This window comes from Nocardia blacklockiae (genome assembly GCF_015477355.1).
In the GTDB taxonomy this organism is placed as follows: Bacteria; Actinomycetota; Actinomycetes; order Mycobacteriales; family Mycobacteriaceae; genus Nocardia; species Nocardia blacklockiae.
Genome location: NZ_JADLRJ010000001.1, coordinates 1,376,547 through 1,432,527, shown reverse-complemented (window position 1 = coordinate 1,432,527; position 55,981 = coordinate 1,376,547). Strand labels below are relative to the sequence as shown.

25 protein-coding genes and 1 pseudogene (1 of these 26 running past the window's edge) are annotated in these 55,981 nt (G+C 67.8%); 14 read left to right on the top strand and 12 right to left on the bottom strand.

Features of this window, described 5'->3' with window-relative positions; translation table 11 throughout:
* Positions 1-238: 238 nt before the first annotated feature.
* From IU476_RS06040 to IU476_RS06035, 3 genes are all read right to left on the bottom strand, one after another.
* The gene (locus IU476_RS06040) at positions 239-943 is read right to left on the bottom strand and encodes an MFS transporter (RefSeq protein ID WP_267466396.1); all 705 of its coding nucleotides are present in this window, start codon (positions 941-943) and stop codon (positions 239-241) included.
* 73 nt (positions 944-1,016) lie between these two features.
* A complete protein-coding gene (locus tag IU476_RS36725; RefSeq protein WP_267466350.1) occupies positions 1,017-1,388 on the bottom strand; it encodes an MFS transporter in 372 nt (123 codons plus the stop codon).
* Between the two features lie 6 nt (positions 1,389-1,394).
* Positions 1,395-2,381, bottom strand: a complete 987-nt coding sequence (locus IU476_RS06035) for an NAD(P)/FAD-dependent oxidoreductase (RefSeq protein WP_228823015.1) — start codon at positions 2,379-2,381, stop codon at positions 1,395-1,397.
* Positions 2,382-2,584: 203 nt separating this feature from the next.
* On the opposite strand from IU476_RS06035, the gene IU476_RS06030 reads away from it, so the two are divergent.
* The 3 genes from IU476_RS06030 to IU476_RS06020 all read left to right on the top strand — a co-directional run bounded on the left by IU476_RS06030 (position 2,585) and on the right by IU476_RS06020 (position 4,649).
* Positions 2,585-3,061 carry a helix-turn-helix domain-containing protein gene (locus tag IU476_RS06030; protein ID WP_324193886.1) on the top strand — a complete coding sequence of 159 codons (477 nt, stop codon included), beginning with the start codon at positions 2,585-2,587 and terminating at the stop codon, positions 3,059-3,061.
* A 329-nt stretch (positions 3,062-3,390) separates the two neighbouring features.
* Positions 3,391-4,059 (top strand): hypothetical protein, encoded by a 669-nt coding sequence (locus IU476_RS06025; protein WP_195097288.1) that lies wholly within the window; start codon positions 3,391-3,393, stop codon positions 4,057-4,059.
* Positions 4,032-4,649 carry a hypothetical protein gene (locus IU476_RS06020; protein WP_195097286.1) on the top strand — a complete coding sequence of 206 codons (618 nt, stop codon included), beginning with the start codon at positions 4,032-4,034 and terminating at the stop codon, positions 4,647-4,649. Before IU476_RS06025 ends, IU476_RS06020 begins: the two co-directional genes overlap by 28 nt.
* A 12-nt stretch (positions 4,650-4,661) precedes the next feature.
* Here the strand turns inward: IU476_RS06020 and IU476_RS06015 are convergent, their stop codons facing one another.
* Complete coding sequence (locus IU476_RS06015) at positions 4,662-4,841, bottom strand: hypothetical protein (RefSeq protein WP_195097284.1); 180 nt, start codon at positions 4,839-4,841, stop codon at positions 4,662-4,664.
* Positions 4,838-5,554, bottom strand: a complete 717-nt coding sequence (locus IU476_RS06010) for a GMC family oxidoreductase N-terminal domain-containing protein (protein ID WP_324193885.1) — start codon at positions 5,552-5,554, stop codon at positions 4,838-4,840. Before IU476_RS06010 ends, IU476_RS06015 begins: the two co-directional genes overlap by 4 nt.
* Before the next feature lie 419 nt (positions 5,555-5,973).
* Here IU476_RS06010 and IU476_RS06005 point away from each other — a divergent pair.
* The 3 genes and pseudogenes from IU476_RS06005 to IU476_RS05995 all read left to right on the top strand — a co-directional run.
* Positions 5,974-6,117 (top strand): annotated as a pseudogene (locus IU476_RS06005) (IS21-like element ISAau2 family helper ATPase IstB); the annotation flags it as partial.
* Between the two features lie 71 nt (positions 6,118-6,188).
* The gene (locus tag IU476_RS06000) at positions 6,189-6,875 is read left to right on the top strand and encodes a HEAT repeat domain-containing protein (RefSeq protein WP_195097278.1); all 687 of its coding nucleotides are present in this window, start codon (positions 6,189-6,191) and stop codon (positions 6,873-6,875) included.
* Between the two features lie 1,385 nt (positions 6,876-8,260).
* Positions 8,261-8,590, top strand: a complete 330-nt coding sequence (locus IU476_RS05995) for a pyridoxamine 5'-phosphate oxidase family protein (protein WP_195097275.1) — start codon at positions 8,261-8,263, stop codon at positions 8,588-8,590.
* 261 nt (positions 8,591-8,851) lie between these two features.
* On the opposite strand, the gene IU476_RS05990 is transcribed toward IU476_RS05995, so the two are convergent.
* Positions 8,852-9,298 carry an SgcJ/EcaC family oxidoreductase gene (locus IU476_RS05990; protein WP_195097273.1) on the bottom strand — a complete coding sequence of 149 codons (447 nt, stop codon included), beginning with the start codon at positions 9,296-9,298 and terminating at the stop codon, positions 8,852-8,854.
* Between the two features lie 100 nt (positions 9,299-9,398).
* Positions 9,399-10,535 carry an FAD-dependent oxidoreductase gene (locus tag IU476_RS05985; RefSeq protein WP_195097271.1) on the bottom strand — a complete coding sequence of 379 codons (1,137 nt, stop codon included), beginning with the start codon at positions 10,533-10,535 and terminating at the stop codon, positions 9,399-9,401.
* 131 nt (positions 10,536-10,666) lie between these two features.
* Here IU476_RS05985 and IU476_RS05980 point away from each other — a divergent pair, with 131 nt between their 5' ends.
* Both IU476_RS05980 and IU476_RS05975 read left to right on the top strand, forming a co-directional pair.
* Complete coding sequence (locus IU476_RS05980) at positions 10,667-11,362, top strand: TetR/AcrR family transcriptional regulator (RefSeq protein ID WP_228823013.1); 696 nt, start codon at positions 10,667-10,669, stop codon at positions 11,360-11,362.
* A gap of 37 nt (positions 11,363-11,399) precedes the next feature.
* Complete coding sequence (locus IU476_RS05975) at positions 11,400-11,828, top strand: HIT family protein (RefSeq protein ID WP_195097567.1); 429 nt, start codon at positions 11,400-11,402, stop codon at positions 11,826-11,828.
* A 273-nt stretch (positions 11,829-12,101) separates the two neighbouring features.
* Here the strand turns inward: IU476_RS05975 and IU476_RS05965 are convergent, their stop codons facing one another.
* Positions 12,102-12,995 (bottom strand): LysR family transcriptional regulator, encoded by an 894-nt coding sequence (locus IU476_RS05965; RefSeq protein WP_195097268.1) that lies wholly within the window; start codon positions 12,993-12,995, stop codon positions 12,102-12,104.
* Between the two features lie 124 nt (positions 12,996-13,119).
* Between IU476_RS05965 and IU476_RS05960 the strand changes: the two genes are divergently transcribed.
* Complete coding sequence (locus IU476_RS05960; RefSeq protein WP_195097266.1) at positions 13,120-13,611, top strand: YbaK/EbsC family protein; 492 nt, start codon at positions 13,120-13,122, stop codon at positions 13,609-13,611.
* A gap of 26 nt (positions 13,612-13,637) precedes the next feature.
* Here the strand turns inward: IU476_RS05960 and IU476_RS05955 are convergent, their stop codons facing one another.
* From IU476_RS05955 to IU476_RS05945, 3 genes are read right to left on the bottom strand one after another with little or no spacing between them, the layout of a single operon-like run.
* A complete protein-coding gene (locus tag IU476_RS05955; RefSeq protein WP_195097264.1) occupies positions 13,638-14,132 on the bottom strand; it encodes a MerR family transcriptional regulator in 495 nt (164 codons plus the stop codon).
* 5 nt (positions 14,133-14,137) lie between these two features.
* The gene (locus IU476_RS05950) at positions 14,138-14,989 is read right to left on the bottom strand and encodes an SDR family NAD(P)-dependent oxidoreductase (RefSeq protein WP_195097565.1); all 852 of its coding nucleotides are present in this window, start codon (positions 14,987-14,989) and stop codon (positions 14,138-14,140) included.
* Positions 14,990-15,033: 44 nt separating this feature from the next.
* Positions 15,034-15,432, bottom strand: coding sequence for a winged helix-turn-helix transcriptional regulator (locus tag IU476_RS05945; protein WP_195097262.1), 399 nt, complete (start codon positions 15,430-15,432; stop codon positions 15,034-15,036).
* A gap of 77 nt (positions 15,433-15,509) precedes the next feature.
* On the opposite strand from IU476_RS05945, the gene IU476_RS05940 reads away from it, so the two are divergent.
* The 3 genes from IU476_RS05940 to IU476_RS05930 all read left to right on the top strand — a co-directional run bounded on the left by IU476_RS05940 (position 15,510) and on the right by IU476_RS05930 (position 19,296).
* On the top strand, positions 15,510-16,523 hold the full coding sequence (locus IU476_RS05940; RefSeq protein ID WP_195097260.1) for a zinc-dependent alcohol dehydrogenase family protein: 1,014 nt from the start codon (positions 15,510-15,512) through the stop codon (positions 16,521-16,523).
* A 522-nt stretch (positions 16,524-17,045) separates the two neighbouring features.
* The gene (locus IU476_RS05935) at positions 17,046-17,849 is read left to right on the top strand and encodes an LLM class flavin-dependent oxidoreductase (RefSeq protein ID WP_195097258.1); all 804 of its coding nucleotides are present in this window, start codon (positions 17,046-17,048) and stop codon (positions 17,847-17,849) included.
* A 277-nt stretch (positions 17,850-18,126) separates the two neighbouring features.
* A complete protein-coding gene (locus tag IU476_RS05930) occupies positions 18,127-19,296 on the top strand; it encodes a CBU_0592 family membrane protein (protein ID WP_195097255.1) in 1,170 nt (389 codons plus the stop codon).
* A 251-nt stretch (positions 19,297-19,547) separates the two neighbouring features.
* Here IU476_RS05930 and IU476_RS36995 read toward each other — a convergent pair whose 3' ends face one another.
* On the bottom strand, positions 19,548-22,061 hold the full coding sequence (locus tag IU476_RS36995; RefSeq protein ID WP_195097253.1) for an ATP-binding protein: 2,514 nt from the start codon (positions 22,059-22,061) through the stop codon (positions 19,548-19,550).
* 724 nt (positions 22,062-22,785) lie between these two features.
* Here IU476_RS36995 and IU476_RS05920 point away from each other — a divergent pair.
* Together IU476_RS05920 and IU476_RS05915 are read left to right on the top strand one after the other, a co-directional pair.
* On the top strand, positions 22,786-25,773 hold the full coding sequence (locus IU476_RS05920) for a hypothetical protein (protein ID WP_195097251.1): 2,988 nt from the start codon (positions 22,786-22,788) through the stop codon (positions 25,771-25,773).
* A gap of 9 nt (positions 25,774-25,782) precedes the next feature.
* Positions 25,783-55,981: the 5' portion of a helix-turn-helix domain-containing protein gene (locus IU476_RS05915; RefSeq protein ID WP_195097249.1), read on the top strand. Its footprint extends 242 nt past the window's final position; only the first 30,199 of its 30,441 coding nucleotides appear in the window; the start codon lies at positions 25,783-25,785; its stop codon lies off the right edge, out of view.

Genomic DNA, 55,981 nt, shown 5'->3' with positions numbered 1-55,981 from the left:
CTCGTCCGTGAGCACGCCCGCGACGGACGCATCCGAACCCTGCCCGGCGTGGGACACGGGCTTCAGAACTTCGTTCCGAAGCCCGTGGCGAATGCCCTCGCCGAACAGATCACCATTTGACGCGCCGCCCGCAGACCCGGACCTACTCGACGTCACGGCCCAGGCTGGCGCGCCGCGACACATGTCTGAGTGGCCCCACTCAGCGGCTGATCCGTCTGCTGTGCCTTGTCGAGGCGGATCAACGCGATGATGCAGTAGCGAGGGCTGCGCCGATGAGGCACACCGAGGTGAGAGCCGCGCCGCGGGTGAGTGTCATGGCGGCCAGGGCGGGGTGCAGCTGACGCCCAGCTGGAGGGCCGAGACAGTGGTGGCGCCGGCGAGGGTGAGGGCGTGGGCGGCGATGGTGAATACCCGGGCCGTACAGGGCGGGGTTGAGGATGAACGCCGCGACGCCGAGCAGGAAGATGGCGGGTACGACCACCCAGACCAGGGGCATCGCGACAGCAAGGACGACGGACAGGATCGCGATCGCGACCGTGCCGGCCAGCAGTGACGGGTGGGGGCGGGCGCCGGTCGGAAATCCTGCCGCCGATGGACCGGTGAATGCTCCGATACCGAACAGGGCGAGGATCGCCGGGATCCAGACGTCGGGGACGGAGGTGATTGAGGTGAGCATCGCCGCCAGGTAGTTGAACGTGACCATGTATGCCGCGGTGGTCAGAATGGTGATCGCGTAGACGCCCCGGAGGGCTGACTTACGCATGGTGGCGAGTTCGCGCTGCAGGTCCGGGCCGGTGTCGGGCCGGCAACTCGTTGCGACAGCAAGGACTCCGAGTACGCGGCCGACGATACCGGCGAGTGTCAGTGCGACGACCACCCAGAATCCGCCTCGCCAACCGGTGAAGTGGCTCAGCAGAGTCCCCGCGGGACCGCTGGCGACCATGGCCACGCTGAGGCCACTGACCACGACGCCGGACGCGCGAGCGGTGCGGTCCGAACCTGCCAGGCCGATCGCGTCACCGACGCGATCGCGAAGAACCCCGCGTAGCTATACCGGAAACGATTCGGGAGACCAGCACGACGTGGTAGTTGCCGAACAGGCCGACGGCGACGGCGGCGGCGAAGACGCCCTGGGTAATCATCAGCGCAGTGCGTCGTGGCCAGCGTAGGCTCAACACGGCGAAGAGCGGTCCGCCGCAGACGACCCCGAGTGCGAACGCGGTGATGAGAATCCCGGCCGACGACAGCGAGACGTCCAGATCTGCGGCGACACCGGGCAGAACACCGGCGAGCAGGAATTCCGCGCTGCCCATGGCGAAGAGGCTGAAGCCCAGCATGTACACCCCCGCAGGCAGCCGGTCTCCACGGCTGCGGGACAGGGTATTCATCGGCGATCACCCCCGCCGAGCGAGATCGCCGCGGACAGATCCTGTTCCAGGAGCCAGCCGGTCATGGCGATGGCGGCGACGGAACCCATCCCTGCCGCGGTGACCACCTGGGCTCGGGGGATCGACAACGTTGCCGGCAGCCCAGAGTCCAGGAACGGCGGTGGCTCCCCGGGAATCGACCGCGATCAGTCCGGTGGCCGGGTCCGTGGTCGCGCCCAACGCAGTCGCGATCGCGTCGTGGGGATTCGGCTGCGGAGCAACGAAAATGGCGTCACAGAACAACGTCTCGCCGTTCTCCAGACGGACACCGGTGAGTTCTCCGCTCGCGCAATCGCCTCCCGGCACGACCTCGGACACCCCTCCGCCGATCACGCGGACGCCGTAGGCCTCTAGCCGATCGCGCTCGGCGGCGTCGATCTCGATCCCGTTGACACAGAAGGTTACCGACGCGGTGTAGCGGCGCATCAGCGCCGCCAGGTGTACCGACACCGCGGCCATCGAGCTACCGATGACTACGACATTCCGGTCCCGGACTTCATAACCGTGGCAGTGCGGACAGTGGTGCACCGTATCGGCCCACCGCTCGGACAGTCCCGGGACGCTGGGGAGTTCGTCGGTGAGACCGGTCGCGACGAGCAGCGACCGGGCGCGCAGGACGCTGCGGTCATCCAGACGCACCTCGAAGGCACCCTCGGGCGTTCGTCGCGCGTCCGCAGCCGACGCCCGCACGAGAGTTCCTCCGTATTCGGTGAACTCGGCCTTTCCCGCGGCGACGAAGTCCGCCGGCGACATGCCGTCACGGGTGAGGAATCCGTGCATCGCGTCTGCCGGCCCGTTCCGTGGCGGACCGCCGTCGACAACCAGGGTCGCGAACTGCGCCCTCGCGAGCACGACGCCAGCCGTCAGTCCGGCGGCCCCGGCGCCGATCACGATCGCGTCCCACACCCCTGTCCGCAGCGCCGATTGTCCTGTCTTTTCTGTTGTCTCGTTCATCTCGGATCACCTCCGAGACGAGCATCGACTCCTACTCCCGAAACCTGCAAAGAACTTTGCCGGTTCCGGGACAGATTGGTTGACTGGTCCGATGGATGATCAGCCAAGTGTCGGCGCCGTGATCGAGCAGATCGCCCCACGGCTACGGAGTGCCCGAGAGAAGATAGGGTCTCAGCCTCGCCGACGTCGCCCAGATTACCGGCTTGTCGACCAGCACACTGTCACGGCTGGAATCCGGTCAGCGTAAGCCGAGCCTGGAACTGCTCCTGCCGGTGACTGTCGCGCTCGGCGTTCCGCTCGACGAGATCGTGGCCGCGCCCCGGATCGTCGACCCACGTGTGTCGCAACAACCCACCACCAGAGACGGGCGCGTACTGATCCCGCTCTCACGCCACCAGGGAGAGCCCCGGGCCTACAAGATGATCATCCCCGCCCACGACGACCAGCCACACCTGCGTACCCACGACGGCTACGAATGGCTCTACGTGCTACGCGGACGACTGCGTGTCCGGCTCGGCGGCCACGATTTTGCCATGGGTGCCGGCGAGGCGGCCGAGTTCGACTGCCGCATTCCGCACTGGTTCGGCGCCGCCGGACAAGGCAACGTCGAAATCCTCAGCCTCTTCGGCAAACACGGTGAACGCATTCACGTCCGCGCCCGCACCACCCCTGCCCCGTAGTACCGGGCCATATACCGAACGGAAGCCTAATCGCGGGTCGCGATTCACTCCCGGCGCCTCGTGTACGTGCCCAACGGGCTCTGGACAAAGCAGGCAAATGACCGGGTCGGTTCGGCTGGCGCCAATGCCGCTTCGGAAACCCGAACTGCCAGCAGCAGGCCGAGACCTGAGGAGTCTGCGTACCGCAGCACTCTGCGCTTGCACTGAAGCCGAGCTGCGACGCCAGCGACTCGCGGATTCCTGAGACCTCTCACATTTGCTCGGATGTCAGAGATGTGCCGAACAGTTTCATCTGCCGCAGATTTTACGATCGCGGCGAGGAGCCGTTGATGACGCAGGGCGGTCTCGAAGCTGGGGTGCGGTTGCCGTGCGTCGGCGACGGCCCGGGCGACCTCCTGGTAAAGGGCTGCGATATTGGCCGGTGGGCCGGATCGAACAGTGACGGGGGTGGCGCGGCCCTCGCCTTGGTCGCGCTCACCCACGGTGAGGTCGTCGCCGGCCTGGCCACCGGGCCCGCACCTCGATTCGTGCGCCGCTTCCGTCCCGCCGGCTCCCACGCGCTCCGCCGCGCGATCAGCGCGACCATGCCGATCCACCTCTTCGCTGCCGCACCCGACTACCGCCGCAACGGCATCGCCCGCAATGGCTTCGGTCGTGAAATCCGGTGTCAGTTGGTCGTGAATCTGGGCAGCGGCTGGAGGATTGCGGCCGGATCTCCATCGCGAATTTCGGCATCACGCCGAGGCGGCGTGTCGGCCGCGGCGGGATGTCAATCAGTGAGTTGTTGGCCAGTGTGGTCTGCTGGCTTCTCAGTGACGGGAACCGAGGTTGGTCTGCTGTGCCGTAATCGAGTGCATGACGACCCGAAAGGCTCATGGCCAGTAGCCGCCATCTCGCGCTTCATGCAACGCTTCCGGAGCGCTACGCGCGATTCGAAGTACTTGCCTCGTCGATCGACTATCGCGGTCGGATGGTGGTTCTGCTCGTTGATCCGGTGAGCGGCGGGCCGTCGGCGCAGAATTGGCGTCGTCCCGTGCCGCCCTACGATGCAATCGCCGTAGTCTGCGACAGTGCTGATGTTCACGAGATTCCTTTGCATGGGCTCGATCAACGGTTCACCGAGATCGACGCCTTCGGCGACGGGGTCATCTTGGGTGCCGCACGGATTCCTCGGGCACATCCCGACGATGAGTCGTCGTTCTTGGTCCCGGTGCCCGAGGAGGAACTGAGGTTGACCCTCAACGCGAAGGTCTTCGATGGTGACGGTAACCAGATCGGGGCTTTCTATGCCGGTGACGGCATAGAACAACTGTTGACCGACCCAGAAGGGCGGATCTGGATCAGTTATTTCGACGAAGCCAACTACTGGTCGCGCAATCCGGACGGCACGTGCTCACATCGGTTCCTGGTCGGCCTGGCGCGCTGGGACGACCCGCAGCCACGCCGTGGCTCGCACCGGATCACACCGGCAACCGTGTTTTCTGGTGCGACTGTTATGCACTCAATGTGGGTCGGACTCTGGTCTATGCCTGCCCTTATACCGACTTTCCGTTGGTCGAGCTCGATGCGAGCGGGGTGCGATCGATAACACAAAATCCGGTCACCCGTTGCCACGGTCTGGCAGGCGTTCGTCACCGGCGCGGACGCCGGGCTGCGTCTGATCGGCCTGCTCGTGCTGATACTCGGCGGCCTGGTCGTGCTGGAGTCGATACTCGCGCGCCGCGCCCGGCGGTGACCGCCGATGCCCGGGCCGCGCGGCCGGGCACAGGCGGACCGTCAATTGTAGACGGTGCCGAACGACGGGACCGAGATGGTGCGGAACTGGTACTGGAAGCCGTCGAGGTTGGTGGCCGAGGTGTCCGCCGAGCCGCCCATGCGCGCGGAGCCCATGATGTGCAGCGCGCCCATCGAGCACTGCCCGGGGCCGTATCCGGCGGCCCGGCAGGCGGCCGCGAACTCCGCGTGCGACCCGCGTTTGCCCGGCTCGTAGGAGACCCCGGCCTGGTGGCCCGAGAAGATGCGCCGCGCCCCGGCGGCCTCGAGGATCTTCGCCGAGCCCTCCAGCCCGGTGTGTAGGTGACCGGCGTCGTGCTCGGAGAGCCGGTACTTCACCACCGCCTCGCCGTCGCCGTCCACCGAGACGGTGCCGTGGTCGCGGTCGCGCGTGATCACGCCGACGGCGTTGGAGTGCGCGAAATCGAGCATGGTGGAACGGAATTCGGCCGATCCACGCCAGCTCATGAAGCCGGTCGCGAGGGCCGGATTGATCGGCCCGGTCTCGTAGATGACGCCGTAGCCGCGGCCGTCGAGGTCGGCGTGCTCGCGGCAGATCCGCGCCTGCATGCCGCCCTCCCACGGGCGGATCTCCTCGTCGAACACGCCGAAGACCACCGCGGCGGGGTGCAGCCGCAGATAACGGCCGATGTTCTTGTTGCGCAACCCCGATCGGCGCAGCAGCGCCGGGGTCTGGATCGCGCCCGCGGCCACCACCACCGCCCGAACAGAACTTCCTCCAGGGGCTGGATCTGCAGGTGCGTTCCCGGTGCCCATTCGAGCGCTGATATCAGATACCGGTCGGAGACTCGGGCCGGCCTCGTCGAGTATCGATACGCCGTAGAGGATGTCGTTGTCGGGAGCCGGGGTTGGTTCCGGCGGTCCGGGAAGTGGTTCGCGGATCAGCTGAGTGCGCTGAACAACGGCATACAGATCCGGCAGATTTACCGGGCTTCTGTGTGCGAGAGGGGACTCGTTCCCCTCGGTGCGGCGGATTTGCCTAACCCGTGTGTTCGATGACATCTAACATATGTTGACTCCCTATCGATTTCAACGCCGCCGCGTTGGGTTCTGAAGAAAAAACGTTGCGGCCGAGAGGCTTTCGAGTTCGTACCAGAGTGGCCGCAGCGCAGCCGCCGGGAGGAGTATTCGGCGACGACGTCGTGGCCGCCATTATCGAACGCCTGGTCCACCCCGCGGAGGCCTTCTCCCTCGCGGGCGGCAGCTACCGCCTCCAGAACCGCGGCCTGGGCCGCGCCCCCGCCGCCGAGACCAATGCCTGACCCCCAACGCACGATATGCGGCGGACGAGTGTGTTCGCGGAGGAAGAGGAGTCCGTTCTTATCGCCGGTGTGTGGAACTATTCGCGATGGATCGACAAACCATGAACACGGATAGGCCGAACTGGATGACGCTGGCACGCGATGAGGCACTGGCGCTACTGACGGACTCGCTCTCGGCGCGGCGACGACGCGGCGCGAAGCGGCTGCGCGCGCTGGCAGACCCGACAACAGCGGCCCGAGTCCGCGCCGCGCTCGAACGCGAAGTGCTGGACGAACGCACCTGGGAGACGCAGTACCAATTGATCATGGCGCTGGGAACGACCGGCAGCCGCGAGGATATCGAACTGTTGAAAACCCTTGCGCTGCAACCTCGCTCGGCAACGATGATCAACGCTGCTCTTGGCGACGCCATCGTCCGCCTGGGTCGCGACGTCGACAACGACCCGGGCCCCGCCATGTGGTGTCTGCAACAACACGTCGAACTTCTCGCTGACGGCGCGCTCCGTGCGGTCGCGATGCTGCGACTGAGCTTCCCCGACACCGCGGTCGACGCCGTCATCGACTACGCCGAGGCCAATTTCCACGATCTCAACCATGAGTCCCTGGTGTACTGGCCAGTGGTCGCAGCAGCCGGTTGGTCCGGGCCTCGTGTGCGGGCGTTTCTGACCCGCTGTTCACAAGATGGCCGTCAGATCATCGCCGCAGCCGCCACGGACGCCCTGAAGGGTCGTTACGGAAACTACCTGAGCGTGCTGTAGTCGACGTGGATCCGAATACACGCAACCTCCCGGCGGCGAGGACAGTAATCGGGCTTGGTCCCGGCCAGGATCAGTCCCAGGTACCCTGTGGGAGGCTCCCTGATCGGCTGCCCGCCAGTGCTATCGGTCTGGCTCGCTAATGGCTTGTGTCCCAACGGGTTACCGTGCGGGCGTGGCTGGAAAGGGGGTTTGCCCTGGCTCGAAGTAGCGGTGCCTTCCTGCACGGACATTTGCTCGTTCAGATAGTCAGGAAGGACGCTGGTGGCCGGTCATCGTCGGGATGGACCCGGACAAACGCTCGGCCCCATCGAACCCTGGTTCCGCGCGGGCGGTCCGAATGGACGGAGCGGGCCGGTGCGGCAGCGCCCGCGCGACGATGGCGATGGCGATGGATTGCTGGATATGCGGTATCGCACGTCAGTGCAGCCTCCAGTTCGACGTTGGTAGCCGCGGCTCTGCGGCCCCTGCGGATCTCGGGCGTCGGCGCGACCTTTCGTGACCGCATGCTGTTTCGACGGCATCAGCACCGTCCGGCCCGCAACGACCTGCGCTCTGTCTCCTCGATTGAACCGCGCTGGTACCGCACTCGACAGGAGGTTGCGACCTGAATTTCGCACGACACCGTCCCGCCCACCGGCAGTCGCCGGGTGCTGCTGTGTCGCAAGGCTTCTGTGGTGCGGGTTCGACTCGGGCTTTGGGCGCGGCGGATGGGTGGTCGAGGATGTGGCTGACCGCGGTGCCGGCGGCCGGACGTCGGCTTCTGCCGCCGGAGTTGCCGGCGAGCACGCGGGTGCCTCGGGTCCTGACGGTGAGGACCGGGCGGACGGGTGCGGGAGGTATCGTTGGGTACCCGGAACGCGAGTTCGATATTCTCGTGGGGGTTGACGGCGATGACTGATCGCAGCGACAGGAACGGCCTGGAACATGCCCGCAGGGTCCTTCGCGAGGCGCGGGGTTTTCTCGGGAACGCGCAGGTGCGGCTGGCGCGTGCCCAGCGGTACACAGTGGATGCCTGGGAGCGTATCGCACGTCTCCAAGCTCGCGTCGAGACGGTCGTCGTCGCTCCGCTGGCTCCGGCCGACGGGCCCGAGGCCACGGATGGCGGCAGTGAGCACGAGGGGAGCCGTCGTGGCGGATGAGCCGTCCACCGGGCCGCCGCTACCAGCTCGGTAGCGGTGCAGCGGGGCAGGGTCAGTGCGATGGTGCTCGGCTTCGGTGTGGCGAGGTAACGCATCGGTGACGGGTGAGCCCTACTGCGGGTGGTGGTGCTGGCGTGGTGGGCGGGGGTAGGGTTCGCGCCAGGGGGGCCGTGAGGCAGGAGCGGTGGTGCCGGCACCGGAGCCGTTGTCCGAGGCACACGCTTGTGTGTTGCTGGGCTCGGTCGGTTGCCGGATCGTGTTCTGGCGCTACGCGTTACCGACGACCCGTCTGGTGAATCATATGGTCGACGGCGCAGCGATCCTCGCCTGGGCCAGCGCGGGCCTCCTGACCGTGCACGCCCGGTCGCCTATCAAAGCGACGGCCTGGACGCGTTGACCGGCAGCGGTTGGAGCGTCACTGCGGTCGGCGCGGCCGAATTCGTCGACGACCCGAACGAGGTCATTCGCTACCGTGAGCGGCTCGACCGCTGGCTGCCCGGTGCGCGGGACCGGATCGTCCGCATCACGATCGAAGAGATCACCGGCAGCTACTACGACCGCACGCATCACCCGTAGCGAACCCGTTGCTCTAAGCTCTGCCGGGCCGGGGATTCGACCGGCCCGACCAGATCGCTGCTCTGTTCCTCGGCCTGGGCGAGCAACTGCTCGGCCAGCTTCTTGGTGTCAACGCGTCTTTCGCCACGGCAGCCACTGGCTGCGATATCAGTCGGTCCTTCCTGCCGAACCATCAGGGCCCGGCCGATCAGATCGAGATCAAGGTCCGCCGTTGTTTCGACAGTCCTGTATCAGCCGGAGCGCGCATTCGGCAGGACCGATTCAAGCCTTTGGCACAGGGGTATTATGGCGGGCGGCGACCCACCAGCGGCCATTTTCCTTGACCAGCACATAGAGGGCGACCATCGCGGGAGTCTTATCGATGAGTTCACCCTCGGCGGTGGTCGCACGGGCGACTTTATGGAGGACTGCGACGTCTGGACGCAGGAAGCCAATGTCGCCCACATCGTAGCGCACGTACTCGTTCTTCAAGAATCCCTTGAGGCCGCGTTCGGCGGCCTCGAGCAGAGAGTCATACCCGTTTATCACCATGCCCACTGCGTTGCCCGCCGACGCATTCGCGGTGAAACCGCTTACCATCAGTTCGGCATCGTTGGTGTTGTAGCCGGTCTCGACGTCGGCTATCAACTGTTCGATCGCGACGACGTCGGCAGCGTGGTCGGTTGTAGTGTCTTCGACGACTGGCCGTCCGGATGTTGTTGCAGTCATGCAGGTCGACATCGATGCCGAACTCGCCCAGCTCGGACCGACCGGATAGCTACCCTGTGCGTCCGTGACACCCCATTCTCACCCGGGTCGTGAATGATGGTCAGTCGGTGAACATGCGGGCGGCCATGTGCCGGGAGTTGTCGATGGCCTGGCGGCCGCGGGGCAGCATGATCGCCTGGTAAGCGGCGACGGCTTCGGTGAGTGTCTTTTCGCCCCGTGCGGCGGAAAGGATTTCGCCGGCGAGAGTGGCGGCGTCGGCGAGGGCGGTGTTCGCGCCTGCCCCGGCGGTGGGTGGCATGGTGTGGACCGCGTCGCCGAGCAGGGTGACCGGGCCAGGCTCCCAGGTCGGTATCTGGCCGCTGATGCGGAAGGTGATCGGGAAGAACGTCTCGGTATCGGAGCGGGCGTAGATTTCGCCGATCGCGGGATGCCAGGCGGCGGTGGTCTCGGCCGAGAGTTTCCACAGCTGTTGCGACGACATGTTGAACAACACCTCGTCGGTGATGCCCAGACGGTGCGGGGTCGCGATGAGGGTGACCATCAGGTAGTCGGGCCGTTCGTCGAGGGGGGTGCGGAACCGGACGGTGCCGAATCCGGCACCGCAGGTGCTGTCGCTGGACACCCAGCACAGTCCGCGCTCGAATTCCTCGGGTGACAATCGGCTGGTGAGGGGCATTCGGCCGTAGATGCAGCGCAGCCCGAAGTCTTCGACCACGGCGTCGGGCAGCAGTTGGCGACGGATAGCCGATCCGACCCCGTCCGCGCCGATCAACAGATCGCCCTCGTCGCTGCCGCCGTCGGTGAACTCGAGCCTCACCCTGCCGGTGTCGAGCACCTGATAGCCCGATGCCGTGCGCCCGAACTCGACGATCTCGTCGAGGCCGGTGAGCAGCCCTTGGCGAAAGGTGTTGCGATCGACCGCGGTGAGCTGATCGTCGGGGATGTCGGGGAATTCCTGCGCGAACACTGGCTGTAGCCCGGTGGTGAACGTGGTGACCAGGTTGCCGTTGCGTCCGCTGGTGCGGCGCAGCAAATCCAGTACCTGCGGTGTGAGGCAGTCGGCCAGGGCGGCATTGCCCGCCGGGTCGATGTGGATGCGATAGCCCTGGTGACGCGTGCGCGGCGTCGGGTCCTGCTCGTAGACGGCCACGTCGACTCCGCTGTGGTGCAGTGCCTGCGCCAGTGTCAGGCCTCCGACACCACCGCCGGCGATGAGAACTCTTGTGTCGTCCGACATTTCGATCTCCCTTACTGAGTGCGGCCGCCTGTCGGCCGGGCTCGTGAGTTCATCCTGTGCCCTGCACCATGCAGTTGTCAATCGTTCATTTGAATCTGACAAAAATATGATTGATAGTGCTCGGTGGTTGTATGATCGTTGGCATGCCAGCGTCCAAGCCTCGTCGGTCACCCGCGCCGCAGGAGCGGCAGCGCGATCCTGAACGCACGCGCGCGCTGATTCTGGACGCGGCGATGGCCGAGTTCGGCGCGCACGGCTATGCCGGTGCCCGGATCGGGACGATCGCCGCTCGCGCGGGGGTGAACGTGCAGCTGATCTCCTACTACTTCGACGGCAAACAAGGCCTGTATCAAGCGATTACGCAACGATGGCAGCAGCGTCAGGGTGCGCTGGTCGCGCCGGACACACCGTTGCCCGAGCAACTGCGCCGCTACGCAATGGAGGCGCTGCACAATCCCGACGGGGTACGCCTGCTGGCCTGGAACGGGCTCGAATACCGCGAGAACCGCGAGACCGGAGCCGAATCACCCTCGGATACTCGACCGTTCGCCGACAGCATCAAAGAGCTGCGCAACCTGCAGCAGGCCGGTCGTCTGCCCAGCGATCTCGACCCTGCATGTCTGGTGATCATGCTGATGGCCGCGGCTATGGCACCCACCACGCTGCCGCACATCGTCGAGGGCGTCTGCAACACCGACCCGCGCTCACCCGAATTCCTCGAACGATTCGCCGACCAGGTAGCCATCCTCGCAAGCCATCTGGGGCTCGGGCCCTCCCCGGTACCGGAAAACCCAGGGGCGGCACTGCCCGCCGAGGCTCAGACGTGACCCCACCTATCGATGCTGTCGATTAGCCTCCGTGATCGTGAATGATCAGTGCCTCTTCTGTGACATCGTGGCCGGAGATCTCCCAAGCGTGAAAGTGGCCGAAGACGAGACGACTTATGCGTTCATGGACATCCATCCGGCTTCTGATGGTCACCTACTGGTGGTGCCCAAACGGCACAGCAGGGATCTTCTCGACATTCCGGCCGGAGACCTCGCGGCTGTCACGCTGACTGCGCAGCGGATCGCCAAGGCCGCTGTCAACGAGCTCGGTGCCGATGGAGTGAACTTGCTCAATTGCTGCGGTGCCGACGCATGGCAAACGGTGTTCCACTTCCATCTGCACGTCGTGCCGCGTTATGTCGACAAGTCCAAGGACCGACTCGTGTTGCCCTGGCAGCCAGGCGCGCCGGGGGATGCGAAAGCCATTGCCCAGCTGGGCGATCGGATCCGTCGTGCCGTGAACTGAATGGTCTCGAATATCACGTGATCGGTCAGTCGTTGGTATCGGCCGCGGGCACGCGGTCGTCGGGCCGATAGCGTCGCGTTTGAGGAGACGACTTCGGCGTGGTGAACCAACCGGTCGATCATCGCGGCGATGTCGTCGCCGAACACCTCCTCCAGCCGGCCGCAGGCTTGTTGCGGGTTATGTGTCCAACGTGCCCGTTCACAGCTGCTTGCGTGCAGCAGGAGTATGAGGTCAGGAGACGTGGAATGCCGGCTCAGGGGCGGTTGTAGTGAGTTATTGAGCGAGTGAGTTGCCGATAGCTTTGAGTTCGGTAACAACTTGTGCCACAGCGGGGCGAACCGCGTTCTCAGGGCGGATGAGTGCATCGAGATCGCGAGATACCGGCAGGTCGGCCAAGGGGCGCAGCACGACGCCATCCGGTCGCGGTTGCGTCCAGCGTGGCAGGAATGCCAGGCCTTGGCCTGCCCGAACCAGCTCGGCGACGATCGTGAATTCATTGACTCTGTGGCGAATCTCGATCGAGTGGCCGGCGGCGGTAGCGACGGCATCGAGAGTGGCGCCGACGGGGAACGCGTTGTGGGTGGTGATCCAGGGATGTTGGGCGACGTCGGCCACGCGGAGCGATTCTCGGGTGGTGAGTGGGTGGTCGGCGGCCAGTGCGACGTCGAGGCGCTCTTGCATGAGTGGTTCGACAACGAGATGACCGTGCCAACGGGATGTGTGCTGGAGGCGATGCGCGATCACGATGTCGTAGCGGGATGTCAACGGTGGAAAGTCTTCCTGGGCGACATCTTCGTCGCTGAGGGTGACTTGGACGCCCCCTCCGGTGAACCGGACTGCCAGCGGCGCGAAGAACGCCAGGGCGGCGCTGTTGAAGGCGCACACACTGACCTTGCCTGCCGGAGCGCTCGCGAGGCCTCGCGCAATTTCGCGAGCGCGGCTCAGGGCGGTCTGGACGTCGACGGCCGCTGCCGCCAGCCGTTCTCCTTCCGGTGTCAAGCGCAGTACGCGACCCACGCGCCGGGTCAGCGGAACCCGCGCCTCACGCTGAAGGAGTTTCAACTGCTGGGAGACAGCGGAGGGCGTAATGAACAACGCCTGGGCGACACCTTGCACACTGTGTTGCTCGCCGAGCTCGCGCAGGATCTCCAACTGCCGCTCATCCATGCAGCGAGTTTAGCGATACTGAACCATCGTTGAAGACATATCACCTTGATCTTCATCCGCCGTCCGGCGATCCTGATCGGACTATCCGGTCGCGAAAACACACCGTGCTGACAGGAAGATCTACATGACGGACACCTCGACGAGTACGTACGAGACTCTGATCGCTCTGCTACACCGGCACGAAGCCTCCTATGAACTGATCGACCACGAGCCCGTCGGAGTCACCGAAGTCGTCAGCAAACTGCGAGGGCATCCCTTGGCGCATGCGGCGAAGTGCATGCTTCTCCTCGTGAAGCTCGATCGGCGCACCCGAAAGTATGTTCTCGCCGTCATCCCTGGTGATCGATCGGTCGACCTCGACGCGATCAAAACCCTCTACGGCGCCAGATACGCGGGATTCTGCGATCCGACGACAGCTGAACAGCTTGCCCAGGCAGTCCCCGGCTCGGTTCTTCCCTTTCCGATGGACCCGGCCGTCGAACTCGTGGCCGACCCCGCGGTGCTGCGCCAGCCGTCGCTCTACTTCAACGCCGCCAGGCTCGACCGATCGATCGCCCTCGATGCCGACGACTACGCTCGCATAGCTCGCCCGCGGATCTACGAGATAGCAAAATGACGAGATGCCGTCACGAGCCCCATAGTTCAGCGAATGGTGCCGCCCAAGACGTCGCCGTGGTGCTGGTAGGTGGCGATCTTGTATTCGGTGGCGGCGAGCGAGAGGTTGAGTTCCCGTATCCGTCGGCGGATGGTGTCGCGGTGTTCGATCAGCATGTCGAGCCGTTCGGGTATCGAGTCGTCACCCGCTTCTACCAGGTGGATGTAGTGCTGGAGGTCACGCATCGGCATGCCCGACAGGCGCATCCGGGTGATGAACACCAGCCGCCGTTGCGCCTCGGCGTCATAGACCCGGTGGCCGCGGGCGTCACGAGTGACGGAGATCAGACCGGCACGTTCGTAATAGCGGATGGAATGCGCGGAGAGATCGAGCATGTCGGCGACCTCGGCAATGGACATGGGCGCCGGGTCGTCGCCCGTGTCGACCAGCCGGTGAATGGTCTCCACGGGAATGGTCGCGTCGATGCCGGCGAAGTCGCCGATCTCATCGAGTATCCGCGCCATCAGGTCTTCGGTGGCCATCCGCGTCACCCCTCCTGAGCCGGGAAGTCCGCGGATCGCGCCACGCTCGACCAGGCTCGTACCTCGTCCAGGCCCGAAGTGTAGGCCGCGGTGAGCCGGTCGACGGCTTCTGCGCCGAGTGGAAGGCGCAACGGTACGTCGGTCGCGTGCGCGAGGTCGGCCAGGATGGCGGCGGCCCGTGCGGGATCTCCTTCCTGGTGTCCATCGATCCCGGTCAAGGCGGCGCGCACGGGCTCGACCGTCCTCTCGTAGGTGCTGGTCGCGCTGACCATTCCGAGCGAGTGGGGAGTGTTGAATCCGGTGCGGAAACGCGAAGGTTCGACCAGCACGACTCGAATGCCGAAATCGGCGACTTCGGCTGCGAGTGCTTCGGACCATCCTTCGAGGGCGAATTTGCTCGCCGAGTATGCCCCGACTCCGGGGAACGACAGCCGCCCGCCTTGGCTGCTCATCTGAATGATGGTGCCGCCGCGACGCTTCCGCATTCCGGGCAGTGCAGCTCGGGTGAGCGCGGCGGCGGCGAAGAAGTTGAGCTCGAGTTGCTCACGCAGTTCGACCATGCCGACCTCTTCGGCCGCGCCGATGATCGCACGTCCGGCATTGTTGACCAGAACGTCGATCGCGCGGGATTCGATGACCGCGGCCACCCTGTCGACGTCCGGGGCAACGCGCAGGTCGGCCGAGACCACAGTCAGGTTGTCACGATACTTCGACGCGAGGTCGGCCAGCGCGGACGTGTCGCGGACCACCGCGACCACGTCCTCCCCGCGCCCGAGGACTTCGGTGGCGAGGGCGTTGCCGAAGCCCTGCGACGCGCCGGTGATCAACCAGGTCGAGCCGTCATGAGAGTTCATCATGCCGGCGACGATAGAGCTTCGAGCGCGCTCCAATGCAATGCGTATCAGCAATCGCCTTGCCCGGTGTTGTCGTGTGCTGTGTCATAGGCATGACGGGCCGACAGCACGTCGGTACGATGCGTGCGCGCCCAGTCCACCAGCGCTGTCAATGGTTCGACCAGCCCTGCCGCCAGTGGAGCGAGTGTGTATTCCACGGTTACCGGAACGGTTGCGTACACCGTTCGAATCAGTAGTCCGTCACGTTCGAGCCCACGCAGCGTGCGTGCCAGCATGCGCCGGCTGATTCCATCGATAGCTCGTTCGAGTTCGGTGAACCGGCGGGTTCCCGCGGTGAGTTCTCCGATGATCTGGATGCTCCATTTACTGCCGATCCGCTCCAGCAGTTCACGGGTCGGACACGTGTCGGTGAGCTGGTCGGTTATCTGCGTGTTCCGTGGAGACACGAAAGTCCCTTCTTCCTTCGATGGTGGCGGTTACCGAGAATGACCCAAGTATCAGATCGTGACGACGAGGAGTTGGAATGCGTGCGTATCAGTTCGAGGCCACATTTTCGCTCGGGTCTTTGCGGCTGGTGGACCGCCCCGACCCGGTTCCGGGCGAACGAGACGTCGTACTGCGGATGCAGGCGGCCGCGTTGAACTATCGGGATCTGGCGATCATGCGTGGCAAGTATCACGTTCCGGTGGCCTTGCCTCTGGTTCCGCTGTCCGACGGCGTCGGTGAGGTCGTGCACGTCGGTGGCGCAGTGTCGCGGTTCCGCGTCGGCGACTTCGCGTGCCCGGTCTTTCTGCCGGATTGGGTCGACGGCCCGATCCGGACACATCACGGGCAGCGGCGGCTCGGAGGACCCACCGATGGTGTGTTGGCAGAGTTGCTGTGCCTGCACGAGGACGAGGCAGTGCGCGTACCAGGCAACCTGGAACCCGCACAGGCAGCCACGCTGCCGGTCGCGGGAGCGACGGTTTGGCACTCGCTGTTCGAGCTGGACCGGCTGCGACCGGACGAGACGATCCTGGTGCAAGGCAGTGGCGGCGTGTCCACGCTCGCAGTGCAACTGGCGGCCACAGCTGGCGCACGAGTAATTGCCACCAGCAGATCGGCCCGGCATGCGCAACGGCTCCAAGCGCTCGGCGCCGACCAGGTGCTCTGCTCCGGCGCGAATCAAGACTGGCCGAACCAAATAGCGGGAATGACGGGAGGTGGGGCCGATGTCGCACTCAATGTTGCCGGGGGAGACACCCTGACACCGACTGTCGCGGCGACCCGGGTCGGCGGCAGGGTTCATCTTATGGGGTATACCGCCGACCGGGCTGCCGAATTGGATATCTTCACCGCGATCCAACGCGCGACGACGATCCGGACGGCCACCGGTGGAAGCCGCACCGACTTCGAGGCTCTGGTAACGACCATCGAGCGGCACGCCCTGATGCCCGTGGTCGACAAGGTCTTTCCACTCGGCCGACTCGCCGACGCCTTCGACCGCCTCGCCCACGGCGGCCATTTCGGCAAAATTGTCATCGCAACCACCTTCTGATCTGCCTGTCGTGGACGTGCAGTCGAAGCAGCTTGTCCCGATGAGCTTCCGAGCCGTGCAGCTACTGTTACCGGAATTCCGCCCACGACACCCTGGCACCTGAAGCGTTTGGCCAAGACATCCGTCTCTAATGGCACCGGGCCCGCTATCACCGCAATGCCGCATTTCTGGACCAAGTTGTCCGACAGTCTCAGGTGGTATGCGGCTCTGATCGGCGAGGTCGATGGTATGCGGATGTAGTCGGAAGACGCCATCGTTTCGGCCACCGCTGAACAATCAAGCGGATCGATCGAGTCCTGCTGGTTCCGAAGCTACCGCTGTGGCTGAGCAAGGGCTCGTCTCCTGCGTTCGACTATTGGAATACGAATGGCCGATGCGGGCAGCGGTACCTAGGTAGTCATCCTTGATAACTGGGTGCACGCATTGTGCAAGCAGTTCGCGCGCCGCGGGTGACGCACGTCAATCTGCGGCGGTGGACGCAGCAAGCCGTGGTCCCGCTGACCACAGAGAGGAATGACAGGCATGACGAGACCGCTTCGATTCGGGGTCGTTGCACCACTTATGACCGATCTGCCTACGTGGCGCGATCGTGTGCGTCGTATCGCCGACAGCGGCTACTCGACCTTCCTCGTGCCCGACTTCCCGCTCACACAACCGGCGCCCGCCGCGGTATTGGCCACCGTCGCGGCCACGACCGACCTGCGGGTGGGCACCTGGGTGTACGCCTCGCCGCTGCGTCCGCCCTGGCTGACCGCATGGGAGTCGTATTCTCTATCGCTGATGACCGGAGGCCGTTTCGAGATGGGCATCGGTACCGGGAGGCCCGGGATCGAAGATGAGCTGCGCGACAAGGGAATGCCCGTGCTGCCGCCGAAGGAACGATTGGCTCAGGTGCGTGAGGCCGTCGAGCAACTGCGTGGCTTCGACGGCCCCGATCGTCACACACCCATCGCGATCGCCGTTCAGGGACCGAAGGCTCGTGCATTGGCGGCCGAAATCGCGGACACGGTCACCTTCGCCCTCGGTGCTCAGTCCCGAGCCGAGGTCACGCAAATGGCCGAAGACGTTCGTTCCCGCCGGGACGTCGAGCTCGCACTCGCGGTACCGGTGATCGGCGACTCGGTCGCACCGCATATGGCACCTCCCGAAACCGATCCCGCCGCGCTGCGCGCCGCGGACGCTGTCGCCGTTCTTCCGGACGATCCGGCAGCGGCGATCGACGAAATTCAGCGGCGCCGAGAGGAGATGGGCTTCTCCTACTTTGTTTTCGGTGCTGATTTCGCTGAAAGGTTCGCTCCAGTTGTCGGCGAACTCGCTGGCCGATAGCCGCGAATGTAACATGCGATAAATATCGGTCGCTATCTCTCGCGCTGATCGGCGATCGGAACGGGACGGTTTCCGCCGATCGCGTGTTCGCATCATGCGTCCATGTTCGTGGAGAATACGATTGTGCAAGGGAGAATTGCGGCCTACGTGCATAGGCATACGAATTCGGTCTGCAGGCTTCGGCTTATCGAATCCTAGGTGAGGACAGAATGGACGTGGTTTGTTCGTCGGCGGCACAGGCTGAGCCGGCCACCGCCGTGGCGCACTGGTGGTAGCGATGAATGACGTACTTCAGATAGCCGGGGCACTGCTGTTGTTGGCCGGTTTCATCTCCTTGCAACATGGACTGACCGATGACGGCTCGACTGCGTATCTGGTCGCGAACCTGGTGGGCTCCGCGATGCTGGCTGCGCTGGCGTACCTCGGCCATGACTGGGGATTTTTGCTGTTGGAAGGCACCTGGGCGGTTGTCTCCGGGGCCTCGCTGTGCAGATCCCGGTGGGTATCGCGGACAGAATGCGTGCGCAGGAACAGCACTGCGGACCTGCTGCGACAGGTTCGCACAGCACGAGGCCGGCTCGGCAAGCTGCCGCGTCCTGTGCGAGGGGATGAACTTAACCGCCCCGATCGACTGATCCACTTTTTCCGCGATACTTACGCGGGTTCGCAAGGCCGCCAATGGCTACAGCCGCACGTGATGTGGTGGATGCTGGCATTTCTACGTGACCATGGTGTGCGGCCCGACCTCGACCTACTCACCACGCCGGAGCTGGTCGACCGTACCGCGGCCATGGGATTGCCGCGAAGCCATCAAGCGGTGACGCCGCCGAACCATGTAGAACTCAACTTCCGGCTGTGGTGGTCGATCCTCGGTGATATCGCCACTGTCGTCGATACATCTCGGTGGCGGCGGCTGCTGGGCGGTGTGAGCCTACCCGGCGCCGCTCAGCTCGAGATCCGCGCACAGCGTCTCGGACTGCGGCCGTGGATGACGAGTACAACGTTCGAGGAGTTGGCTGGCATCGCGAGGTCGCTCGCTGTGATAGCCGCACACGAGCGTCGGCGGCCGGTACGCAGTGACGAGATCATGCTGCGCGTTCTACTCCCCGGCTTGTTGCTGGCCGAGATGCATTGGCTCCACATTCCACCAGGGCGATCGCCCCGTCATGATCGGCCCTCGCCCGACATCGTCCTACTCCGCCGATGCGCGCTCGCTCATGCTCGGTGGTCCGACGGGCGCTACCTCGATCCGCTGGACCAAATGTATTTGTGCGCCGGTAACTTGCTCGATCGCCTGACCCTGCTGCCCGACCACAAGCATGACGACGAGACTCGGCGGATCGTGTCGCTGTACACCGAACTGCTCCGCAGCGAGTGTTCATCCGACGGCGCTACGTCGAGAAGCGATTCGACGCGATCGGTAGCTGCAGCAGCGGGTGATAGGTGAGTGTCGCAGAACCGGCGGGCTCCATGAGCCGATGTCGGTTCGGCGCGGGCGCGGTCATCGACAACGTGTGAGGGGTGAGCCTTCCGCACAAGTTTGTCGACTCGTCGCTCACTTCGTGACGTCGCCGCGTACTCCCTACTGCGCGGCCGCTCGAGGTGCATCGGAGCGGCCGCTGTCGAGTCCGAAAGATTTTCCGGAAAGCTGGGCACAGTGAGGAGAATGGGCCTTCCTGCCGGGTTGGAAGGCTTGATTCAAGTGTCGCCGGGCACGAATCGGGTGATTTGCGCCCGGGTCTTGATCTGCAGTTTCTGTAGGATCGCTGCTACCTGAGTGTCGACGGTCCGTCTCGATGTGCCTCGGTGGGCGGCGATAGCGGAATTGGTCAGTCCTGCTGCTGCCATCTTCGCAACTTCTTTTTCCGCCGCGGTGAGATCGTCCCATCCGGCAGACTCGTCACCCGGCCCACTATTCGGTAGTTTTATGTCTCTGACAGCTAATGTGCCCAGGGCCAATCGATAGATCTCCTGGGATTCGGGCCGCAGTGCCGCGCCTTGGGCTTCGATGCGGTCGAAGGCCTGCGCGCCGAGTACGTCGCGGGCTGTCCGAACTGTCTCTGCGGCGATGTCGGCGAACGGCCGGAGGTGTGCGATGTCGACGCCGAGCCTGGCACGTAGCGTTCGACTGCCACCTACCAGGAGCGCGATCTTGGTGGCCAGGTCGGCGCGGTGCCGGCTCGCCGCGCGGTGCTTCATGCTGTCGATGGTGATCTGACGCGCCAGCGACCAGGCGCGAAACTGGATTGCCCACGACGCCTCCCAATGTTCGCCGGTGGGAAGCACGGTCGCCAGCACGGATCGCTGCACAGCCAGCGCTTCGTCGATCTCACCCAGCCGGGTCAGGGCTACCGACCAGATCAGCTCGGCCCAGAGCTGGCTCCACGAGCTCTCTACCGCCTTCGTCCGCTCCAGATACTGGCTGGCGAGTTCCCGGGCCTGCTTCGGTGGCCCGAGTAGAGCAGCGGACAATGCCGCGAACTGCTGACTCCGCATCGCTCCCGAGAGGTTTCCATCGCGGTCATACTTCTCGCGGGCCCGGTCGAGGACGTCGATCGAAGCCTGGTTTTTGCGTGCGAACAGCAGTTCGAGCCCCCAGGCGAAGTCGACGACGGCTGGCAGGGCGAGGTCGGTCGTCGACGCCAGCCGCCAGTCTGCAGGGAGTATCGAAGTACAGGCCCTGACGCATCTGTCCAAGAGCTGCTCGGCATCGCCGGTTGCGCCCTGGCACAGCATGACCCACACGAGCATGGCCATCGCCGTGACGCGCAGTTCGGCGAGCACTCCTGATTCCCTCGCCGTCGCGTCGAGCGCTCGTTCGGTCAACGAGCGCATGTCGCGAAAAGGTCCTTCGAAGAACGGCAGCCGTAGTGTGAGCAAATCTATACAGATTTCGAGTGCGTGTACGGCGTTGCCGCCGGGTGCGAGGCTGCGCTCGATCGCGATGATGACGTTGTCCCACGATGCCGCTGCCCAATCCAACAGGTCTCGTTCCGCCGGTCCGAAGTAGGTTTTCGCCGCGTCCGAGACCTTGTCGCGGTAGTACTGCCGGTGGCGCTCTGTAGAGATCGAGTACTCATTCGTGCCGCCGACTGACCGGGCTCGCAATTTCGTTAGTGCGTAGACGCGGTAAGTCTCCGACAGCGAGTAATACACTGCCGTCGCACCGAAATGCCTCGACACCAGCGACTGGTCGGCCAAGCGCGAGAGGGCCGGTTCTATCTCGTCGGCCGTGATACAGGTTGTCTTTTGGTTCGTTTCGGGCCGACCGGCGCGATCGGGATCGGCGCAGACGGCCCGAATGGCGTCGAGGTCCGCGCCGGCATCCAGTGCCAGTCGTGGCACCGGCTCCTGTGCCCGGCCGTAACCACTGGCGAATACCGACATTCGCTCGAACAGCAGCTTCTCCTTGTCCCCGCACAGTTCGTAGGACCAGCTGACCACGTCGTCGATCGTGCGGTGTCGATCGTCACTGCCGAAAGAGGGCGCGAGGAGCCAGGTCAGACGATGGTCGTCCTCAGGATCGTCACTGAGTTGATGCACGATCATAGGCAACGACTGCTGCACGAGCAGACCGGCTGCGAGGCGAATGAACAACGGATAATCGTCCAGCCTGCGGCATACCGAGGCCGCCTGCGCCAATTGTTCTCGGCCGGTGATCGGGTGTCCGGTCAGCTCGGCTCGATACCGGAACAAGGTCAACGCTTGGTCAGGCGACAACGGCAGAACAGCGAACCGGTACTCATCGACCCAGCCGATAACTTCCCGGCTCGTCGTCATGATGCAAAGGCCGGGCACTTCGTCGAGCAATCGGCCGATGATCCGGCCGACATGAGACAACACGTGTTCGCAATTGTCGAGGACGAGCAGGGTCGTGACGATGCGTCCGCGGCGATCGGTTTCCGTCAGAGTTGTTACCAGAGCTTCCCACATCGGACGCTCGAAGTCGTCGGTCGCCACGACCGACCGGAAAATCTCCTCCTCGACCGCTGCATCATCGCAGCCCGCAGGAAGACCTGCGAGGTGGGACCAATATATGGGGGTATCTTGGATCCTCCGCAGCTGCTCACAGGCTTTCGCCGCCAAACGGGTTTTGCCGATACCGCCTGGGCCGACCAATGTGAGCAGGCGGGTTTTTCGTCGTAACAGGGTGACAATTCTTTCCACCTCGGACTCTCGTCCGACAAAATCGTCCTCCGGAAGTTCCGTCACGTGTTTGTCGATGTGTCGCGCCGAAATTTACCTCTCCTGACTCTCTTGAATTCCTGTGACCCGGCAATGGCATCCTCGTACCGCCATGCCTGATTCGTTCTGGATTGTTCCGGCCCACGGCTGCTGGATGGCAGTCCGGGCGTACCTCCGGGATGTGATCTGCGGATTCCGGTATCCGGATCGTCGGATTGTGCGACGACCTTGCCGCTGCCCTATCCGGGCGCCTCTCGGATCGTACAGGTAACGGCGGTACCGCCGTCGCGAAGGAGGGGCGCGCCGAGTAACTGCTGGTTACTTCCTGGAGTCCAGCGTTTGCTCCGAGGATCCACCGATGGGCTCCGAAATGGTTGCGCAGAATGCGTGTGCCGTCATCGGTAGGTGATAGGTGAGTAGACCTTGGGACAAGAATGGCCTATGTATACCGATCTACGTCGATCACTGCGTATGGACCAGGTCATCTGCCTCGGATTACCTTCGACCGCAGTATCGAGCCCGTGACCTCGCCGGGCTCGTCTCGGATACTTCCGTGCACCGGTGGTACGCATGTGACACGTGACCGTGGAGGGTAATCAGATGGGAGGCCGACATGGCTCAATCCGCCCTGCCTGCTTCCGACTGACAGTCATCTCGATCTCACGGTCTGATTGTGCGGCCGGATTCGAGCAAGCGCCAACGGCAACCTCAGCGAGGATCGAGCTCGGCCGATGCAATGGACGCCGATGGTATGCACGATGAACGCGACGATGGAGTGGTTGACCGCGGAATCGCGCGTGGGCTGCCAGAGTTCGCGCCCGTCGGATGGCGACGACTGGAAGCGTCGTTCGCGATGACCATCGTCTGCGAGTCGGTGCTATTACTGGCTGACGTCGGCACGCGAAAGGTGCGGTGCAGGGTCTCCGACACTGTGTTGGATGCGGTGCGCCAGCATCGGAGCGGGTCGGCTCAGACCAGCGATGGCCCCTGGTGGCGGTTGCTGGTGCGAATGGACGTCGACGTGGATGGGATCGAAATCGTCCCGGACTACGGCACGGAACCGTTTCCAGGTGAGCAATTGTTTGCGCCGGACGCGTATCGCGCCGATCTGGAGGTCTATCCGCGCGATCGGTTGCCGGTGTGGTTGGCGGCCTATATCGGGCGGGCGGATCTGCCATCGAGGCCGCCCAGGCAGGCGGCGGAGGAAGTACGGGCGGACCGGGCCGCCGGTGTGCGGGCCGTGCCGGCACGCCATGACGAGTTGCCGGATCTCGGCGTGCTGTGGGCCCGGTGGGCGGTGCTCGCGGCCGCGTTCGTGGCAGCCGGATCGCTGCGTGGCCCGCGGGTGGGCGCGTCGATGGGTGTGTTCGAGAGCGCTGAGCGCAGCGGTTCGACGCTGACCTTGCTTCCCGGCGACCGCGCAGTGTTGTCGGGGGGTGTCTGGGGCGCTGCGGTTCTGGATGCTTTCTACAACGCCGGTGCCGCGGCGCCGAAACTGTTTGCGGGCGCGCCGAGTTGGGTGGCCGATCCCATATTGAATCCGCGTGCGGCCACCGGTTTGCTGTCGTTCTGTTACTGGTGGAACGAGGGGCGGTGGTATCGGGGTGAGGCCGCGCCGCCGGACTACGCGCGGGCCGTGCCGAGAGTGTGGACGGTCGACGCCGTTGTGGACGTCATCGGCAAGCTGAAGTCAGGCCTGGGAGGCGAACCGAGGGCCGCCGAAGCGATGGTGTTCGCCGCGCAGTCACGGTCGGTGACACGGGCGACGATCGCGGCGGTATTCGGTGACGGTGAGCAGGCCGACATCGACGGAGCCCTTTTCCAATTCACGATTGCGGGCCTGGTCGCGGATGCGATACCCGAGGCGGATGCTCTCGCCGTTGTTCGCGAGCACATTCACCGGCGGGGCTACGACACCATCGGGTACCGGTTGTCCACATTGCGGGCCGATCGCGTCGACGCGGGCTGGGTCGTTAATGCCCCTGCTGCCCGACGAGAACGATCTCGCCTTGAATCGTGCAGTTTTCTATGTCGCCGACGACGGTGTGGTGGAGCGTTCGACGTCGTCGGTGCCGCGGTCGGTGTTGGTGAGCAGGGCCGCGCGGCGGTATCGATTGCGCCGAGACGGCCGGGCCTGATGGGGGGCGGTGTGAGCGACGAACTGAGAATCGATACGGACACCCTGCGGCGCGACGGTGCCCGGCTTGCCGAACTCGGCGACCGAGTGGGCCGGACCTATGCCGGGCTGCGGGATTCCCTGGCGTCGGTGTACGGGTGCTGGGGCGACGACGACCTGGGCATCGCGTTCGCCAAGGATTTCACGCCGCAAGCGGACCGGCTGCTCGAAGACTTGCACGCCATGGAAGAGAGCCTGCATGGGACGGCACGGCAGGTCGACGCCGCCGCGCAGGACTTCGAGGCTCAGGACCTCGCCGGCGGCAACCAGATCGGCGCGGCGGGCAGCGAATCGTTTTCCCCGGACCGGTCCTCCGGGAAGGATGTACAGCCGACTCCGGTCGCCGCGCCCGCACGCACAGAACAGGTGGTGTCGACGCCGACGCGGAGCCCCGGTGCCGTGGGCGGGCTCCAGAACGGGAATCCGGATTCGAAACACGCGGGCACTAGTGAACGCGCGTCCAGCGTTCCGAAGGGCGATCACCCGGTGCCGGATCGTGCCCCCTCCGCGGACCGTGCGTCCGGTGCACCGGCGGGCTCCTCCGCACCCAAAGATGTCACACCCCCGACGTCCGAGACGCCAGATCGACCAGGTAGTCAACAGCCAGCAGCGGACCCACGCGGCCGGACCGAGCCCCCACGGGTGACATCGCCGACCGCGGCCAGGCGGGAAGTACCCCGCTCCCCAGGGACGACGAAGCCCACCCGGCCCGCCCAGGAGCCGATGCGGCCGTCAGGTCCTGTCGCCATGGGAAAGGGAGGAACACCGTGGTCTCGGCCCCAGGCCCAGGGAAGCAGCCGGCCCGAGACTCCGGGGACGAGTCCCTCGGGTCCTCGGTCCGGCACCCCGCCACGTTCCCCGATAGGGAACCCAAAGCGGCGGAATCAGCGACCGGACGCAGAAGGACCGGGGGACAAGCGTGCCGCGTCCCCGGTATTCGCCTGGCTGGCCCGGACATTGCGTGACCAGCACGATGTCGTCGTCCTCGGGTTCGACCTCCCAGATCTGCAGGAGACGCCGGTACGCGAGTTCGCCGCGTCCGTCGACCGGGTGCTGACCGAGTATCCGATGATCGAACTCGACGTCGTCGCCGTGGCCGACGAGGCCGGCGATGTGCGGTGGCGCAGCGAGCCACGCGAGTCGGCAACCGTGCGGTCGATCACACTGAACCGCCACGCCGCCTGTGAGCCCGACTCCAGCTCCGCAATGGCGGAATCTGATGCTGGAGTGGATGATTCGTCGATTCGGTCGGCTACTGTGCGGGAGTTGGGCCGGGCCCTGGACGACGTCGGGGGTGGCGTGGTCGGACGCACCGCCCAGCACATCATGATCGCCGAGTACATGCGAGAGATGGCGGGCCGGTACACCACATTCGGTGGCCTGGTGGGGGGTTATCGCCGCTGGCGCGCCGAGTTGACCGGGGCAGCTGATCCGGTGGGTCGTTTCGAGGTGGATCGTGCAGTGGGGGCGGCGTTCGCCGACGTCGTGTTGAACGGCAACCGGGCGTGCGCGGCGGCGAAGAGCTTGCACACGGCTCTGATCCGCGCGACCGCGCCGGAATAGGCAGCGCGCGTGGCGGATACGTTGTCGTTGAACCCGGTGGTCCAGCTGCGGGAGATATTCGAGACTCTGCCCGACCCGGTGCGGCGTCCGATCGAGATGGTGGTGTTCGGCGGGGATCTGCCGCGAGCCGACATCTCGAAGATGCGGTGGATGGCCACCGAGCTGCGGAACAAGGCCGCCACTTTGGAAACTCACACTTTGGACGTGGAAAGCCTGCTGGCACAGCAGGATTCACTAGGTGCGTTCGGTGACCGGCTGCGGGAAGCGCTGCGTGCCCAACAGGACGGCGGCGCCAAGCTGCGCGAGCGGGCGCTGACGCTGGCCGACCAGGCCGACGCGGCGGCCAACGAAGCGGAGAAGACGCTGTGTGTGATGTTCGCGTTCGGCATCGAGCTGGGCTGGCGGATCCTGCGGATCCTGACAGCGGCCGCGACGACCGGCCCGGCGGGCCAGATGGCGGCCGCGCCGACCATAGAGGCGGAGTTGACGAAGGGCCGCGCCGAGGTCGAGGTGATGCGCGCGGGCCTGAAAGAGGCCTACGCACGACTCGCGACGGCCGCGGCGACGAAGCTGTCGGCAGTGGGCGCGGTCCGGTTCGTGGGCACGGTGGGCCGGGCGGCGTTGCTGCCCGCCGCCGTGGACGGGGGCGTGCAACTGTTGCAGGCCAAGGCCGGATATCGGAACCTGTCGCCGACGGGGGACAACGGCGAGAACCCGACTGGTATCGATGTGAAGTCGATTCTGGCCGCGGCGGCATCGGGTGCCGGTGGTGCGGTAGGCGGGGCACTGTCCGCGGCGGTCGCACCTGCGGTGTTCCCACGGTTGCAGACCAGCCGCGCGCTGGCCGGGCTGGTGCACGGGCTGGCGGGGGCGGTGGCGGGCGTGGGTGCGGCGGCCATGGTCACCGGCTGGCCGGAGGACTTCCACCACATTCTGGCGCCGATGCTCAACGGCGCGTTCGCCGGGTCGGTGCACGCCCAACCCGGTGCCCACTCGCACACCGGTGCAACCGCCGAACCGGTGATCGACGGCAACGGCCAGTCCACCCGACCCGATCCCCCCGCGGTCGCGCCTCCGGTGCACATCTCGGCGGAATCGCGGCAGGCGTGGGAGACCGCGCGCAAGGCGTGGAACACCGAGCCGGACACCGCGACTCCGGCCGCCGCGCCGGGCGGGCCCGCGGACACGGTGGTCGCCGCGGGGCACGGCTCCGCGCCGGTGCCGACCGTGGTGGCCGCGCCGCCGGTCCCCGCCGCACCACTGGCCCCCGTCGCGGCCGCGGCCCACCCGAGCGGGACGGCACCGGCGTCGTCCGCCGCGGCCGCCTCCGCCCCGGCGTCCAGCGCGGCAGCCATCCCCGCGCAGCGCGGCCCTGGCGGCGACGAACTCGCCCGCGCCTCGGCCCCGGCCACGCCGCGCGTGACCTCCGGCGCGGAAACCGCTGCCCCGCCCAAGCTTTCGACGCCGGCCACCACCCGCCCAGGCGACGAGGCGGCCGCCGTCCCCGCGCTGCCTCAGGTCGGCGAAGAGCAAGGCTCGGCCTCCGCGGGTGCCCCGCACAGCGGCCAGCAGGCAGCCGGGGAAGGGCAGGATTCCGGCTCGGCGCACGGCGAGCAGGCTCGCGGCCAAGGGCAAGCCTTCGCCGAGGCGGTGCGCGACGACCAGCAGGCGAGCGGTGAGGGGCAAGATTCCACCGCGCAGAACGGCGTGGGGAGGGCGGAGCACTCCCGGCGTGACGGGGAGACCTCCGCCCCGGCAGACGGCACGGAGTCCGAGCAGGCTCGCGGCGAAAGCGAGGACGCGGCACCATCGTCCGAGCGAGCTGCGGCCGAGGGTGAGGGCGGCACCCGGAGTGACCAGCGTTCCGGTGACGGCGAAAGCGAGGGCGGCGCGCGGAGCGACCAGCGTTCCGGGGACGGCGAAGGCCTTGCCGAGAAGGACGGTGCACGGCATGCCGAGGGCGAGGGGGTCGGCACCGTCGGGAAGGAGGGTGCGGCGACCGCGCAGCCTCGTGCCGGTGAAGGGGAGGGTTCGGCCGCTGGTCAGCGTGCGGAGGGTGAGGGCGCTGCTGCGAAGGACGGCGCGGCGACCGCGCAGCCTCCTGGCGGTGACAAGGGCTCGGCCGTTGTTGGACGTGGGGAGGGTGAGGGCACCGTTGGGGCGGACGGTGTGATGTCCGGGGAGCGGCGCGACGGCGGTGAGGAACCGGGTTCGGTTGCGGGAGAAGGTGTCCGGGCCGAGCAACGGCCGGAGGGTGAGGAGCTGGAGGCCGGTGCCGACCACGGTGCGCGCGACGGTGAGGATGCCGCCGCGCAGGACGGCGCACACAGCGGGCACCGCGGGGAGCACGCGGATCCCGCCGACGGTGCCGCGACAGAGGACGGCGCGACGGGTACACAACACCCGGGCGACGAGAACCGCAGTGTCACAGGGGAAGACGACGCGCCGGGGACCGGACAGCGAACCGGAGAGTCCGACGGGACCGCGGCGGCGGATTCTCGTGGTCGGGCCGAGGAGGTGCTGGCCGATTTCCACGCGCGGTCGGGCGACGACGTCCCGGAGGCGCTGAAGCTGTCGAATCTGCCGGACGAGGTGTTGCAGGCCGGGTTGTTCCACGAGGACGCGCACGAATCTCTGATCGCGGGAATAGAGATCATCCGGCGGCAGACCGCCGATCAGGCGTCCGGGGGGATGGTGCTGCGGGACCGGCAGTTGGAGGGCGGGTTCGAGATGGACCACCAGCCGGTGGAGATGAAGCCGGGTCAGGGCAAGACGCTGATGTTCATGTCGTATTCGCTGCACCAGGCGGTCCGCCACGGTTCGGTGCTGCTGGTGACGACCGCGGACGGGTTGGCGCACCGGGAGTTCACCGAATACCGGAAGGTGGTGAGCCGCTACGGGATCGACGTGGTGCGTGCCGACCAGCAGACCGGATTCGGCAAGCTGACGCCGGGCCGCCCCACGATCGTCGTAGCCACCGGCGAGACGGTCGGGCACCTGTGCAACGCCGGGCACACACCGCCGCGCCGCGCGGTGATCGACGAGATGGACGCCATCGTCGACCGCGGCGAGAAGACCTTCATCCGCGCCGAGTCGGCCCCGGGCGGCGCGCCCGAGGCGACCGCGCGCGAGGTGTTCGCCGCCCACGACTTCCTCGCCGACGCGCTCGCGAAAGGCCATCTCTCACACGAGGATTTCGGCCTCAAGCAACTCGCCGAGGAAGTCGACGTGCAACTGCCCGACGGCACCTGGGAGGTCGGGACGGAGTACTGGTACGACGGTCAGGCGGCGCTGACGCCCGCGGGCCGGGCGAAGGTCGAGGCGCTGCCGGGCGGTCAGCGGTGGTTGGAGGGGATGGGGAACTCGCGGCTCGAGATGGCCGCCGCCGCGGAGTTCACCACGCGCAACAAGACCCACTACGTGATGGACCAAGGCAAGATCGTCATCGTCGACCAGAGCGAGCACGGTCTGCAACGCAACACCAAGACCTCGAGCGAATCGCGGTGGAGCGCCGAGGAAGGCAAGGCGAGCCTGGCACAAGCGGTGGAAGCCAAGGAGATTCGCGCCGCCGAGGCGATCGGGATGAACCCCGAGCAGCACGGCATCGAGGTGCGGGCGGACACCGATTCGGCCAAGAGCATCACCGCGGCGGAAATCTATGGCACGAAACGGTTCTTCGACCACATCACCGGCGCCTCGGGCACGCTGACCGACCTCGGCCATGTGCTCAAGACCGTGTACGGGCTGAACGAGCCGCACGCGATCGATCCGTTCAATCCGTCGCGGCTGGTGGAGGGCCAGCCCGACGTGCACGAGAACACCAGGGCCAAACTGAACGCGCTGGCCGGGTACGCGCACGAGATGTGGGCGGACGGGCAGGGTCGCTTCCAGGAAATCCTGTGTCACCGCAACGATCTGGTGGACAAGCAGGTCAAGGCGCTGCTGCGGGCGGGGCTGCCGCGCGAGGCGATCGAGGCGGTCGACGCCGACCGGATCGCCAAGTGGGGCGCGGACTGGGAAAGCAAGCTGCAGGAGGTCTTCGACGCCGCCGGCGAGCAGGGTAAGATCCTGGTGATCAACCGCCAGGGCCAGCGCGGCGTGGACATCTCGGTGTCCGAGGCGGTCGAGGCCAAGGGCGGCATGCACGTCTGGATGACCGAGGTCCCCGAACAGAAGTACATCTACGACCAGGCCAAGAACCGCACCGCCCGCAACGGCAAATTCGGTACGGCACAGGCGTTGATGTCGCCGCAGGACGCGTTGATCCGCCAGGCCATGCACCTGCGCGGGGTCCGCGAGGCGGTGATCACCTACCAGGATGCCGTCGCCGCGCACCGCGCCGATCCCACCCCCGCCACGCACGACCAGGTCATCGAGGCGGGCGAGAAGCTCGGCTCGCTGGTGCCCGAGCTGCAGAAGCGCGCCCTCCACCACGCCACCACCGATTTCGTCCGAACCTATGCGCCCCTCGTCAACTCGTCCGCCGTACTCGGCCCGCAGACCGCCTGGGCGCCAAGCGATCCGGACCAACCCGACACCCTCGCCGACCGCTCCCGACGGCTCGCCACGCTGCTGGGCATTCAGCCCTCGACCGCGACGGCGCTCGCGACGGCGCTCGCGACGGCGCTCGACGAAGACGCTGCGCGGGGCCCGAACACCGCACCCGCGCAGAACGAAACGCTCGGCCGCGACACCGTCGCCCGTGCGGAGACGCGCGACCGTGCGGACGCGCCGAACCGCAACGACGCGCTGAACCGGGAGGACGCGCAAGACCCGAGCCTGGCCCGGGAGGACGCGCTCGACCCGAGCCTGGCCCGGGACACCGCGCTCGACGAGTCCGGTACCCGCACAGGCGCACTGACCGGACTGCTCGCACAGGCGAATCTCCCGCCCTCGGCCGCCGAGACGCTGCGCCAGTACCTCGACTCGACCGCGCCCGGAAAAGCCGTCCAGTACGCCCTGTTCACCGATGAGCAGGCCCTCGCGCGACTCACGCCGCTGCGCGACCGGCTGGCCGAAACGCTCGGCCTGGACCCCGCGGCCATCGAGGGCGCGGAGGGAATGCGTCATCTCGGCGCCGCGGCCACCGCCGCCCAACTCGAGCTGGCCCGCGCTCTCGATGAAGACGCGGTCCGCGCACGCGACGACGACGCGACCCGAGACCCGGCCGTCCCGATCTCCGGCATCACCCCCGCCACGGCACGGGATGTGTTGGGCGAGGCCATCTCTCGGCGCCTGCTCGAGGAAAGCACCGGCACTCCCGCCGACCCCGTATCCCACCGTGCCGACGCCGACGAGGTGGTCGCCGCGGCATCGCTCTACCTGGCCACCACCGCCCTGCTCGACCTGGTGACCGAAATACACCGGCGCAGCCCCAACAGCTGCGTCAACAACGGTGTGACCGCCATGCGCGTGCTGTGCGAGAACAACGCCGACCAGTTCATCATGCCGTCCGGCGGCATCCCGCTGCGCGGCCACAGCTGGGACACCGTGCGGACGTCGTTCCGCGGCGGCTCGGCGAAATACTCACGCTCGCTGGACGACGCCGTCGAATCGCTGAAGAACCGCCCCGGCGGCGCGCAGGTCCTGGTCTACAAATGGAAGAACACCGAGAAACAAGGCAGCGGCGACGCCGACAACCACCTGGTGGTGCTGGTCAACGACAGCAAACCCGGCGAAAAGCCGAACCTGGTCGTGGTCGACCTCGCGGCCTCCCGCGACGGCAGAACCGCCGACGATTTCGACGCCATGGACCTGGCCGACCGCCGCACCCTGCTCAACAAGGCCGTGAAATTCGACAAATGGCGGCGCGAACAGCAGAAGTATCTCAACCGCCTCCCGGAGTCCGAACACCTCTTCCAGACAATAGATTTCGACGCGGAGGGCGATCTGGTCACCGAGACGGTCGTGCGTGGCATGCCTCCCGAGGAAACCATCGACCAGCAGGTCTCGGTGCCCGAGGATTTGTCGCGCGAGATCGAGGAGATATACAAGAGCGTGCTCGAACCCGCGTTCAGCGGCAGTAAGCCGTCGGGCACACCGGATCCTGGCGAAACCGCCCACGAAGTCCCTCGAATGCCGAGGGAACTGCGCGATGCTCTCGCCTTGATAACGCCTACCGATCGCGACCCGGCGATCCTGCGCGACGCTCGAAAATTCGTCATCGAATGTTATGGGGACTACCAGCGGCGTGGACAGAATGAAGCGTCCGCCGCACGCAGCGCCCGCCAGGTCGTCCTCAACATCGGGCGGCTCGCCGACAAGCGAAAAGTTGTTCTTCCCGACCTGCTCGCCGACCTGTTTCGGGCCGGAGCGACCGCGTCGACGTGGAAAGCGGTCTGGGCCGAATGGAGAGCCAAGGGCCGAGCCGAGGGCTCCGGCAGTGTCGGCAGCCGCCCACACTCCGACACCGGAAACCTCGACGCCGATATCGGCGCCGAGGGCGCCATCGGCAGTAGTCCCTTGGACGAATTGGACTATGCCGCAATCGCGCCCATGGTTCGCGGAGACGAGTGGTCCACCGATCCCGCGCTCGGCGAGATCTGCAGGCAGCGAGGGTTCGACGGGTTGCCGGTCGTCGCGGCGGGGAACGAACTCGATGAGCTGATCGCCGCGGGCGGCCGCCAATTCTTCCGCGGAGTAAGCGCGGCGGAGCACGTGGAACTGTTCCGAACCGGCCCTTATTTCCCCGGACGGTGGCAAGGCGCCGATCACGGCAACGGCACCTACGTCACCACCAGCAGAAAATCTGCGCTGGAGTACGCCGACGACATCCCGGAGCGCGTGCTCCGCATGGTGATGAGGCCCGAATCCCTCGCCCGTGCCGTGGATTTCAGCCGCGTGCGCGCCGAACAGCGCGTCGAACTCGACGCCATCGATGCCGAACTGGAAGACCTGGCCGCACGTCCGCGACGGCCCGAGGTGCTCGCCCGAGAGGAGTACCTCGGCCACCGCAGAACGGTGCTCGCGGACACGGGCCGGTTCGCGGCCGCGATGGGCTACTCCGGCTACCACGCGGTCGATCCGGGGGGACACTACGGTGAGGTCTGGGTGATTCTGGACCGGACGTCGGTCACGGTGGACGAGGTTCCCCGCGTTCCCGCGCCGGCCCCGCGGCCGGCCGACCCCAAGGTTATCGAGCCCGTGATGCGCGCACCGGGCGACATCTCGAGGATCATCGCGGGTCTGAGCGGTCCGCAGACGCCGAAAACGGACGCCGCTGAGCGGGAGCGCGACGAGGCTCCGGACGCGCCGAACCGACCGGACGCCGTGCGCGCGCCGCGAGAGGAACTGGCACACTGGGCAACTCGCCTGTCGGACGACGTCTTGCGGACCCACCTCGCCGACACCCACAACGAAACCTCTGCATGTATTGGCGCGGTGCGGCGCGGGCAGCCCCCGTCCGTCGAGGCGGCGGTCGGCACGGCGCGGGTGCAGGTCGCCTTGGCTGCCGAACAGTGGCGGCGGATCAGCCGCGGCGATACCGGGGCGGCGGCCGCGGTGGCGGCGGCCGCGGCCGACGTGTTCGACGTCGTCGGAGCGCTCCATGATCCCGCAGGACGTGCCGTGCCCGGCGATCTCGACGCACTGACCCGATTCCCGGAGCGTGTGGTCGCCGCCGCGGAACTCGACGCCGGGCACATCGTCGATGCGGCGGACTGGGCGAGACTCGCCGACGAGCACCTGATCGCGAGCCGGGGCCGCGGCTTGGGGCCGGAACTGATGCACGCGCTGCGCGAACTACCTTCGCGCGCAGCCGAATTCGACGCGGCCGACACCAGCTCGGACCGGGTCTTCGGCGAGGCGGCGTGGCGATACGTACCCCTGGCCTATCGTGCGGCGCTGTATTTCCTGACCCACACCCGCGACGCCGACCGCGCTCTGGCCGTGCTGCGCGACGCGGACCACGCGGTGGCGGCCGCGGCGGATCGCCTCGGGCCCGGCACGCACGCCGCGGCGCTGGGACTGTCGCTGTATCAGCTGCGCATGGACATCCATCGGGCGATCGCGGACGCGGGCGGCGCGACCGCCTCAGCCATGCGGACCGCCGCACTGCAAGGGCTCGCGGCGAATCCCCGTCTCCCGCAGCTGTTCCAGCGTGCCGTGGACGAACTCGACGTCCTGGCTTGGCAGGGCTCCGAGACGCCGAGATCGCTCCGGTCTACCTATACGGCGCATCGCCTCACGTCCGGGGATCTCTTCGCCGGCGCCAACGCGCGATTCCCCGAAACCCGCGTGCGGGCCGTGGGGGTGAACGCCGGCCGTTTCGTCACGCCGGGTGGCGCGTCGGTGGAACGCCTGACCACCGGGTCGCGCGACATCCCGTTCGTGATGGACCGGTGGGGACGCATGATGGCCGCCGACGGCCACGACTCGCTGCTGCGGCTGATGTCGGTCATGGGGGACGAGCTTGCCGGATGGGGCACGCTGGCCACCGACGATTCCGGGCAACCGCACGGGCCGGTGCGCCCCTACCGGGTCCGCGAGATCTTCGACCCGATGGGTACCGCCCAATTGCGTGATGTGCTGGTCCGCGGCGGAATGCGCCTCGACGACAGCACTTTCGACAACGAGAGCCAGGGCAGGCTGTGGCGAGGCGACCCGCCGCCGATATCGCATCTTTTCGACATGGCCGCGACCGGTTTCGACCACAGCGTCGAGGCACTGTTCGCGAGTTACGGCGACGGATTCTGGGTGAAGCCCGACCGCGAGAACATCACGCTGAGCGACAACGAAATACGCATACCGCTGACCCTCGCCCCGCTGCGCCGCGAACCCGGCCACCTCGAGGTCGTCGTGCGGCGGCAGGGCGAGCGCGTCACCGTCCGCTATCGCGACCCGCATCCGGGCGCCGAACCCGACCAGGTCGCCCCCGTCTTCGCCGAACTGCACCGGCGCATGACCCGCTGGGTAGCCGACTCCGGCAACGCCGACTGGCACCCGGACACCGCCGAGGTCGCCCGCACCTTCGCACAGCACGCGGACCTTGCGCATCCGGACCAGGACGGCACCCACATCGGCGGCCGCCCAACGGATTCCACGCCCGACCAGACTCCGAAGCCGATAGCGTGGCCGAACCCCGCCGAGGTCAAGCCTTTCGGCCCATGGCTGCGCGCCGCCCGCGAGGCCCTGGGTATCTCGCAGAAGGAATTGGCCGCACGCATGGACGTGCCGGGTTCGGGCAGCTATCTCGGCTCGTTCGAGCGCGGCATCCGACCGACCCGCGACATGATGCTGCGCATTTTCCGGGCACTGGGAGTACCCGACGACATCGCCGAGGGAGTCCTTCGCGAGGAGCTGATCGCGGAGATCGACGAGCTGCCCGATCCCGCCGATCCGACGTTCCGGATTCCGAATGCCTGGATCGTGGCAGCACGCCTGCGCCGCAAGATGCCGCAGAAGGTATTGGCCGCGCACGTCGGCCTGAGCGTGACCCAGTGGGCGCCGCGGGAACGCGCCACGAACCCACGAACCAAAGCGTTCCAGATCACCCTGGAGCAGGCACAGCGCGCGCTGGAAGCCCTGGGCGCCACGCAAAGAGTCGCCGACGCGTTTCTGCGCCGCTTCTACCCCGAAGCCGCTGCCGAGATGGTGCCCGACAGCGACAACATCGGCAGCCGGCCGCGGAACGACGAAACCTCGCTGGGCGAGGGAAATTTCGCTGACGACGTACATTCGGTGAGCGAAGCGGTGCGAGCCGGGCGCGGGCCGCTACGCGCCGACCATTTCCCGCTGCCGGGTATGCGGACGCGCACCGACGATCCGGACGTCCTCGCCCGGTTGCGGTTGTTCGCGCTGTGGCAGGCGTCCGTGGCGAACCGCGGTCTGGGCAAGCTGGTCAGCCGGTGGGAGGCGGCGGCGACACCGAGCGCCCGGCGCAGAGTGCTCGCACAGGTGTACTTCTGGGTTTCGCACCAGCGTTACCTGCGGCAGGTGTGGGCGATCGAGCGTGACCCGGGTGCGATCGGCGAGTACGAGGAGAACCATCCCACCCACTTCCGGACCCGGATCGGCGTCGACTCACCGAACTTGGACCAGGTGGGCCGCCCCGTCGGCACACCGGCGCTCGCCACCGCCGAGGCCATCGGCCGCGTGATCCGGGCGCGGCTGGACGCGGAGGCGCCGGGAGAGGCGACGCTGCGGAACACGGTGCGGCTGCCCGACGGTACCCGGGTCGACGGCAACAGTCTGAGCGCGCTCGCCGACGGCCGATTCGTGATCGAGACCGCATGGCCTGCCGATCAACGGGTGATCTTCGATGCCGCACTTGTCGTCCTAGCCGAATTCGCCGAGCAGAGGTCGGCGAATATCTCGGTCGACGCGCTGCGGCGTTTCGCCGACGCGGTGTACCTGCTGTATCAGGCGCCGCTCATGTCGAGAGGCAGTGACGCGACCATCCGGACCTTCGCAGGGTCGGTGCTCACCTTCGTGTCGGGCCACCCGCGGGGCCTACCCCATGACGTCGATTTCCAAGCGATGGCGCGGAGCCAATCCGACTTCGCCGACTGGCTCACCGGCATACTCACCGGCGAAGCCGCGCCCGCAGACCCCGCCACGTACGGCTCGGAGTATCCCCGCGACTTGATCGGCGGCCGACCGACGGATTCCGCACCGGAGCCGGGTGACTCGCCTCGGCATGCGACAGCGTGGCCGAACCCCGCCGAGGTCAAGCCTTTCGGCCAATGGCTCAGAGCCGCGCGCGAAGCCCTGGGTATCTCGCAGAAGGATTTGGCTGTCCGCATGGGTATTCCTGGGTCGGCCAGCTACCTCGGGTCGTTCGAGCGCGGCATCAGGCCGACCCGCGAGATGATGGTGCGAATCCTCGAGGCCCTGGCGGTGCCCGAGGACATTGCCGAGGCGGTATTGCGCGAGGCGACCACCGCGGAGATCGACGATCTGCCCGATCCCGCAGATCCGATGTTCTCCCTTCCCAACTCCTGGATCGTGGCCGCGCGCCTGCGTCGGAAGATGACACAGAAGGAATTGGCCGCGCACGTCGGCCTGAGCGTGACCCAGTGGGCGCCGCGCGAACGCGCCACCATCGCGCGCACCAAGGCTTTCCAGGTCACCCGGGAGCAGGCACAACGCGCCCTCGAGGCGCTGGAAGCGACCGAGCGGGTAGCCGCGGCTTTCATGCGGCGTTTCTACCCGGAGACTCCGGCACCGGCCGCCGATTCCAGCAAGGCCCACGACTTCATCGTCGGCAGCATGACGGATTCCGTACCGGAGCCCGGGAACCCGCCCCGGAATTCGACGGCGCGGCCGCACCCCGCCCGTACTGCCGTGCCGGCGCTCCGCGAGTTGACGCCCGAGGAGGTCGACGACCTGCCGGAGCCTACGGATCCGCAGTTCCGCCACCCCAACTCGTGGATCGTCGCCGCCCGCCTGCGTCGAAAGATGCCGCAACGGGAAATGGCCGCGCACGTCGGCCTCAGCGTGAGCAGTTGGGCACCGCGGGAGCGTGCCGAGAATCCGCGGATGAGGGCGTATCAGGTCACGCGGGAACAAGCGCGGCGTGCGCTGCGAGCATTGCAGGCCTCGGACAGAGTCACCGACGCTTTCATGGGCCGCTTCTATCCCGATCCCGACTCCGACATCCCGACGGGCAACGACACTCCGCCCGGCCGCATCGGCAGCCGCCCGCAGGAGGATTCGGCGCATCCGTTCCGAATTCTCGACGACCCAGGGATGTCCGGTGATCGTGAGGTCGAGCCGGGATACTGGGGGCACTACGGGGCCGCGGGGGTGCTGGTCCGGCACGTGAACGAGTTCGGTGAAGAGTTGTTCCTCATCTACCGGGCGAAAGACGGTTATTCCCAAGAGTATTGGCAATTGCCCGGCGGATCGCTGGCTTCGCGGGAGACCGCGGCCCAGGGCGCGGCCCGCACGCTGAGTACGGCACTCGGCGCGAATGCCGAATACCTGGCGGGATTGACGCACAAGGGAACCCACGTGATCGCCGGGCCGCGCGGGTGGCAGAACCACGTACTCGTCGCCGACGCACCGGAGCTGTTCGACCCGAAGTCGATCGGCAAGGATGTGCGGGAGGCTCGGTGGGTGAGCCGTGACGAGCTGGTCGCGTTGGCCGGACGAGACGCCCTGTATCCTGCCCTGACCAGGCATCTGTCGCGCGTGCTCGGGCTGTTCGAACCGGATGCGGCCGAACCGGTCGTCCCGCCGGCCCCCGTCTCCACGACTACCGCCACCGCGCGAGCCGAAACTCTGCCTTCGGCACCTGCTCTCCGCGTCCTGGACCGGGCGATGGTCGACGACTACATCGAGCTGGCCGACTTCACGCGATCGACGATGCTGGATCGTTCATACCGCGCCGAGACGAAACGGCGCGAAGACGAGTTCTTCGCCCGGTACCCGCAGGCTCGCGACGCTGCCGTCTACAGGCTGCTCATACAGTCCGCCACACTCCATCGGAACACGCAGCAGTTGGCGGACGACCTCGGCATCGACATCGGCAATCTGCGCGCGCGAATGGCTCGCGAACTCTCCGACCTGGTCGAGGGCAAGGCGCTGGCGGTCCGGATCCGGCACGAGTCGCTGTTCGGGTTGCTCGCCGACGGCCGGTTCAAGACGCAGTTCGAGCAGAGGGCCGGCGGCGGCAAGGGGCCCCAGGTCGCGAAGCTGGAAGACCAGCTGTTCGGCAACCCCGAGGACATGGATCCGCGGCTGCGGCCCGTCTACGGCTACGTGCTGACCGAGGGTGAGCGCCCGGCCGGGTTGGCGGACGAAGCCACCTCCGCCCGGCCGCCCGGCATCAAGCTGCGCACGGAGCGGCTCGCCCAATACGGCCGGATCGAGTTGGTGCTGAAAGACGATGTCCGCCGGCGGTCCACGGTCTGTGTCGGCGACTCGGCGGTCTACTCCAGTGGTCTCTTCGAGGGCAGACCGGTCCGGACCATACCGTCGGCATTGCTGGACCCGCAGCCCGAATCTTTCGGCATCGTCCCGCTCTCCGAGGACAGCCTGGTTGAGGATCAGCCGCTGCGCGGAACGGATCGCGACTACTCCGGCGCGCTCTTCCGGCAACACCAGTACGTCGAGTGCCAGGTCCACGGCGGTGTCACCCTCGCCGACATCGATCACATCAATCTTCCCGAACAGCCCGATCCGGAGCTGCGCGCCGCTCTCGAACGCGCGGGCGTACCGTGGCGTGTCCTCGACAGCCGGGCCGTCGCCCGCAGCGGCGACCCGGAAGCCGTTGCGCGCGAGCGGCGTCGGCTCACGGAGGACCTCGCGACGGTCGAAGCCACGGTCGAGGGCATTCGCCGCGAACTCGACGCCGCGGCGCGACCCGGTACGCCGCAGACGGCGCTGAATAAGGTGCCGGGTTGGCGCGTCGAACTCCGCAATGCCGAAGCCATGCGCGCCCAACTCGTCGACATGCTCGAACCGCTCCTCGCCAACTTCGACGACACCGAGCCGTCCGGGCACATCGGCAGCAGGCCGTCGGACGACTCGTCCATCCTGGAAGGCCTCACCTCTCGGCAGGTGACGGTCTTCGATCAGGCGCGAAACGGCTTGACGCACAGCGACATCGCGGCGGCTACCGGCATATCCGAGCGCGAGGTGCGGGCGAGCCTGGCCGCGGTGCGGCGCACGCTCGTGCGGCGGCGGGAGCGGCTGGTGGCGGAGAGTCGTCTCGCCGATCGCTCCGCGAACTCCGAGTCGGGCCGTTTGCGCGGTGCCATGTACGCCGCCCTGGTCGGCGCGGACCAGCCGGATCCGCGCCGGCTGATCGCGGAGGCGAGCGCGGAGCAGCTGGAACGGCTCGTGACCCCGGTGCGCTCCGCCCGCGAGAAGGCGCGCGGCGGCATGATTCGCACCATGACGCTGCTCGCCGCGCAGCGTTCCGTGCAGGCGCTCGCGGACGAACACCACCGGACCCAGGCGGAACTGGCCGCGGCACTGGCACAGGCGAGTCCGGCCGACCTGCGAGCGGCGCTGGACGAACTGAACCCGGTCGAACGGCGGATCGTCCTCAACCAGTTCGGACCGAGGACCTCTGCGGCCACCTTCGAACCGGAGGGTTCCGTCCGCGGCTCCCGCGCGGTCGATCTCGTGCGCCGGCTCGCCGCCTCGCTCGCGGCCCGTGCCTCCGCCGAAGGCCCGGCGATCGACCTGCTCACCGCGGTGCGGCAGACGAATCACGCTATCGCGCAGACATATACGACGAACGAGTGTCTGACGGCGGTCGCGGAACTGGGGGAGCGGCTGGACCCTGAGCACGCGGCGGAGAACGAGTCCGCCAGCTGGCGCTCGCTGCCGGTGGACCACGGTTTCGACGAGGAACAGCGACGCGTCGCCGACGAGGCGCTGCGCGCGGGCGGCTTCCACCACGCGGAGGGCTTGCAGCGCTGGCACAATCGCCGCCACGCCGCCTCGGCGCAACGTCGTGCGACCGAGAACGGCGAGTGGTGGGACTCGCTGCGCGACCCCGCCGCGCCCGGCGGGCTCAGCGCCGCGCAGCGGGCGCTGATCCAGGTGTACCCGCACGAGATCGGCAATGCCGACGGGCTGCCCGCCGTCATCCGCGACCATGCCAACCGGCTGTCGATCCGTCGGCAGCTCGAGGAGTTCCTCGCCCGCAAGCCGGCCGGCGCGGGATGGGTCGACTGGGTCCGGACCGGGCTCACCGCCTCCGAGCGCAGAGTGTTCGGCAACCTGATCGATATCCGGAACCATCTGCGGGTGATGGATCGGAAGGCCGCCGAGATGCCGGGCGGTCCGCCGGTGCACCTGCTGTCGTTCGACGCGGCGGCCTTCCACACCAAGGGCAAGGCCGTCGCCGCGCTCGGCAACGTGGACACCGCGCACACGGTGAATTGGCATGTGCCCGGCACGAATACGACGTCCTCCTCGCTGGCCTACCAGTTCAAGCCGCTGGAAAACCTGTACCGGGAGACCTTGAACGTCGAACCGTCGCTGGAGCTGGCATCGATCATCTGGATCGGTTACGACGCGCCGGCCGGACCCGTGAACACCGGTTTCGTGAAGGCCGCCTTCCGGCGCCGCGCCCGCGTGGGCGGCGACCACCTGCTGTCCGATATCGCGGCGCTGCACGCCACTCGTGCCCGTGCCGGAACGGCCGATCCCGATCGGTTCGTCAACCGGCTCTACGGGCACAGCTACGGTTCGGTCACCTTGTCGTACGCGGGCCGCGACGGCAGGCTCGCCGGTCTGGTCTCCTCGATCATCCTCGCGGGGTCGCCCGGAACGGGCCCGATCCGCCATGCCGAGGAGTTCGGCATCGGCGCGGACAACGTCTATGTCTTCGCGTCGTGGCGCGATATCGTCACCAAGTTCGGAGCGGACGAGCCCGGTGTCTACAGCCGCGTCCATCGCCGCCTCGGTCACGGCATGGATCCCGCGACCGAGGCCTTCAGCGGAGTCCGGCTCGCCGCCGAGTTCCCCGACTCCCCGCATTTCGCCGGCGTCGAGGCCGTGCACCAGGGCTATCTGCTCTACGACCCGATGACCGGGCTGCCCAACGAGGCTCTGGTCCATGCCGCGCACATCACCGCGGGGCACGGCCATACGCGGGAACGAGTGCCGCACCGCCGCGCCGGGACGCGGGCGTTCGCGGGCCCCCAGGACCCTGAGCAACTGCGCTACGCCAAGCTCGGACCCGACAGCGACACCGACGAATCCGGCCTCGAACCGGGCGGCAATATCGGCAGCAGAACCCACGACGACGACGGACAACGCACGCCGTGGAGCCCGCCGAGCGCGGCGACCGATCCGGGCACCGCGCCCGACGAGACGGATCCGGCCGCCCGGCTGGCGGTCGCCCACTACGCCACCGAGCGCCGCGCGGACCTGCTGCGGGAACTGTCGGACCTGCTCGCGCCCGAGAACATCGCTCCCGAGGAACTGCTGCGCACCGGCTCACCCGACTGGGAAGCATGGTTCACGAGGTACCGGGAGACGCGGCGCGATCTGGCGCGAATGCTCGAGATCGAGCGCGGCGCGGCGGTGGACGACCGGTGGCTCCGCCACGTGCTGGACGACTGGCGCGAACAAGACTGCGCGACACCGGAAATCCTCGCGGCCGGACGCGAGTTCGACCGCATGGCGCCGATCGCGAGGCTGGTCGACGACATCCAGCGCCTCGACACCTGGGCTCGCACGGTCGAGGCGGTGGAGACGGAACTCGACCGGCGCGCGGCGGACCTGTCCGGCTTGATCGGCCGGGCGCACGGATTGCTGCGGGCGGCCACCGACTTCCGGGCGCACGGGGAACTCGCCCGGATCCTCGGCGCGACACTCGCGACGGCCGACCGGCTCGCCGCGGAGCGGCAACGCCTCGAACGGCACGCGCGCGAACTCTTCACTCTGGGCAGGGCTGTGGCCGAGGACGAGAGGACGTCGTTCGAGCCGTGGAACCGGCGTCTCCTCACGGAGGCTCGGCGCTATCGGGTGTCGACTTCGGATTCGTGGCACGGGATGACGCTGCTGCACGCCCGGCTGCGCTCGCTCGCGGCGGCCGCCGAGGACCCCGAGCACGAGTTGGCGTCCGATATCGACGAGTTGCGACTGCTCGCCGACCGGGCGAAGGCGGCGGTCGAACGCTACGACAGCACCCACCTGTTGAACGCCGACCTCGACGCGGCGCTCGACCTCGCTAATCGGACGCTGACGGGAGTGCCCGCCGCGACGGACGGGGCGACGTGGCAGCTGTCCCAGTTCTCCGATTTCGCGCCGTTGGGCGACCGTCTGGCGGCCGTGCGGGACGATGTCGCGCACCGGCGGCAGCAGGCCGTCGTCGCGCTGCGGGACGATCCGCGCGGTGAGGACGAAATCGCCCGTGCGAGTGCGCGACTCGGCCGGATCGACACCGTGACGGCGGCCTTCGACGAAGCCGCGCACCGGAAGACACTGGGCCGGATGAACCTCATCCGCCGGATGAACGAGCATCTGCGGCACTATCCGCTGGACCGGCGGATGGCCCGGGGCGAACTCGAGCCGGAGCTGGCGGTGGTCCTCGAGGCGTGCCGCGTCAGCGCGGCGGCGCTGCCCGACGACGGGTGGGCGGAGCGGAGTCCCGCGGACGTGCGCCGGCACGTGGACGAGTGGCGGCGCGACGGTAAACCGGCGCAGCTGGTGCAGCAGGGCGAGCGCTACCTCAGCCTACGGCTGCTGGCGGAGGCGTTCGAAGACGACAATCCGTGGAACAACTGGCATCGGCGGCTCGTCGGGCACGCATCCACGCTCAAACAGCTGATTCACGGCCGGATGACGGCCGAGGAACAGCGCGCCACGACCTACGCCCGCCTGCGGGAACTCGCCACCTCCGGCGAACTGGACCTGAGCCGGTGGCGTTCCCTGCCGGAGCTGCGGAAAGCATTGCGCCGCACGGTGAAAGAGGAACTGCGCTGGCTGAGTACGGTACTGGGTGCGGAGACCCCGGAGGCGCTGCACCAGCTGATCGAAGCTCCGGGGGACACGGTGTCGGTGTCCTCTCTCGAGACGGCGGTCACCGAGGCGACCCGGCTGCTGCCCAGCGGTCGACCACAGGACCTCGCGGCGCACCGGCGTGCCGAACAGTGTCTCGACATCATCGCCACGGTCGACGCCATCGACCAGATCGACGACCAGACCGCGGAGCTCGACAAGTTCGACGCCGATCTCGACGCATGGCTGGACAAGGTGATGGACACCGTCGGCCGCGCGGGCGGACTGGCGATCGAACCCGACGAGCCGAGCGGCACCATCGGCGCTCGCCCCTCCGACGAACCCGGCGACACCTCGGAAAACTCGGAAAACGGTGCGGCGGGGGTGTTCTCACCCGGCATGTCCGCCGCCGAGGTGCGCGCAGCCGTCGCGGGCGCGTGGACCGACCCCGACGGCGCACCGGCCGAACTCCCGCCGGAATTGACGAATGTCGCCGCGCTGCTGGTCGATTACGCGCTGCAAGTCTCCGGTAAGGACGGCGTGCGGATCAGTTCGTCGACGACTTTGACCGGCTCCGGATACACCGTCCGCGGATCCGTCCAAGGACGTTATGCCCCTGTGTCGTACAAGCCGCTGGTGGACAACTGGGGCGGCGAGATGTTCGGTGATTTCGAATGGACCGACCCGGGCGACGGCTCGGCCCCCACGTGGTCCGCGCGGCTGTGGGGAGACCGCAAGCGCTTCAAGCGACTGTCCGCGACCCTGCCCGCGCAAGTGGCCGACTCGATCCCGGGTTTCCCTGCCCAGCAGACACTTCCGGCGCTCACCGAGGCGTTGCAAGCCGCCTCGACTCGCAAGGGCGTGGGGCGGGGCGGCGGCCTGGGCATCGAAGGGCGGGACGGCCGCCTGCGGGTGCGGGTGGGCGATGGTGCCGCGTTCCTCCTGGGAACGCCCGGCACTTACGAGCAGACGATAGATCCGGGCGACCCGCAGGGCCCGTCGGATTTCATCGGCAGCAGACCACATGACCCCGAGATTCCGCCGATCGAACGGATCGAGCGGCTGCGGGGGAGCCTCGGAGTAAGGAAGGATCTGCTGACGTTCGCTGATGGACAACAGGTCATCCGCGAAACGTACAATTACGTCGAGCAAGCGGTAGATGAGTGGGCGACCGCGTTGCTCGCCCGAGCCGTCAAGGCGCCGGTCGGCGAAGTCCGGATGCAGATGCCGGAGTATCACATCCTCTATCGGGACCGTGCGCGTGTCTGGTGGGGCCAGGGCGACCCGCAGGCCGCCGACAGGCTCGGGATCTACCACGCCATCATCGGAAAGAAGAGTCGCTTCGCCGAGGTCTTCGTACGCCGCGAGGGCCGTCGCGCAGTGTGGCTGGACCACCACGTCCCTCGGCAGACCATCGCCGAGATCGGCCAGCACGTGAACGCGCTCGGAGATATCCTGTGGTCTCTGCCATTTCCCTATTCGCTCGTGTCGAGGATGCTCCATATCCAGGAGACGGCGATGTACGAGCTACGCAACGTAGCTGCGCACGCCGAGCATCCGTCGCTGATGGCCGGGCTGGACGATCGAACGCAGGCCAAGCGGCGATTGGTGGAGGCGTTCACACTGAACCACCCCTACATGGAGATAATCGGATTCGACAGTCGCTACGCCGCGATAGATGCCGTCGAGGAAGTTCTCGAAATGCTGGGCCGGCTGCTCGACAAGTACCGGTACACCCCGGGCTTCCAACGTCTCATGACCAACATCCGCGCACTGGGCACCGATATCCTCTTGGGGACACGGGCCGCGACGATGCCTCGAGACGACAGGAAAAGAGAAGAGGGACCGGACCTTCTCGCAGGCGCGGTGTTGTTGTTCAACCTCGAGTACGCCATCGACCGAAGCATCGCTTCGGGCGCCAGCCTGATCAGCGAATCACGCGGTGAGCATCCGAATTCGGGGAAGCCGTACGCGGATAATGTCCTCCATGAATTCATACACGCAGTCGACTACGCCAGTGGGGGCGAACTCAGCAAGAATCTGCCCACCGTGTTGCGCGAGGCTCACGCGAAGCTGAGACAGCTCGGCCTCAACGAAAGTTATGAGCAATGGCTGCGCCGACTGCCGCTCTTCGCCTACGCCTCGCCCGACATGAGTCGACGGGCGGCGATGGAAGCTCTCGCCGTAGGGTTCTCCGACGCGGAGATCAACGGCACCTACGTCGGCACCCCCCAATGGGTGATCCACGAGTACGTCACCAATCTCCGACCACCGGAAATCAACGCGAATACCCGCATCGGCGCCGAGGTCGACTACTCCGACCCCGCCGACCTCGTCGGCAGCAGGCCTACGGACGATGTCGGCAGCCGCCCCGGGCATCCGGAATTCCACTGGCTGGCGGCACGTCTTGGCACCCTCGCACGGTTCTTCACCCTCACCGGCTCTCCCGAACTTCGTGGCTACACCGGCAAACTGAGCAGCGACCTGCTGCCGCTCTCGCAGCGTCTCGACGAACTCGCCGACGAACTCCGAGGGCAGGGTTTCGGCGACTGGTACGAGCGGATCAAGGAGCAGCTGACCGGCTGGCTGGCGGAGCACGCGCCGGTCCTGCACCACCGCAATTCCTACGCCGCCGCCGACGGCATCGATCGGCAGGGCGCACGCGTCGGTGTGACCGGCGAGGTCAACGCGGCCGGCACGCTGCGCATCGTGATGAAGACCGCCGAGGGCACACCGCGCGGCGGGGTCATGTTCGGCGACCTGTGGGACGAGGTCGGCGATGTCGTGCACGGCATCGAAGGCACCTGGGCGAGTGCCGGCCCGGGACTCGCGGACAACCTCGACACCTTCAACGCCGGCCTCCGGAGCGGGCTCACACCCGAGGACGCCGCCCGCGCCACGTTCACCGGAAAGATGGCGGCCCGCAGAGGATTCACCGAGGTCCTCGTCGGCCACCTGATCGGCGACAGCGGAGACTACGTGCTGGCTCAGGTGACATTCGTCCGGCCGGCCCGGCTGTGGGAGGCCCGGTGCCGCGCCCTCGCCCGCGTGGCCGGAGTGCGATTCCCGGAACTGCTCGACCGGGCGGGTTGGTCCGCGGAACTCGCCCGCCTGCGCGCCGCGCATCCGGCCGGCGAACACGGGGACCGCGAGACACTGAACGCGCAGGTCGCGCGGCTGACGGACTGGGTCGCGCGGTGGTGGGCGGACCAGGACGCACACGACCACCCCGGGGTCGCCGCGGTCGTCGCGGAGGTGCTGCGGCGCAATCCCGGCGCGCGGCGGCTCACGGCGCATACCGTCCTGCTGCCGGGAAACGTCGTCGTGGTCGTCGCCGACGAGAGCCGCCACGACGACGCGCTGACCGACATGTTGCTCCACCACCTCGAGGTGCGCGCGGCGCTCCGGTCCACGGGATACACCGTCCGGCGAGTGAAACCTGTTGTCGAGCACGGTGATCCGGACGGCCCGGTGAGGATCGTGGAGCTGGGCGCCACTCGTGTCGACGCGGTGCGGCGCGGGTCCGACGATCCCGCCGCGGCTCGCCGCCGCCGCCTGCTCGAACAGGCTCGTACCCAGCTGCATCCGCTGCTCACCGGAAGCACCGGCTTCGGCGTCATGGCCGAGCACTTCCGCCGGCTGGCCTGGCCGGAACGCGCGGAGCTGGTACAGGACCGGTACGACGTGACCTCGCGGCTGGCGGGAGTGCCGTCGCGGTGGCGCAACCGAGCCGGCCGCGCCCGGCTCGCCGCCGAGTTGGAGCGGTCGCCCGGCGATCGGCGATCGGCGAATCTCGAGACCCTCGCCGCCGCGGTGGCGCGTGCCGAGCAGCGCGCCGCCGCGCTGCCGGGCCGGCCGGACGTGTACCTGTGGGCCTTCGACGCGGAGACCGGGTACGCGGTGCTGACCTTCGGCGACCCGGAGTTGGTCACCCGCGATGACGACATCGACGTGCACGTGCTCGACGACTTCGCGCGGCTCGGCACCGAAGTGGACCGGGTCGCCGACGCCTTCGCCGGCCACCCCCGGACCGGTGCCGACCACGACCGGGCCGCGGTGCTGATCGTCGGGCACGGAACGCCGGGTGTGACCGCACCGCCCGCCGCCCCGGGAATTCCGGCCGGGCTCGCCGATATGAGCGCCACCCGAGACTTCTATCGGCGCGCGGCGGCCCGGGCCGGGATGGATCGGAGCGGGCTCGTCCGGCTGCTGGAGGGCGCCCGCCGGGACGTCGCGTCCGAGATGTTGCGACTGGTGGGCCTCGTGCTGCCGGGCCATCCGGTGCGGCTCGTCGACGGGGCCTCGATCGAAGAGTTCTCCGCCGGAATGCCCGCCGCCGAGTTCGCCGCCCGCGCCGGTGCCGACCGGTCGGTGGTGTTCGACAGTCCCGACCAGGTCGCGCCGTATCTGGCCGGCCGGCCGGGCGCGCTCGCGGTACTGGCCGTGCGGAACCCGCGCCCCGCCGACGGCAACGGCATCGATCTCGTGATGGTCCGCGATGCCGGCGACGGCCGCCTCGTGCAGATCGACCCGAACGACGTCAACGCCGCTCGCGTCGAGGCGGGCGCGGCGGCCGCGGCGATGCTCACCCGCGAGTGGCCCCCGTTCGACCCGGCGGCGTGGTCGGGCAGGTGGGACAAGGGATTCGGAATCGTCCTGGACGCCGACGGTCCCGAGCGCCCGCTGCGCGGCGGCGAATCGGCCGGCGTACGCGGGCAGGATTATCCCGACGGCCTGATCGGCGCGCGGCCCTCGAACGGGGAGCGGGAAGGCACCCGGCGGCAGATCGAATACGCGCACGCGTGGTGGGGCGGCCTGCCCGACGATGTGCTTCCGCCGAACTCACAGGTGGCCGATTTCGCCGCGCGGCACGGATATACGTGGTCGCAGGCCACGATGGTGTGGGAGTACCCCGACGAGCTGGGGACGCTCCCCGGCATTCCGACGGCGGCTCGCAGACAGGCGAACGAGTGGGCGGCGCATGCGGCGACGGACCCGGACGCCCGTATGATCGCGGTGCTACCGGCTCCCCCGGGGTCCGACGTGCCGGCTCCCGCACGCACGCTTCGGCACGCCGAATTCGACACGGGCGAATACGAATTCGTTCTGGGTGAGGATCCGGAGTGGGCGGACAAGGTCGTGTACCTCGCTCTCGACCGCGACGCCGACCCCCTCGCCGAGTATTTCGTCGCCGCCGCCGAACTCGCTAGGCACATCCGGCAGTTCACTCCGGGCCTGAAGGTCTCCGTCGTGGCCTGGCGGCGCGGGCCGGAGGGCGACGACGCGGAAGCACAGCGGGCTCGCGGACAGTTGCTGCGCCGACAAATCCTGGCGGACAACCACTATCGAAGCCTGGTGAACCCGGCACCGGCCGACGTCACGGTGGTGGCGGCGGGCGGCGGCTGCCTCGCCGCGACCGCCACCGGTCTGTCGCGCGCGGACGGGCTGCACGGCGTGGTGCTGGCCGATCCGCGCCCCGGCGCAGGCTCTCTCGCGGAGCCGAATGCCGGTGCGCCGGTGCGGATTCTGTCGTCCGAACCGGGGGGCGAATGGTTCTCGGCCGGTGCGGCGGCCGCCTTGTTCCGCACCGCGCCGCCGGGTGAATCGAGTGCGCAGGCGCGCGAACGAGGGCAGGCCAACAACCTCGTCGCCACCGAATTCGTCTATCCGGCCGGGGATTCGGGCGACTGGACGCGGCTTCCCGAGCTCCTCGGCGAGGTCGACGGCATGCCCGCGAACGTGCGGTCCGGAATCAACGACGCGAAGATCTCGCGCGTCATGCGATCGGAAGGGCCGGACTCGGTCGCGGCTGTGGTCGCGGATGCGGTGACGATGTCCAGGACGTGGGCGGGCGAACACGACATCGTGTTGCCGCACACCTACTCCGCCGATCTGTCCGACCCGGACCGCGCCGAGGTGACACTGTCCTTCGGTGATCTCGGCGCGCAACTGCCGCTGCCCGCGGACCTCGCCGACCTGATGCCGTCCGGGAGACCGGCACAGAAGGTGCTGACCTTCGTCTTCGACGTGACCGACGACCCGGCGACGCTCGCCGCCCAGGCGGTGGCCGCCGCCGCCCGATTCGCCTGGGCGCGGCACAGATACGGCGATCGCCAGGTCGCCATGCTCGCGCACCTGCGATTCCGCCGCTCCGGCACCGACGACACGGAGTCGCCCGAAGTGCTGGCGCGCCGACTCGTCCGCGGGCTGGACGCACTGCAAGGGGCGCGGAAGCGCCCGGCCACACTCTGGGTCGAGGGGAGCGGACAGACCGGCCCGATCATCGCCGAGATGATTCGCGCCGACGCGGACGAGCCGGCCGGGCAGGCCGCGGTCGCGGCGGCGCACGACGACTCCGTGGTGTCCGGTGACCCCGACGCGCGCATGGCGGAGCTGCTGCCCGACCTGTGGCAGTGGGAACTCCGATACCGCGAGACCGCCGAACGACTCGATCGAGAACTCGCGGAAGACATCTCCGCCGCCCGGCGCGACGCGCTCCGGCAGCGCCGCGACCACGTGAGCGACCTGGCGCGCGGCATCGCCGCGGCGGTGACCCGATACGTCGAGGCGCAGCAGCTGCACGAAGCCGCGAAAGCGCGCACACCGGCCGAATCACTCTCCGGCGCAACCGGTCCCGCGGATCTCGCGCGGCACAACGCGCATGTCACCGAACTGATCCGGGCGAGCCGAGAACACCGGGAGCTGGCCCACAGGATCCTGGTGCTGCACGACGCGCACACCGCCTTGGCAGCGCTGGAATCCTTCCACGACCACCGCACGCCCGCCGATCCGCTACTGTCGCTGGATTGTTCGGATCCCGAGATCCACGCGTTGGCCGCCATCCCGGACCCGGTCCACGACGACCGGACGCGGCCGGAGCCGGAACGCCGCTACCGGGCACTCGGCGAACCGGATGCCTCCGGGCAGTTCCCGCTCTCGTACGGCCTCGCCGAAGACCCGGCCCACGGCCACCCGGACCGCATGCGGTGGCTGCGCGCGCGGCAATTCCTCGCCGATCTCCGTCTCGGTGAGCACGGCCTGACCGAAGACACCCTGACCGACCACATCGAGACCCACCACACCGCACTCCGCCGACTCCGAACCGTCCTCCGCGACCATTTCGACTACCCCGCCGCGCCCGACGGACCCGAAGGCATGATCGGCAGCCGTCCCGCGGAGCATCGAGAACTGTCGTGGCGCGCGGAGCTGCTGCTGGCCGCCGGGGCGCTGGGTGTCGACCCCGGGTTCGCGGCGCCGGGGACCGGCGGACGGCGGCAGCTGGAGCAGCTTCGGGACGGTGCGCTGCGCACGTTCAGCCGGGAGCGGCGGGCGGCGGGCGATCCTCGGCTGACCGGCGCCCCGGATGCGGTTCTGACCGTCGCGGAGATGGAAACCACGCTCGCGCAACTGGAGTCGGATCCGCTCGTCACCGGACAGCAGCGTGCCCTCGGCCGCCAGTGGCGGAACGCGCACCGATTGCTCACCGCGACAGACGAACTCGACGGGCCGACCGGGATCGCACCGCCGGGCGAGCACGTCCTGGATCGCTTGGCTGCGGCTATCGAGTTGTGGCGCACGGCCACCGGCGCAGAGTCGTACCGGGAAGCCAACAGGGCCGCCTACTATCCGGAGTACGTCGCCACCTCGCTCGATGCTGTGGACGCGAGCACCTGCCGCGCGCTGCTGCACCGCTACGACGAGCTCGACAGCGCGTTGGTCGCTCTCGGGCGCGCCTGGAACGAGCGGCGGGACGGGAGCGGGTCGGCCGCCGTCCTCGACGCCGTGACCGGAGGCGTGTGGCAGCACGTCTTCGCCGGGCTCGAACCGGCGACCCTCCACACGCTGCCGTCGGCGATCGATACGGTCCTCACCGCGTTGCGCCCGCTCGTCTACGGTCTCGACGAGTTTCCGGCGGCCTTGCTGCGCGCGTACGCCCTGTTGGATCTCGAGCGCCGCTTCCTGGACAAGCTCGTGCCGAGCCTGCGTGCCCGAGCCGACCGGCCCGACGAGAACCCGGCGGGTGCGCAAGCGGAATCGGCCGGACGCGATGACGACGGCACCTCCCCGACCGACCACATCGGCAGCAGACCGTCCTCCGACGACCTCGGCAGCATCGGCGCTCGGCCGTGGCCCGAGCGCATCGCGGCGGGCTGGCATCCCAGCGATGATCAGCGCGCCGGGACACGGCAGCGGGGCGGCGCCCCCGACGTCGGCTGGTTGACCTCGGTATTGGGCCCTCTCACAAGGCATTTCGATGTCTCGGGAGGGCGGCCCGCGCTTGCCGACCGGACCGAGGACGCCCTCGCGACCGATCTGCTGCCGCTGTGGCACCATCTCGGCGCGCTCGCCGCCGACTTCGACAGCCGGGGCCTCGGGTACTGGTACGAGCGGACCATGCTGGACCTGACCGGCCGGATCACGTCGACGCCGGTCGCGCGGTACCGGAATCTGTATGCGGCCGCACCGGGCGACATGGACGACAGGTATCACCCTGTCGGCGCCCGGGGCGAGGTCGATCTGTCCGGGAAGTTGCTCAGTGTCTTCATGACCGGGCCGGGCACGCCGTCCGGCGGCGCGATGTTCGAGGACGTGTGGCGCGAACTCGGCGACATCGTGCACGGGATCGCCGACTATTGGGCGCGGGAACGCTTCGGGCTCACGGACAATCTCGACTCGTTCAATGCCGCCGTGCGCGACGGACTGTCGCCCGAGGACGCGGCGCGCACCGCCACCTTCACCGGCAAGATGGCGCACCGGCGCGGGTTCACCGAGGTCGTCATCGATGTCCTCGAGGGCGAGCCCGGCAACTACGACAGAGTCGAGCTGACCTACGTCCGCCCCAGCCGACTGCGCGAAGTGCGCTGCCACATCCTGGGTCACCAGGCCGGAGTTCGGCACCCGGAACTGCTGAGTCGAACCGGCTGGACCGCCGAGATCGCCCGCCTGCGCGAGCACGCCGCCCAGGAGCTGCGCTCCAAACGCCGGGTGGCGGCGAGCGCGGGCCTGACCGCCGAGGCCTGGGCGAGCGCCGCGGCCGCGACGGAGGCGCGGATCGGCATCATCGAGCAACTCGCCGAGGAGACCGCGCGCTGGTGGGCCGAACAGGACGCCCGCGACCACGCCGCCGTCGCCACGGTCGCCGCCGACCTGCTGCGCCGCCACCCCGGCGCGATCCGGCTGGCGCCCAACGCCGTCCTGCTCCCCGGCCGCACCGTCGCGGTGATCGCGGAAGAAGGCTTCCACGACGACGCCCTCACCGACCTGCTCCTGCGCAACCTCACCCTGCGCGCCGGTCTCCGCTCCGCGGGCTACGCGGTACTCAGGTTGAAACCGGTTGTCCAGCAAGACAACTGGGGCAACACCCACGTGTGGGCGGAAGAACTGGGCGCGTCCCGGGCCGGGAACGGCACGGAAGGGCTGATCGGCGGCCGCCCGTCGGAGGATGCGGACGGTCCCCACCGGCCGACCCGGGGGGAGATGAGCGCTGCCGAACGAGCGCTGCAAGACCTCGGCCACGGCGTCGAGGAGCAGCAGAGCGAGCGGCCGACGCCGTGGAGCGGGTCGCGGGGGAGCGAGACCGGGGAGGGCCACATCGGGAGTCGGCCGGAGCCCGGGTTCGGGCCGAAGGCGACATCGGAGGAGTTGCCTGAGCTGTCGCTCACCGAGGAGCATGCTGCCGCGCTGTCGGACGCACTGGCCGAACGCGATCTGGCAGTCGACCGGATCATCGCTCGGACAGGCGAATTGGAGCACGCGCTCGCGTCGTTGGTCAATTCGTCGGGAACCGTGGACATGGTGTCTCCGGCCGGTGTCCGCGACGAACTGACTACGTTCTTGGACGCGAAGTTGGCCGCCTACATCGAGACTCCGGCGGGGCGGCGTGACCGGACGATCGCGTTCCTGCGTGACGTCAGCGCGCGGCCACGTCTCGAGGAGAGCGATATTCGCGCGCTCACGGAGATGGTTCCGGTACAGCACCGCGGACTCGCCGCGTTGCTTCCCGGGGCGAAAGATCGTTATGTCCAGGCGCTGCGCACCGCCGCCCGGTCTCGGCTCGCGGAGTTGGAGTCCCAACGTACGGAGACATCCCGAGGCGACGACGCGGTATGGCGTTTGCGGCGCGAGGTCGGGACGCAACTAGACCGCGTCGCGAAGGTGTTCGACCACCACGGCGCACGGCGAACGATCCAGCGCCTGCTCGACGACATCGAGTCGTTGCGGTCCGAATCATCGGCGGCGCGCCGGCGTATCGGCATCGGCTGGAACGATATTCCGGACTACCTGCTGGCACCGATGTTGTCGGAGGTCGTCCGAGGTCTGCGCACCAGAGACGAGGTAGTCGACGCGGTCGCGGACATTGCCGCACCCCGGCACATCAGCGCGATCGTCGAGGACGCGTTGCGGACGGCCGAACGGTCCGCGGTGCGCGTATTCGCCGAATCCTCGGTGCGCGGATTCGTATTCCGGGAGCGCGACGCACGCAAGGTCAGGGCCTTGGCGGACACCATTGCCCGGGTGCGCGCCATGGTCGGTCTCCCCGAGACGACCGTCGATCCGGTTGCTGAGGTAGCGGACAAGTCCGCGGAGCACCGAGCCGATTTCGACGTCTTCGTGGATCCGGCCGACACGTTGTATCTGCACTTCACCCCGAACATTCGCGCGATCGCCGCGGCGGGCGCGATCCGGTCCGGCGCACACGACGACGTACTCAATACGACGGCCGCCCATTCGGTCGGAGTGCATTTCATCAAGCCGGGGAACTGGCAGGGGACGGAAGATTTCGGCATGTACGTCGGCTACGCCGGACTCAGCCGCACACTCGAACCCGGAAACAGCACCGCGCTGCCCGCCGCGCTCGGCGCGATCGTCGTGCTGCCGCTGGGCGCGATCGCGAAGGTCACGCCGGTCCGCAACGAGGCCAAGACGACCGCCCCGGACGGGGCCCATCTGGCCAGCGACGCCACATTCCGTCCACTGAACGAGGATCCCAGATACGCCTACCCTCTCGACGACGCCTACATCATTCCCTGCTACAGCGACCGGCAGGTTCCTCGGGAACAGCGTCTGAGCATCGACCCCGACACGGGGGAACGAAGCGTGCGACCGGTCGCCGAGCCGATCCGCGACGCCTTTCGCAGCGCCGGGTACGACGAGGCTTGGATCGAGCGGCACGTCATCGAGCTACCGGAACGCATCGCGGCGGACCCCGAGACCCGCATGCTTCACGGCCGGTACGACCGTACCCGACGGCTGATCCAGCAGGCGCAGGACGAGATCGTGCGGCGGATGGCCGAGGACGGGACGTACACGGATCGACTCGTCGTTCCGTTGACCACCGAGCACGGCCGGCAGTTCGAGACGCTCGATCTGCACGGCACACCGCGAGAGGGTTACTACTCGGCGTCCGCTCTGGCCGTCGAACGGCTGATCGTCACCGACCGGCGCCACGATTCGGTAGGCAGCCGGCCGTCGGAGGGATCCGAACAGCACGGCCCGGCGCACGAGGAGGGTGCGTCGACGCCGTGGTCGCGCTCGGGCGATCGGGCCGGAGCGTCCGATACAGCCGACTCCGCGCCGCGCCCGGATCCGGGGACTGTGCCGAAGGCGACGCCGTGGTCGGCCGCGGACTCCGAAGGGGTTGGTGCCCGGCCGCATGATTCGGCGGAAGGCCCTGGGCGGCAAGCGGTTCCGCACCCGCACGGATTCGAACGTGTCGAGGACTGGTTGCGTGCGCTGCGGGTGGCGCTGCCGCACCGGCACGAAGAGATAGACGCGATCCTCGGGTCGCCCGCGGGGGCCTCGAACGCGATCGGCGAGTTGCGCGCGTTGATGCGGCGCGAGCCTTCGGTGCGGCAGCTGTACGCGGCGCTGGCGCAGCACTTCTTTCCCGCCCTCGCGACGGTGTCCGGGCCGGTGATCGGGGCGGGGCTGCGGTTCTTCCGGGAGCAGGCCGGATACAACGCGGCCGGGTTCGCCCATCGGCTCGGCGTGCTGGAAGTGACTGTCGCCCACCGGGAATCGTCCGAGCGGCTGCCTCCCGCGACCACGGCGTGGCAGGCGCACCTGCGGGCGCTGGCGGCCGGGACCGGTCCCGTCGACGACAGCGCGGAGGTCGGTGCCTGCCTCGGGACGATGCGGGCGCGGGTGGGCCTGCCGGTGCGGTACGTCGCCGAGAAGATGGGTGTCGCCCCCGAGGTCGTTGCGGACCTCGAGGCCGGTCGGCGGTGGCCGGAGCGGTCCGAGGTGGAGGCGTACCTGCGTGCCCTGACGCCCGGCAAGCCGCGCTTCCCCGAAGGGTACGGGCACACGGGCGAATATCTCAGGTTCCTGCGCGCGGACGCGGGCGTGCCGCTCACGGAGGCCGCTCGCCGCGCGGGCATGTCGAAAGCCAAGATGGTCAACCGCGAATCGGGACGGGCGCATCCCGGACCGGAGTTCGTGGAACTGTATCTGCGGGAGTACGGGCAGGGCGGGGTGACGGCGGCAGAGATCGCGGACTGCTCGAACGCCCCGGAACCTCCCGCGCCGCCTCGCACCGGAATCGCTCCGCTGGAGTGGGTGTTCCCGAGTCCGGCGGGCACGCGGTCGCTCGGCGAGTACATGGCCGTGTTCCAGCGGGAGAACGGGCTCACCGTCGCGGTCACGAACGACCTGTTCGGGTATCACCGCTTCCGGCAGGATGAGTCGCGGGCCGTCCCCGAGCTGTCGGCGCTGCGTGCCTACGACCGCTTCCTGTTCCAGGCCGGTCCCTGGAACGACTTCGCCGAGGCGTGGGGCTACACCTACCGGATGGGCCCGGAGG

What these genes read in the sequence shown, in the direction of transcription:
- IU476_RS06025 (WP_195097288.1), top strand. Translation starts at nt 3,391, where the DNA reads ATGACGCAGGGCGGTCTCGAAGCTGGGGTGCGGTTGCCGTGCGTCGGC.
- IU476_RS05920 (WP_195097251.1), top strand. Translation starts at nt 22,786, where the DNA reads ATGCACGATGAACGCGACGATGGAGTGGTTGACCGCGGAATCGCGCGT.
- IU476_RS05990 (WP_195097273.1), bottom strand. Translation starts at nt 9,298, where the DNA reads ATGACTGCAACAACATCCGGACGGCCAGTCGTCGAAGACACTACAACC.
- IU476_RS05965 (WP_195097268.1), bottom strand. Translation starts at nt 12,995, where the DNA reads ATGGATGAGCGGCAGTTGGAGATCCTGCGCGAGCTCGGCGAGCAACAC.
- IU476_RS36725 (WP_267466350.1), bottom strand. Translation starts at nt 1,388, where the DNA reads ATGAATACCCTGTCCCGCAGCCGTGGAGACCGGCTGCCTGCGGGGGTG.
- IU476_RS06040 (WP_267466396.1), bottom strand. Translation starts at nt 943, where the DNA reads ATGGTCGCCAGCGGTCCCGCGGGGACTCTGCTGAGCCACTTCACCGGT.
- IU476_RS05985 (WP_195097271.1), bottom strand. Translation starts at nt 10,535, where the DNA reads ATGTCGGACGACACAAGAGTTCTCATCGCCGGCGGTGGTGTCGGAGGC.
- IU476_RS05960 (WP_195097266.1), top strand. Translation starts at nt 13,120, where the DNA reads ATGACGGACACCTCGACGAGTACGTACGAGACTCTGATCGCTCTGCTA.
- IU476_RS05955 (WP_195097264.1), bottom strand. Translation starts at nt 14,132, where the DNA reads ATGGCCACCGAAGACCTGATGGCGCGGATACTCGATGAGATCGGCGAC.
- IU476_RS05930 (WP_195097255.1), top strand. Translation starts at nt 18,127, where the DNA reads ATGAATGACGTACTTCAGATAGCCGGGGCACTGCTGTTGTTGGCCGGT.
- IU476_RS05950 (WP_195097565.1), bottom strand. Translation starts at nt 14,989, where the DNA reads ATGATGAACTCTCATGACGGCTCGACCTGGTTGATCACCGGCGCGTCG.
- IU476_RS06020 (WP_195097286.1), top strand. Translation starts at nt 4,032, where the DNA reads ATGGTGGTTCTGCTCGTTGATCCGGTGAGCGGCGGGCCGTCGGCGCAG.
- IU476_RS06035 (WP_228823015.1), bottom strand. Translation starts at nt 2,381, where the DNA reads ATGAACGAGACAACAGAAAAGACAGGACAATCGGCGCTGCGGACAGGG.
- IU476_RS05980 (WP_228823013.1), top strand. Translation starts at nt 10,667, where the DNA reads ATGATCGTTGGCATGCCAGCGTCCAAGCCTCGTCGGTCACCCGCGCCG.
- IU476_RS05935 (WP_195097258.1), top strand. Translation starts at nt 17,046, where the DNA reads ATGACGAGACCGCTTCGATTCGGGGTCGTTGCACCACTTATGACCGAT.
- IU476_RS05940 (WP_195097260.1), top strand. Translation starts at nt 15,510, where the DNA reads ATGCGTGCGTATCAGTTCGAGGCCACATTTTCGCTCGGGTCTTTGCGG.